The 55,741-nt window shown below is 40.9% G+C and carries 60 protein-coding genes (2 of these 60 only partly in view); 30 read left to right on the top strand and 30 right to left on the bottom strand.

Annotated elements, in window-relative coordinates; all coding sequences use genetic code 11:
- A protein-coding gene (locus AC6JA8_RS16385; protein ID WP_497974758.1) for a DEAD/DEAH box helicase crosses the window boundary here: on the top strand, positions 1 to 113 show its 3' end. The gene continues 1,669 nt to the left of window position 1, outside the view; only the last 113 of its 1,782 coding nucleotides appear in the window; its start codon lies off the left edge, out of view; its stop codon occupies positions 111 to 113.
- A gap of 78 nt (positions 114 to 191) precedes the next feature.
- Positions 192 to 1,265 (top strand): UDP-N-acetylglucosamine--N-acetylmuramyl-(pentapeptide) pyrophosphoryl-undecaprenol N-acetylglucosamine transferase, encoded by a 1,074-nt coding sequence (locus AC6JA8_RS16380; protein ID WP_497974757.1) that lies wholly within the window; start codon positions 192 to 194, stop codon positions 1,263 to 1,265.
- A 2-nt stretch (positions 1,266 to 1,267) separates the two neighbouring features.
- Here AC6JA8_RS16380 and AC6JA8_RS16375 read toward each other — a convergent pair whose 3' ends face one another.
- The 3 genes from AC6JA8_RS16375 to typA form a co-directional block, all read right to left on the bottom strand.
- Positions 1,268 to 1,933, bottom strand: coding sequence for a response regulator transcription factor (locus tag AC6JA8_RS16375; RefSeq protein ID WP_158649726.1), 666 nt, complete (start codon positions 1,931 to 1,933; stop codon positions 1,268 to 1,270).
- A 220-nt stretch (positions 1,934 to 2,153) separates the two neighbouring features.
- Positions 2,154 to 2,702, bottom strand: coding sequence for a chalcone isomerase family protein (locus AC6JA8_RS16370; protein WP_497974756.1), 549 nt, complete (start codon positions 2,700 to 2,702; stop codon positions 2,154 to 2,156).
- A gap of 131 nt (positions 2,703 to 2,833) precedes the next feature.
- Positions 2,834 to 4,666, bottom strand: coding sequence for a translational GTPase TypA (gene typA / locus AC6JA8_RS16365; protein ID WP_497974755.1), 1,833 nt, complete (start codon positions 4,664 to 4,666; stop codon positions 2,834 to 2,836).
- Positions 4,667 to 4,757: 91 nt separating this feature from the next.
- Between typA and AC6JA8_RS16360 the strand changes: the two genes are divergently transcribed.
- The 7 genes from AC6JA8_RS16360 to aepY all read left to right on the top strand — a co-directional run bounded on the left by AC6JA8_RS16360 (position 4,758) and on the right by aepY (position 12,698).
- On the top strand, positions 4,758 to 6,587 hold the full coding sequence (locus tag AC6JA8_RS16360) for an ABC-F family ATP-binding cassette domain-containing protein (protein ID WP_497974754.1): 1,830 nt from the start codon (positions 4,758 to 4,760) through the stop codon (positions 6,585 to 6,587).
- 145 nt (positions 6,588 to 6,732) lie between these two features.
- Entirely contained in the window at positions 6,733 to 7,680 is a 948-nt protein-coding gene (locus AC6JA8_RS16355) for a TauD/TfdA family dioxygenase (RefSeq protein WP_185903089.1), read from the top strand.
- Positions 7,668 to 8,417 (top strand): phosphocholine cytidylyltransferase family protein, encoded by a 750-nt coding sequence (locus tag AC6JA8_RS16350; RefSeq protein ID WP_102244883.1) that lies wholly within the window; start codon positions 7,668 to 7,670, stop codon positions 8,415 to 8,417. Before AC6JA8_RS16355 ends, AC6JA8_RS16350 begins: the two co-directional genes overlap by 13 nt.
- The gene (locus AC6JA8_RS16345; protein WP_497974753.1) at positions 8,417 to 9,280 is read left to right on the top strand and encodes a CDP-alcohol phosphatidyltransferase family protein; all 864 of its coding nucleotides are present in this window, start codon (positions 8,417 to 8,419) and stop codon (positions 9,278 to 9,280) included. The genes AC6JA8_RS16350 and AC6JA8_RS16345 overlap by 1 nt, the downstream gene beginning before the upstream one ends.
- The gene (locus AC6JA8_RS16340; protein ID WP_497974752.1) at positions 9,277 to 9,912 is read left to right on the top strand and encodes a LysE family translocator; all 636 of its coding nucleotides are present in this window, start codon (positions 9,277 to 9,279) and stop codon (positions 9,910 to 9,912) included. The genes AC6JA8_RS16345 and AC6JA8_RS16340 overlap by 4 nt, the downstream gene beginning before the upstream one ends.
- Positions 9,909 to 11,531, top strand: coding sequence for a phosphoenolpyruvate mutase (aepX, locus tag AC6JA8_RS16335; protein WP_497974751.1), 1,623 nt, complete (start codon positions 9,909 to 9,911; stop codon positions 11,529 to 11,531). Before AC6JA8_RS16340 ends, aepX begins: the two co-directional genes overlap by 4 nt.
- A 9-nt stretch (positions 11,532 to 11,540) precedes the next feature.
- Positions 11,541 to 12,698, top strand: a complete 1,158-nt coding sequence (gene aepY, locus AC6JA8_RS16330) for a phosphonopyruvate decarboxylase (protein WP_497974750.1) — start codon at positions 11,541 to 11,543, stop codon at positions 12,696 to 12,698.
- Between the two features lie 406 nt (positions 12,699 to 13,104).
- Here aepY and AC6JA8_RS16325 read toward each other — a convergent pair whose 3' ends face one another.
- The 5 genes from AC6JA8_RS16325 to AC6JA8_RS16305 form a co-directional block, all read right to left on the bottom strand.
- Positions 13,105 to 13,458 carry a COG3650 family protein gene (locus AC6JA8_RS16325; protein ID WP_497974749.1) on the bottom strand — a complete coding sequence of 118 codons (354 nt, stop codon included), beginning with the start codon at positions 13,456 to 13,458 and terminating at the stop codon, positions 13,105 to 13,107.
- An 80-nt stretch (positions 13,459 to 13,538) separates the two neighbouring features.
- Positions 13,539 to 14,408 (bottom strand): hypothetical protein, encoded by an 870-nt coding sequence (locus AC6JA8_RS16320; protein ID WP_497974748.1) that lies wholly within the window; start codon positions 14,406 to 14,408, stop codon positions 13,539 to 13,541.
- Positions 14,384 to 14,809: a hypothetical protein gene (locus AC6JA8_RS16315; RefSeq protein WP_497974747.1), complete on the bottom strand. Its 426-nt coding sequence runs from the start codon at positions 14,807 to 14,809 to the stop codon at positions 14,384 to 14,386. The genes AC6JA8_RS16320 and AC6JA8_RS16315 overlap by 25 nt, the downstream gene beginning before the upstream one ends.
- Positions 14,791 to 15,261: a redoxin domain-containing protein gene (locus AC6JA8_RS16310; RefSeq protein WP_497974746.1), complete on the bottom strand. Its 471-nt coding sequence runs from the start codon at positions 15,259 to 15,261 to the stop codon at positions 14,791 to 14,793. Before AC6JA8_RS16310 ends, AC6JA8_RS16315 begins: the two co-directional genes overlap by 19 nt.
- Before the next feature lie 63 nt (positions 15,262 to 15,324).
- Positions 15,325 to 15,714, bottom strand: a complete 390-nt coding sequence (locus tag AC6JA8_RS16305; protein ID WP_497974745.1) for a hypothetical protein — start codon at positions 15,712 to 15,714, stop codon at positions 15,325 to 15,327.
- Positions 15,715 to 15,803: 89 nt separating this feature from the next.
- Between AC6JA8_RS16305 and AC6JA8_RS16300 the strand changes: the two genes are divergently transcribed.
- Genes AC6JA8_RS16300 through AC6JA8_RS16290 form a run of 3 tightly spaced genes read left to right on the top strand, consistent with a single transcriptional unit; the run spans position 15,804 to position 18,720 of the window.
- Entirely contained in the window at positions 15,804 to 17,045 is a 1,242-nt protein-coding gene (locus tag AC6JA8_RS16300; RefSeq protein WP_497974744.1) for an ATP-binding protein, read from the top strand.
- Positions 17,042 to 17,566: a response regulator transcription factor gene (locus AC6JA8_RS16295; RefSeq protein WP_497974743.1), complete on the top strand. Its 525-nt coding sequence runs from the start codon at positions 17,042 to 17,044 to the stop codon at positions 17,564 to 17,566. The genes AC6JA8_RS16300 and AC6JA8_RS16295 overlap by 4 nt, the downstream gene beginning before the upstream one ends.
- Positions 17,567 to 17,610: 44 nt before the next feature.
- On the top strand, positions 17,611 to 18,720 hold the full coding sequence (locus AC6JA8_RS16290) for a 2-aminoethylphosphonate aminotransferase (protein ID WP_497974742.1): 1,110 nt from the start codon (positions 17,611 to 17,613) through the stop codon (positions 18,718 to 18,720).
- Between the two features lie 171 nt (positions 18,721 to 18,891).
- Here the strand turns inward: AC6JA8_RS16290 and AC6JA8_RS16285 are convergent, their stop codons facing one another.
- Both AC6JA8_RS16285 and AC6JA8_RS16280 read right to left on the bottom strand, forming a co-directional pair.
- Positions 18,892 to 20,232 (bottom strand): O-antigen ligase family protein, encoded by a 1,341-nt coding sequence (locus AC6JA8_RS16285; RefSeq protein ID WP_497974741.1) that lies wholly within the window; start codon positions 20,230 to 20,232, stop codon positions 18,892 to 18,894.
- On the bottom strand, positions 20,225 to 20,749 hold the full coding sequence (locus AC6JA8_RS16280; protein ID WP_102244869.1) for an SLBB domain-containing protein: 525 nt from the start codon (positions 20,747 to 20,749) through the stop codon (positions 20,225 to 20,227). Before AC6JA8_RS16280 ends, AC6JA8_RS16285 begins: the two co-directional genes overlap by 8 nt.
- Positions 20,750 to 20,878: 129 nt before the next feature.
- Between AC6JA8_RS16280 and AC6JA8_RS16275 the strand changes: the two genes are divergently transcribed.
- A complete protein-coding gene (locus AC6JA8_RS16275) occupies positions 20,879 to 22,093 on the top strand; it encodes a GumC domain-containing protein (RefSeq protein ID WP_497974740.1) in 1,215 nt (404 codons plus the stop codon).
- Positions 22,059 to 22,667, top strand: a complete 609-nt coding sequence (locus AC6JA8_RS16270; protein WP_497974739.1) for a YkgJ family cysteine cluster protein — start codon at positions 22,059 to 22,061, stop codon at positions 22,665 to 22,667. The genes AC6JA8_RS16275 and AC6JA8_RS16270 overlap by 35 nt, the downstream gene beginning before the upstream one ends.
- Here the strand turns inward: AC6JA8_RS16270 and AC6JA8_RS16265 are convergent, their stop codons facing one another.
- Complete coding sequence (locus tag AC6JA8_RS16265; protein ID WP_158649723.1) at positions 22,668 to 23,060, bottom strand: MaoC family dehydratase; 393 nt, start codon at positions 23,058 to 23,060, stop codon at positions 22,668 to 22,670.
- Positions 23,061 to 23,100: 40 nt separating this feature from the next.
- Between AC6JA8_RS16265 and AC6JA8_RS16260 the strand changes: the two genes are divergently transcribed.
- Entirely contained in the window at positions 23,101 to 24,087 is a 987-nt protein-coding gene (locus tag AC6JA8_RS16260; protein ID WP_497974738.1) for a hypothetical protein, read from the top strand.
- Here AC6JA8_RS16260 and mtnC read toward each other — a convergent pair.
- Genes mtnC through mtnB form a run of 3 tightly spaced genes read right to left on the bottom strand, consistent with a single transcriptional unit; the run spans position 24,084 to position 25,935 of the window.
- On the bottom strand, positions 24,084 to 24,764 hold the full coding sequence (mtnC, locus tag AC6JA8_RS16255) for an acireductone synthase (RefSeq protein ID WP_497974737.1): 681 nt from the start codon (positions 24,762 to 24,764) through the stop codon (positions 24,084 to 24,086). The two genes, AC6JA8_RS16260 and mtnC, sit on opposite strands and share 4 nt — an antisense overlap.
- On the bottom strand, positions 24,761 to 25,282 hold the full coding sequence (locus tag AC6JA8_RS16250) for a 1,2-dihydroxy-3-keto-5-methylthiopentene dioxygenase (protein WP_102244863.1): 522 nt from the start codon (positions 25,280 to 25,282) through the stop codon (positions 24,761 to 24,763). Before AC6JA8_RS16250 ends, mtnC begins: the two co-directional genes overlap by 4 nt.
- 2 nt (positions 25,283 to 25,284) lie before the next feature.
- Entirely contained in the window at positions 25,285 to 25,935 is a 651-nt protein-coding gene (gene mtnB / locus AC6JA8_RS16245; protein WP_497974736.1) for a methylthioribulose 1-phosphate dehydratase, read from the bottom strand.
- A 125-nt stretch (positions 25,936 to 26,060) separates the two neighbouring features.
- On the opposite strand from mtnB, the gene AC6JA8_RS16240 reads away from it, so the two are divergent.
- The gene (locus AC6JA8_RS16240; RefSeq protein ID WP_497974735.1) at positions 26,061 to 27,200 is read left to right on the top strand and encodes a methionine aminotransferase; all 1,140 of its coding nucleotides are present in this window, start codon (positions 26,061 to 26,063) and stop codon (positions 27,198 to 27,200) included.
- Between the two features lie 34 nt (positions 27,201 to 27,234).
- Here AC6JA8_RS16240 and AC6JA8_RS16235 read toward each other — a convergent pair whose 3' ends face one another.
- From AC6JA8_RS16235 to AC6JA8_RS16205, 7 genes are all read right to left on the bottom strand, one after another.
- Positions 27,235 to 27,618, bottom strand: a complete 384-nt coding sequence (locus tag AC6JA8_RS16235) for a hypothetical protein (protein ID WP_497974734.1) — start codon at positions 27,616 to 27,618, stop codon at positions 27,235 to 27,237.
- 14 nt (positions 27,619 to 27,632) lie between these two features.
- A complete protein-coding gene (locus AC6JA8_RS16230; RefSeq protein WP_497974733.1) occupies positions 27,633 to 27,926 on the bottom strand; it encodes a hypothetical protein in 294 nt (97 codons plus the stop codon).
- 126 nt (positions 27,927 to 28,052) lie between these two features.
- Positions 28,053 to 31,184 carry an efflux RND transporter permease subunit gene (locus AC6JA8_RS16225; RefSeq protein ID WP_497974732.1) on the bottom strand — a complete coding sequence of 1,044 codons (3,132 nt, stop codon included), beginning with the start codon at positions 31,182 to 31,184 and terminating at the stop codon, positions 28,053 to 28,055.
- Complete coding sequence (locus AC6JA8_RS16220) at positions 31,181 to 32,608, bottom strand: TolC family protein (protein ID WP_497974731.1); 1,428 nt, start codon at positions 32,606 to 32,608, stop codon at positions 31,181 to 31,183. The genes AC6JA8_RS16225 and AC6JA8_RS16220 overlap by 4 nt, the downstream gene beginning before the upstream one ends.
- A 3-nt stretch (positions 32,609 to 32,611) precedes the next feature.
- The gene (locus AC6JA8_RS16215) at positions 32,612 to 33,280 is read right to left on the bottom strand and encodes a TetR/AcrR family transcriptional regulator (protein ID WP_497974730.1); all 669 of its coding nucleotides are present in this window, start codon (positions 33,278 to 33,280) and stop codon (positions 32,612 to 32,614) included.
- Between the two features lie 106 nt (positions 33,281 to 33,386).
- Positions 33,387 to 33,782: a peptide-methionine (R)-S-oxide reductase MsrB gene (gene msrB, locus AC6JA8_RS16210; protein ID WP_102244855.1), complete on the bottom strand. Its 396-nt coding sequence runs from the start codon at positions 33,780 to 33,782 to the stop codon at positions 33,387 to 33,389.
- Positions 33,779 to 34,327, bottom strand: a complete 549-nt coding sequence (locus AC6JA8_RS16205) for a CopD family protein (RefSeq protein WP_497974729.1) — start codon at positions 34,325 to 34,327, stop codon at positions 33,779 to 33,781. Before AC6JA8_RS16205 ends, msrB begins: the two co-directional genes overlap by 4 nt.
- Before the next feature lie 30 nt (positions 34,328 to 34,357).
- Between AC6JA8_RS16205 and AC6JA8_RS16200 the strand changes: the two genes are divergently transcribed.
- Entirely contained in the window at positions 34,358 to 34,984 is a 627-nt protein-coding gene (locus AC6JA8_RS16200) for a histidine phosphatase family protein (protein WP_497974728.1), read from the top strand.
- Here the strand turns inward: AC6JA8_RS16200 and AC6JA8_RS16195 are convergent.
- Entirely contained in the window at positions 34,964 to 35,566 is a 603-nt protein-coding gene (locus AC6JA8_RS16195; protein ID WP_497974727.1) for a hypothetical protein, read from the bottom strand. The two genes, AC6JA8_RS16200 and AC6JA8_RS16195, sit on opposite strands and share 21 nt — an antisense overlap.
- A gap of 155 nt (positions 35,567 to 35,721) precedes the next feature.
- Between AC6JA8_RS16195 and AC6JA8_RS16190 the strand changes: the two genes are divergently transcribed.
- From AC6JA8_RS16190 to AC6JA8_RS16170, 5 genes are all read left to right on the top strand, one after another.
- A complete protein-coding gene (locus AC6JA8_RS16190) occupies positions 35,722 to 36,645 on the top strand; it encodes a hypothetical protein (protein ID WP_497974726.1) in 924 nt (307 codons plus the stop codon).
- 51 nt (positions 36,646 to 36,696) lie between these two features.
- On the top strand, positions 36,697 to 37,470 hold the full coding sequence (locus AC6JA8_RS16185; protein ID WP_497974725.1) for a hypothetical protein: 774 nt from the start codon (positions 36,697 to 36,699) through the stop codon (positions 37,468 to 37,470).
- Positions 37,471 to 37,682: 212 nt separating this feature from the next.
- Positions 37,683 to 38,297 carry an LpoB-related protein gene (locus tag AC6JA8_RS16180; protein WP_102244849.1) on the top strand — a complete coding sequence of 205 codons (615 nt, stop codon included), beginning with the start codon at positions 37,683 to 37,685 and terminating at the stop codon, positions 38,295 to 38,297.
- A gap of 3 nt (positions 38,298 to 38,300) precedes the next feature.
- Positions 38,301 to 39,863 (top strand): COG3014 family protein, encoded by a 1,563-nt coding sequence (locus tag AC6JA8_RS16175; protein ID WP_497974724.1) that lies wholly within the window; start codon positions 38,301 to 38,303, stop codon positions 39,861 to 39,863.
- A gap of 4 nt (positions 39,864 to 39,867) precedes the next feature.
- Positions 39,868 to 40,593 carry a hypothetical protein gene (locus tag AC6JA8_RS16170; protein ID WP_497974723.1) on the top strand — a complete coding sequence of 242 codons (726 nt, stop codon included), beginning with the start codon at positions 39,868 to 39,870 and terminating at the stop codon, positions 40,591 to 40,593.
- A gap of 34 nt (positions 40,594 to 40,627) precedes the next feature.
- On the opposite strand, the gene AC6JA8_RS16165 is transcribed toward AC6JA8_RS16170, so the two are convergent.
- On the bottom strand, positions 40,628 to 41,239 hold the full coding sequence (locus tag AC6JA8_RS16165; RefSeq protein WP_102244846.1) for a hypothetical protein: 612 nt from the start codon (positions 41,237 to 41,239) through the stop codon (positions 40,628 to 40,630).
- A gap of 232 nt (positions 41,240 to 41,471) precedes the next feature.
- Between AC6JA8_RS16165 and AC6JA8_RS16160 the strand changes: the two genes are divergently transcribed.
- A complete protein-coding gene (locus AC6JA8_RS16160) occupies positions 41,472 to 42,494 on the top strand; it encodes a hypothetical protein (RefSeq protein ID WP_497974722.1) in 1,023 nt (340 codons plus the stop codon).
- Positions 42,495 to 42,497: 3 nt separating this feature from the next.
- Complete coding sequence (locus AC6JA8_RS16155; RefSeq protein WP_497974721.1) at positions 42,498 to 43,379, top strand: hypothetical protein; 882 nt, start codon at positions 42,498 to 42,500, stop codon at positions 43,377 to 43,379.
- A 31-nt stretch (positions 43,380 to 43,410) separates the two neighbouring features.
- Here the strand turns inward: AC6JA8_RS16155 and AC6JA8_RS16150 are convergent, their stop codons facing one another.
- Entirely contained in the window at positions 43,411 to 44,637 is a 1,227-nt protein-coding gene (locus tag AC6JA8_RS16150; protein WP_497974720.1) for a hypothetical protein, read from the bottom strand.
- Positions 44,638 to 44,724: 87 nt separating this feature from the next.
- Positions 44,725 to 45,081: a thioredoxin family protein gene (locus AC6JA8_RS16145; RefSeq protein WP_497974719.1), complete on the bottom strand. Its 357-nt coding sequence runs from the start codon at positions 45,079 to 45,081 to the stop codon at positions 44,725 to 44,727.
- 122 nt (positions 45,082 to 45,203) lie between these two features.
- On the opposite strand from AC6JA8_RS16145, the gene AC6JA8_RS16140 reads away from it, so the two are divergent.
- Complete coding sequence (locus AC6JA8_RS16140) at positions 45,204 to 45,671, top strand: hypothetical protein (protein WP_497974718.1); 468 nt, start codon at positions 45,204 to 45,206, stop codon at positions 45,669 to 45,671.
- Between the two features lie 3 nt (positions 45,672 to 45,674).
- Here AC6JA8_RS16140 and AC6JA8_RS16135 read toward each other — a convergent pair whose 3' ends face one another.
- On the bottom strand, positions 45,675 to 47,693 hold the full coding sequence (locus AC6JA8_RS16135) for a sensor histidine kinase (protein WP_497974717.1): 2,019 nt from the start codon (positions 47,691 to 47,693) through the stop codon (positions 45,675 to 45,677).
- Between the two features lie 166 nt (positions 47,694 to 47,859).
- Between AC6JA8_RS16135 and AC6JA8_RS16130 the strand changes: the two genes are divergently transcribed.
- Both AC6JA8_RS16130 and AC6JA8_RS16125 read left to right on the top strand, forming a co-directional pair.
- The gene (locus AC6JA8_RS16130) at positions 47,860 to 49,548 is read left to right on the top strand and encodes a HAMP domain-containing sensor histidine kinase (RefSeq protein ID WP_497974716.1); all 1,689 of its coding nucleotides are present in this window, start codon (positions 47,860 to 47,862) and stop codon (positions 49,546 to 49,548) included.
- Between the two features lie 52 nt (positions 49,549 to 49,600).
- Positions 49,601 to 49,918: a helix-turn-helix domain-containing protein gene (locus AC6JA8_RS16125; RefSeq protein ID WP_497974715.1), complete on the top strand. Its 318-nt coding sequence runs from the start codon at positions 49,601 to 49,603 to the stop codon at positions 49,916 to 49,918.
- 42 nt (positions 49,919 to 49,960) lie between these two features.
- Here AC6JA8_RS16125 and AC6JA8_RS16120 read toward each other — a convergent pair whose 3' ends face one another.
- Both AC6JA8_RS16120 and AC6JA8_RS16115 read right to left on the bottom strand, forming a co-directional pair.
- Positions 49,961 to 50,335 (bottom strand): DUF1634 domain-containing protein, encoded by a 375-nt coding sequence (locus tag AC6JA8_RS16120; protein WP_497974714.1) that lies wholly within the window; start codon positions 50,333 to 50,335, stop codon positions 49,961 to 49,963.
- A complete protein-coding gene (locus AC6JA8_RS16115; protein WP_497974713.1) occupies positions 50,335 to 51,150 on the bottom strand; it encodes a sulfite exporter TauE/SafE family protein in 816 nt (271 codons plus the stop codon). Before AC6JA8_RS16115 ends, AC6JA8_RS16120 begins: the two co-directional genes overlap by 1 nt.
- Positions 51,151 to 51,325: 175 nt before the next feature.
- Here AC6JA8_RS16115 and AC6JA8_RS16110 point away from each other — a divergent pair, with 175 nt between their 5' ends.
- The 3 genes from AC6JA8_RS16110 to AC6JA8_RS16100 all read left to right on the top strand — a co-directional run bounded on the left by AC6JA8_RS16110 (position 51,326) and on the right by AC6JA8_RS16100 (position 53,698).
- Entirely contained in the window at positions 51,326 to 51,979 is a 654-nt protein-coding gene (locus tag AC6JA8_RS16110; protein ID WP_497974712.1) for an isochorismatase family protein, read from the top strand.
- An 87-nt stretch (positions 51,980 to 52,066) separates the two neighbouring features.
- Positions 52,067 to 53,386: a chloride channel protein gene (locus tag AC6JA8_RS16105; protein WP_497974711.1), complete on the top strand. Its 1,320-nt coding sequence runs from the start codon at positions 52,067 to 52,069 to the stop codon at positions 53,384 to 53,386.
- On the top strand, positions 53,387 to 53,698 hold the full coding sequence (locus AC6JA8_RS16100) for a hypothetical protein (RefSeq protein WP_497974710.1): 312 nt from the start codon (positions 53,387 to 53,389) through the stop codon (positions 53,696 to 53,698).
- Here the strand turns inward: AC6JA8_RS16100 and AC6JA8_RS16095 are convergent.
- Both AC6JA8_RS16095 and AC6JA8_RS16090 read right to left on the bottom strand, forming a co-directional pair.
- Positions 53,681 to 54,853 (bottom strand): aminotransferase class V-fold PLP-dependent enzyme, encoded by a 1,173-nt coding sequence (locus AC6JA8_RS16095; protein WP_497974709.1) that lies wholly within the window; start codon positions 54,851 to 54,853, stop codon positions 53,681 to 53,683. The genes AC6JA8_RS16100 and AC6JA8_RS16095 overlap by 18 nt on opposite strands.
- A gap of 8 nt (positions 54,854 to 54,861) precedes the next feature.
- A protein-coding gene (locus tag AC6JA8_RS16090; protein WP_497974708.1) for an ATP-dependent helicase C-terminal domain-containing protein crosses the window boundary here: on the bottom strand, positions 54,862 to 55,741 show its end. Its footprint extends 1,460 nt past the window's final position; 880 of the gene's 2,340 nt are visible here — the last part of the coding sequence; the start codon falls outside the window, past its right edge; it ends in the stop codon at positions 54,862 to 54,864.

Genomic DNA, 55,741 nt, shown 5'->3' with positions numbered 1-55,741 from the left:
GCCCACACTTCGGTGGTGGAGACCGCGATCGTCGTCCAAGCTTTAGAAGTGGAAGCAACCACAGAAATGGAGATAGAAACGGCAACAGATCTGAAAGATCTTTCCGTTCTTAATCTTTTCTACTTATAATAAAGGCATCTAATTCATAGCGCTCCCTTATGGGGGCGCTTTTTATTTTCCCTGAGGCCTTTATGTCTAATAAAAAAACGTTGATCTTTACTGGTGGAGGCTCTGGCGGCCATGTAATGCCGGCACTCACTATCATTAAGAAGATCAATGAAGACTCCCGCTATGATGTTCATTATATCGGCGGTATCGCCAGCATCGAACGCGAATTGGTTCAGGACTATAAACTCACTTATCATCCCATCCGCACTGGAAAATTAAGACGCTATCTTTCTTTAGAAAACATGAAAGATATCATCCGTGTATTTTTAGGGTTAGTGGATTCTTTTAAGCTGCTTTGGAAATTTGATAGAAAAAATACGTTGGTTTTTTCAACTGGTGGATTCGTTTCTGTTCCAGTTGTTCTGGCCGCAAGACTTCAAGGGAAAAAATCTTTTATTCACGAGCAAACGAGCCGAGTCGGTCTGGCCAATAAAATCTGTTCGATCTTTGCCAACCGTGTGTTCATTAGTTTTGAAGATTCATATAAATACTTCGATGAAAATAAAACTCACTTCTCAGGCTATCCGCTAAGAGAGGAGTGTTACACAGACGATATCAGGCCGGTAAAAATCCATGGCAGAGTGATTAACGAAACAACAAAGCCTATCTTGTTTGTCACTGGAGGAGGAAATGGGGCCCAGTTAATCAATAAACTGATTGAAAAAAACTTTTCTTTTTTAACTGAGAAGTACCTGATTGTTCACCAGACAGGAAAGGCCTTCTTTAATGACTATAGTACAAAGCTAAAACACCCGGACTACATCGCCGTTCCTTTTATCGGAACAGAGATGATTGACCTCTTTAAACTGGCCACGGTGACTATTTCCCGCTCTGGAGCAGGGACAGTGTGCGAGTTGATTGCGGTTGGAAAAAAATCGATTTATATCCCTTTAAAGATCGCTCAAAAGAACGAGCAATTCTTTAATGCCTTAGAGGCCCATAAAAAACTTGGGTCTATCATTATTGAAGAAAAAGAACTGACGGATGCAAGTTTTCTTCAGGCGTTGTCGGATATTGGGGATCACAATCCAATGACGAAAGTGCAGAAGCAAAATGGGCTTCAGTTTTTAGTCGAAGAAATCGAAAAAGCTTTTTAAATTTACCCGATTCTTAAAATGTACCCACGAGACTTAATCGTGCGAATGTATTTCGAAAACGGCATCAGCTTCTTTCTAAGATTAGAAAGGTGAGTATCGATGTTCTGGTTTTGAACGTGAATGTTCGGCCAAAGAAGGTTCGTGATGTACTCGCGAGAGAAAACCTTGTTTGGGTTTTTTGCCAGAAGATGGATAAGTTTGAATTCAATTGGCGTAAGCTGGATTTTTTCTTCTCCAATTTCTGCCATTTGCATTTCACAGTGAAGTTTAAAGCCATCAAAGGCAATGATTTCAGATTCATTTGCCTGAGCTTGTTTAGTGTTGATTTTGTTCTTAATACGCGCAACCAGCTCTCTTAGAGAGACAGGCTTAACGATAAAATCATCTGCCCCAAGGTTTAGACCTTTAATGATTGATTCCTCTGAAGGATCACCACTTAAGAAAATAACAGGTAGATCTGGATGAGATGTTTTAAATTTTTCATATAGTTCAAATCCATTCATCGTCGGCATGTGCAGATCGAGAAGGATAAGATCTGTTTCGGTTTTTCCAAGGAAACTTAGCAGGTCTACTGGATTTTGGATGAGTTCAAGATTGAATGTTGGTGATAATAATTCGTTATAACTTTTTAAGTTATCTTTCACATCGTCCACGATCGTTACGTGCATTTTTCTCTCCATAAATATCCCTGTTGCTCCTCTTAGTATAAGTTTACAACAATTCCTTTTAAATAAGCTTAGACGAAATTGCTCAGATCTTGAGATAAGATTTATATCTATATGTTTTTATTGTGTCAAGTAGGATTGTTTATAGGTATTTTCTATCAAAAATGGCGAAGTTTTGGGGCGCCCTTGGGGTAAGGGCGCGATAATATTATGTATTCCAAACCTACTGGCCAAGTAAACCCTTAGTTAGACCTTCGTCTAGAGGGTTAATAAACCACATATTCAGGATGGCATGAGAGAAAGCAGCATCGCCGGCCTTCGGGAAGCTTTTCCCTGCAAGTGTTAGCACAACGCCGTCAGGAAGGAAGGTGAAGACCATTCTTTCGCCTTTTTTAATGTCGGTAAAGTTGTTGTTAAAAGCTTCAAAGGTAGCAAGCATGTTTTTATATGTTTCTTTATTAGCGCCTTCGAAAGCTTCTTTATAAGTTTTTTTAAGATCTTTTGCGTCTACGTCGCGGACAAATTGCATAGTGATTTGTTTCGGCTCATTTGTTCCCAGAAATGCTCCTGAGTTTGTAGTTTTTGCCGTCAGGTAAAGCGCCCCGTAATACACTTTGATTTTTAAGAATGTCGCTTTTCTGATCCCCACTCCGTTAAGTACTAACTCTTTTCCTGCAACAGTGACTTTGTCGTCAAAGGCAATTGAGTCAACAGTCAGGGCGTGAGCGCTTACAGAAAACAGGGTTACTAGTCCTAGAACTAAACTTCTCATTTCAACTTTCCTTGTTAGAGTTTCTTAAACAATTCTGCTTCACTCTGAAGGGCATTGTAAAGTTTGGAAAAAGGCAAAAAAAAAGGCCTGCGATGTACGCAGGCCTTTGTGATCTTTTATTAAAAAAGAAACTATCCTCTAACAACTGAACGCTTGTTTTGAGCAAGTTCTTTCTTTCTGATACGGATTGAAGTTGGAGTTACTTCTACCCATTCATCGTTGTCGATCCAGTCTAGTGCCCATTCAAGAGTTCTTGGAGCGATAGGTGGAAGAGTGATGTTTTCGTCTTTACCTGCAGTACGAACTGAAGATAAGTGTTTTTCACGAACAGCGTTTACGTTTGTATCGTTTGGACGAGTGTGTTCACCGATAACTTGTCCTTCGTATGTTGGTTCCCCTGGAACTACGAATTGTCTACCAACGCTTAGAAGGTTAAATAGAGCGTATGGAGTCATCTTTCCAAGGCGGTCAGAGATGATTGCACCGTTTTGACGAGCAAGCATTTCTCCTACGAATGGACGGTATCCAAGGAATTCAGAAGACATTAAACCAGCACCTCTTGTGTCCGTTAAGAACACTCCACGGTAACCAATTAGTCCTCTTGAAGGGATGATGAACTCAACTCTTGTTCTGTCTTCTCCAAGTGGCATCATGTTTTCCATGATCCCTTTTCTGATAGATAGTTTTTCAGTGATTGGTCCAGTTGCATCTGAAGGAATATCTAGAACCACTTTTTCAAATGGTTCCATTTTTGTTCCATCTTCAGCAGTTTGGAAAAGTACCTGAGGACGACCAACCATGAACTCGAATCCCTTACGACGAAGTTCTTCGAATACGATTGCTAGCTGAAGTTCACCTCTTCCTTTTAGGATGTAAACTTTTGGATCGTCAGTTGGTTCATATTGAAGAGCAACGTTTGTTCTAACAGAGTCTTCTAGGAACTCTTCTAGTTTTCTAGAAGTTAGGTATTCACCTTCTTGTCCTGATAGAGGAGAAGTTGAAACTGAAACCTGAACCCCTACAGTTGGAGGTTCAACAGTGATACGTGGAAGAGGTTCGATCTTAGTTGTAGAAACAACTGTGTCACCAATTTTTGCATTAGTGATACCAGCAATTGTAACGATCTCTCCAGCGCGAGCTTCATCAACGTCGATGTTTCTTAGAGCTGAGAACTCTTGAATCGCTGTAATTTTGTATGATTTGTTTTTTCCTTCGATATCGCAAAGTGTGTAGTTACCATTTTTCTTGATAATACCTCTTTGAATTCTTCCGATAACTAATGGCCCCAGGTAGTTTGAGTATCCAAGGTTTGTTACTAGAAGCTGAAGGTCTTCACCTTGAGCTACTTGTGGTTCTGGATAGAAATCAGAAACCATGAAGTCTAGAATAGGGTGAACGTCAGTTCTAACGACTTTTGGATCGTGAGTTGCCCATCCAGATCTAGCAGAAGCGTAAAGGATAGGTACATCTAGATCGAAATCAGTGATATTTAATTGATCTGCCATTTCCAGGAAAAGGTTTTCAATATCGTTTTTAACTTCTTCAATTCTTTCATCTGGTCTGTCGATTTTGTTGATAACAACAGAAATCTTAATTCCTCTCTCCATCGCCTTTTGAAGAACGAAACGAGTTTGAGGAAGTGGTCCTTCAGAAGCATCTACTAGAAGTAGAACCCCATCAACCATCATAAGTGAGCGTTCAACTTCTCCACCGAAGTCGGCGTGGCCTGGAGTATCCAGAAGGTTAATTTTTGTATCTTTCCAAATGAACGCACAGTTTTTAGCTGTAATTGTAATCCCGCGTTCCTTTTCGATATCGCCTGAGTCCATTACACGTTCAGCAACTTGTTCGCGCTCGTCGAATGTATTTGATTGCTTTAAAAGACAATCAACCATTGTTGTTTTACCGTGGTCAACGTGAGCTACGACGGCAATGTTTTTTAGTTTTGAGTAATTCTTAGACATAGAAGGCTAATCCTTGGTTTATGGCATGGTCAAAATTTATAATGAATTTTGGGAGACTTTAGCATAAGATGGCCCCTATAGCGAGAACACAATGATACAGGCCAAAAATTTATCCAAACATTTCGGTGCACAAGAGTTATTCAGTAATGTCAGTTTCCAATTAGGACCAAGAGAAAGAGTCGGTCTGGTTGGAAGAAATGGCTCGGGTAAATCGACGCTTTTTAAACTAATTCTCGGAGAGTTATCTGCTGATGGGGGAGAAATATCTATCCCAAAGGGGTATAGACTCGGTGCCCTTGAACAACATATTCACTTTACCAAGCCTACTGTCCTGGAAGAATGCACTCAGGTTTTAAACCCTGAAGATTTCAAAGAACATGAGGCCGAAAAAATTCTTTTTGGTCTGGGGTTTTCGGAACCCGACCTCGCCCGTGACCCCAAGAGCTTTTCAGGCGGTTATCAAATCAGGATCAACCTGACGAAGGTGCTTTTGCAGTCGCCGGATCTTCTGCTTCTGGATGAGCCTACCAACTACCTCGACATCGTCAGTATGAGATGGCTTAAGAGCTTTTTAAAGAATTTCCCCGGGGAAATTATGCTCATCACCCACGACCGCGAGTTCATGGATGATGTTGTGACTCACACAATGGGGCTTCACCGTCAGCAGTTAAAGAAAATCAAAGGCGATACCGCTAAATTTTACGAACAGATTCTTCAAGACGAAGAAATGTACGAAAAGACGCGCGAAAATTTAGATAAAAAACGCAAGGAAATGGAAGCTTTTATCGAGAGATTTAAAGCGAAAGCTTCTAAAGCAGCTCAAGCGCAGTCGAGAGTAAAGGCGCTGGAGAAAATGAGTTCGATGGACAAGCTTGCGGACGTTGATTCGCTGGGCTTTAAATTCCGTTTTGTGGAGTGCCCGGGCAAACAAATCGCCGAAGTCAAACACCTAAGTTTTCACTATGAGGGAAAAGAAGAAAATCTTTTTCACAATCTGAGTTTTCCGATTAATCGCGAAGACAGAATCGGGATCATTGGGAAAAACGGAAAAGGAAAATCGACACTACTAAACATTATCGGCGGATATTTAACCCCGGTCACTGGAAAAGTGAGCTTTCACCCTTCAGCGCAGATTGGCCATTTTGGTCAAACCAATATCAATCGCCTGAACATGGAAAACACGATTGCTGAAGAAATTCAGCAGGAAAATAATGATCTTTCAATTTCAAGTGTACGCAATATTTGTGGAACGATGATGTTTGAAGGAGACTTGGCAAAAAAGAAAATTAAAGTTCTTTCCGGGGGAGAAAGGGCCCGTGTTCTGTTGGGGAAAATCCTGGCAAAACCGGCAAACCTGTTGCTTCTGGATGAGCCCACCAACCACTTGGATATGGAATCAATTGAGTCTTTAACCGAAGAGATTGGCAACTTTCCCGGTGCCGTTGTGATTGTTACCCATAGTGAGATCATGCTTAAAAACCTAGCGACTAAACTGGTTATTTTCCACAATGGGAATGCTGAGTTTTTTAATGGAACTTACGATGATTTCTTAGAAAAAATCGGATGGGAAAGCGAAGAGACAAAACCAAAAGTTGAGACCAAAAAACTTTCGGAAAAAGAGATTAAACAAAAAAGGGCCGAGCTTACTATTGAGCGCGCCAAGCAAACGAAGCCGATTAAAGAAGAGATTGAGCGCCTGGAAGGTGAGATCACTAAGAACGAAGACCTGCTTAAGCGCATCAATAACGAGTTAGAAAAGGCCACGCTTGCCAACGATACGGCCAAGTTGACTGACTATGCCCATGCAGTCGGAAAGCTTAATCACATGATTGATGAGCTCTTTGAAAAGCTGACCAACTCCAATGAAAATCTAGAATTTATCCAGGCCAAATACGATAAAGAGTTGGACTCTCTGTCGTAACGCGCGTGGCGTAAGGCTTCTTGCACTTACATTTACACAGAGCGCATCGAGAGTTTTTCTCATGAGCCTTATTAGGTTGTTTTCCCCTCCTGAGAGTGCTATTTTTACCGCACTTTTTAGGATTACTTTTTCGAGGGAAAACCCGATGTTAAATGACAATTTTACCTATGCTTTTTCAACAGAAGCACAAAACGAAATTTACGACTTCATTAAGAACCTTCATCAGTACGATCGCATCGAAGACGCTAAGACGTTAGAGAGTGACGACTGTCCAACTTTTTTAAAAGAAGTTGAAGAGATTAGAAACGAACTGGAAAACGGAAAGCGCATCGTTATCGTTAGACCATTTGTTGATCTTCACAATAAATATACAATTCAAGAACAAAGAACGATCAGCTGGCTTTTAGGAAACGTACTTGGTGAGCCACTAGTGCAAAACGAAGCAGGTGATAAAGTTATTTGTGTTTTCGATCGCGACCGTCACAACACAATGGTGAAGGGGGCTCGTTACCACCAGACTCGCGAAGGTGGAACAATCCATACTGATAACGTGAACGTTCCATACCACTGGGAATACCTGGTGCTTTCTTGTATTGCTCCGGCAATGGCAGGTGGAGAAAACATTCTGGTGAACGCCCTGACAGTTCACAAGATCTTAAAAGAAAAACACCCGGACGTTTTATCGATCCTGGAAAAGAATTTTATCTGGGAACAACGTGGAGTGGCCGATGCGACTTACGAAGCTCCAATCCTGACTTACAATAAAAAAGGTGAGCCAATGTTCCGTCACCTTCGTCCATACATGGAATCAGCTCACAGAAAAACGAACAACCCGTTAACTGAAGAGCAGATGTACGCGATTGATACTCTGGACTCGGTTATCGAGCACTCAGATAACCAATACCGCCACACTTTTAAAGCGGGAGAAATTCTTCTGACTTACGATTCACAAGTGCTTCACGGAAGAACTTGTTTCTCGGATTCACTGGATGCAGTGACAATCTTTGATTATAAAAAAGACCACAACAGACCATTAAAGCGCACGATGGATCGCCTATGGGCAAAAAAGAGAGGTAATCTGTGTCTAGTTTAACTGCTCTTATTTTGGCCGCAGGATACGGCTCGCGTATCGCTGACGTGACAACAAACCCAAAGTCGCTTTTAACAATTAAAGAAAAAGCACTAATGGACTGGCACTTCGACAGCCTTGCAGCTGTTGGAGTTAAAGACGTTGTCGTGGTGACTGGATACAAACGCGAAGTGCTTGAAGAGTACCTACAAAAATTTAAAAGCAACTTCAACTTAGCTTTCGCCGTTAACGACGACTACAAAGTTAAAGGAAACACTTATTCACTTTTCTTTGGTCTGGAAAAAGTAGAAACAGATTTTCTTCTGTTTGATGCTGACTTAATTTATGAAACTCAAATTCTAAGAGCTTTCGTTGAAGATACAAACCCTAACCAGATCCTGGTTGGAGAGAGTTCAATCGATGATATCGAATGTGCAAAGACGATGATCGATAAAGACGGTTTTGTCCGCATGACAATCGATAAGCGTGCAGTCTCTGCAGAAGAGCGTGAAAAGTACACTTTTGCTGGTGAGGCGATCGGTATCCTGAAATTCTCTAAAGAGTACAGAGACGATATGTTCAACGAGTGCAAGAAGTTCCTTGCCGATGAAAAGAACGTTTCTAAAAACTGGGAGCACGTGATGAACGAGTTCCTGCATACGCACGATATGTCAGTTCACCAGTCAGTAAGTGACAAGTGGGTTGAGATCGATAACCGTGAAGATTATGAGCGCGCGAAAAAACTTTTTGGAGAAGTGTAGTGACTTGGCTTGCAGAATATAGAAGTTCATTAAAAAACGTGCATGCAGAAGAATTTCTGGATGTTTATTTTTTCAGACCGATTGCTTTTGTAATCGTAAAGCTTTTATACCCGCTTCCGCTGACACCAAATAATTATTCATTCGCTTCTTTTGTTTCAGGTTTTACTGCTGCATGGTTTTTCTACAAAGCGGAGTTCCAATGGGGAGCTTTCTTTTTCTTCCTATTTGCTGTTCTGGACTGCTGTGATGGAATGCAGGCGAGAATGAAAAAGAACGGTTCTGAGTTTGGCCGTTTTATCGATGGCTTGGTCGACTATACCTCAAACATCGCTTGTTATATTGCCCTTGGTTTTGGTGTGACGAAAGCTATGCCTATGATGGGTTCTATCCCGACAGTTTATCTGGTGGTTGCTGCCGGATTAAGTAAGGCGCTACACTCGATTATCTACGATCACTATTTGATGGAGTATCTTTCATACGACCGCGGAGACGGCGGCTTTGTTCAAAGAGAAGTTGAAGAGCTTCGCGAGAAGCTTGCTGTGGCGAAGGCCAATCCAAAAGAATCAAAAATTCGCCTTTTTATGCTGACGACATACTTAGGTTTCAGCACACTTCAAGCAGGTAACGAAGGACGTTCTTTAAAGTTTGAATGCAAAAATTATATTGAGAAGAATTACCGTGCGATTCAGTTATGGGGTCTTATCGGGCCGGCATGGCATATCGCTTTTCTTATTTTTGCACTTTTATTCGACAGGCCTGAATGGCTTTTTGGTTACGCTATTATTTTTGGCAACACCTGGCTGGTGATTATGTTGATCTATCAACAAAAGATTTATCACCGCCTGGAGAGTGCTCAAGCATGATCGCACTTATCCTAGGTCTCGCTATTGGTTTTTTAATGTGTATTCCGGTTGGCCCAATCAACGTTTGGGTAGTGAATACTCTGCTTAAACATAACTTTCGTTCTGCTTTTTCGATTGCCCTGGGTGGCTCAGTGATGGACTTCACTTATTTTATGATCATCCTGACCGGGCTTTCATTGTTTTCTTTTTCTCCAAAGATGACGATGTTCTTTAAAGTGGCCGGTGTGATTTTTCTTTTTGCTTTTGGATTAAAAGAAATCCTTAGCCCGAGTCAGAGTTTTGAAGAAGATGAAGACACAAAGAAAAAGATCCCGAGAGCATCGAGTTTCTTTTTACTGGGAGTTTTAATTTATACATCAAACCCGACACTGATTGCGACTATGTCAGGGCTGGCGGCCATCATTAAATCGTGGAACGCTTTTGATTTTAACTATTTTAATTATTTTTTCCTGTCGCTAGGAATTGCTGTCGGTTCGGCGAGCTGGTTCTTTCTTTTATTAAAGATGGTTCAGCGCTACCAAAACCGCATCCCGCAGAAGTTTTTCCATCACTTCAGCCGCACCTCGGGTGTATTGATTGTGATGTTTAGTTTATTTATGGCATTTAAAGTTTATAAGGAAGTGTACCTATGAAAAAGTCAACGCAACTAAGACAGATGCTTCAGTCTAATGAGCTGGAGTTTTTAATGGAAGCCCACAACGGGATTTCTGCAATCATCGCTCAGGAAGCGGGATTTAAGGGGATCTGGGGATCGGGTTTATCAATCTCTGCTTCACTTGGGGTAAGAGATAACAACGAAGCTTCATGGACTCAGGTTTTGGACGTTGTTGAGTACATGAGTGACGCTACGAAGATTCCTATCCTGCTTGATGGTGATACTGGGTACGGAAACTTCAACAACATGAGAAGACTTGTTATGAAGCTTGAGCAACGTGGAGTTGCCGGGGTTTGTATCGAAGATAAAATCTTCCCAAAAACAAACTCGTTTTTAAGGACGGAGGCGCAGCCGCTGGCTGATATAGAGGAGTTCTGTGGAAAAATCAAAGCTGGTCAAGACACTAAACTTGACGATGACTTCAACATCATCGCTCGCGTAGAAGCTCTTATCGCTGGATGGGGACTACAAGAAGCAGTTAAAAGAGCAGACGCTTATAGAAAAGCGGGAGCTAACGCCATTTTAATGCACTCTAAAATTTCAAAGCCAGATGAAATTCTAGCTTTCATGAAAGAATGGGGTGAGAGATCAAAAGAATGTCCGGTTGTTATCGTTCCAACTAAATACTACGCAACTCCGACAAACGTCTTTAGAGAAGCTGGTGTTTCGACTGTTATCTGGGCCAACCACCAAATGAGAATGGCCGTAACAGCTATGCAACAAGTAACTAAGACAATCTTTGAAGAGCAATCTTTAATGAACGTTGAAGATAAAATCGTATCAGTTGCAGAACTTTTCCGTCTGCAAAATGATAAAGAACTTGAAGCTGCTGAGAAGAGATACTTAACAGTGGCAGACGCTGACGCTCCAAGAGTTGTTCTTCTAGCGGCATCACGTGGTGCTGAATTAAAAGAATTAACTGAAGACCGTCCAAAGGTTCTGATCGATATCAACGGAAAGCCATTAATTGAGCAATCAATCAATAACTTCTACGCTCACGATATTAAAGATATCGCGATCGTTACTGGCTATAAAAAAGAAGCTTTCAAATTCCCGAACATCAAGTACGTGAACAATGAAAACTTTGAATCGACTTCAGAGCTTGCTTCATTATTTTTAGCTAGCAAACAAATTGTAGACAATACAATCATCTCTTACGGTGACATCCTTTACAGAAAATACATCCTTTCTCGCCTATTAGAAGAAAAAGGAGATATTACAATTGTTGTTGATGCCACAATTAACAACCGCACAGCTGATTATAAAGGTGACTTTGTTCTTTGTTCTAGAAACCACAGCACTAACTACAATGAAGCTCCTGCTGAACTTCAAGGAATCAAGTTTGGAACTGCAAGCGAAAACAAAGAAGCAAGCGGTGAGTGGATTGGTCTTGTGAAGACAAATAAAGTTGGATCTGAAGTTCTATCTAAGGCCCTTACTGAGCTTTCGACAACTCCAGACTTCAATAAACTGAAGCTTCCAGATTTAATGAACCACCTTCTGTCTAAGAAAGTTAAAATCAATGTTATGTACATTGACGGGCACTGGATGGATGTTGATAGCTACGCAGACGTTTCAAAAGGACAAAAATTCTAAGGATAATTTATGATTACAGCTGATAAATTTCTAATTCCGGCACGCGAACTTGGGTTTAACTTCTTTACGGGGACTCCATGTTCATATTTAAAGCCGTTCATCAACTACGTTATCGATACAGACGGGTTTGATTTCGTCGACAGTGTTAACGAAGGGGATGCAATTGCTATCGCGGCCGGAGCAACAGTTGGTGGGAAACGTGCGGTTGTTATGTTCCAGAACTCAGGTTTAGGAAATGCAGTTAACCCGATTACGTCACTGACTTATACGTTTAACATTCCGGTTATGATCATCACGACTCTTCGTGGAGAGCCTGGTGGCCCTGCTGATGAACCTCAACACGAACTGATGGGGCAAATCACAACGGCAATGCTTGAGACGATGAGACTGAAGTGGGCCTACTTTCCGCAGACGGAAGAAGAAGTAGCTCCTGCTTTAAAAGCAGCTGATGAATACATGAAAAAACACAATCAACCATTCGTGTTTGTCATGAGAAAAGACGACATCGCTGAATACAAACTTCAAAAGAAGCCAGCGGCTTCTAAAAAAGATTTCAGCATCACTCACACTGATCATTTTGAACTTGATTACAAAGCACGTACGACAAGAACTCCGGTTCTTGAAGTGCTTCAAAAATCTGTTGGACTTGAGGCCGCAGTGATTGCGACAACTGGTAAAACAGGAAGAGAGTTCTATGAAGTCGGTGACCAGAAGAACCAGCTTTATATGGTGGGTTCTATGGGGTGTGCGCTGGCCTTTGGTCTGGGCCTTGCCATGGTAAAGCCTAAGCTTAAAGTTATCGTTATTGACGGTGATGGAGCGCTTTTAATGAGAACTGGATCAATGGCGACAGCGGGAGCTTACAAGCCAAAGAACTTAGTTCACATCCTGATTGATAACGAAGCTCACGATTCAACTGGTGGACAGGGAACTGTGACTGGTGGAGTTTCATTCGGAACAATCGCCGCTGGATTTGGTTACGATAAAATCTACTCAACTGACCGCTTAGAGAAATTCTCAGAGATCGTTGAAGAGGTAAAAAAGAACGATGCAGTGACATTCGTTCATATGAAAACGCAAAAAGGTTCTCCTGAGAAATTAGGAAGACCTAAAGTGACTCCTGCTGAAGTGTCAGTGAGATTTGCGGAGTTTGTGCAGTCTAAATAGCGCCTGACCAAAATATTGTTTTAACCTGATACAAATCATGTAGAAAAGGCCGAAAAAGGGCGATGATGATTATGTAGAAAGAAGAAACAAAGGAGGCAATATGAGAAAACGCCAAAAGTTTCGTTTCTCTAGGACTAGGACGGACTAGAAACTTTCTTGAATGTGTATCACGAATCCAAGGAGGTAAAATGAGAATGTCTAGACTACGGTATAGCTTCTCGAGATCTAGGACCTTGACCTCATCATGAGAAAAGCAGGTTTTTAGGTTTGCGCTCAATGCCCTGGTGCTTGTTGCAAGCAAAAGCGTTTAGCAGATTATCCAGAGGTAGAGTCCACTAAGAACTTAAAGATTAACTAAAACTAAGAAGAAGGCCCTCGTTTGAGGGCCTTTTTTATTGCAGGAAAATTACTTTGTGATTTCGTTGCAGCATCCGTAAAGAACTGTGTTACCAGTTGTATACATGATGTGTTTTTCATAAATATTATCGCTCATTCCATCATTACATTCACCAGTAACGATTGTTGCTTTTGCGTTTTTAGTTTCAACTACGAATGCGAAGTCAGGAGCTAGCCCTTGAGCATCTACACGTGACATGATTTCTTCTTTCGTTGTTGTTTCATCGGCCATGAATTCATTGAAAGTAACAGTGTTTCCTTCAATCTTTAGATCCCAGAACGGCTCAGTTCCGCTACATGAATAATCAGCGGCCATTGCAGATAATGATAAAAGCATAGTCATTAAAGCGATTGTTTTTTTCATAAAGACTCCTAAGGTATTGGTTGGGGCAGTCATACCAGAAATCGGGAGTCGGCTCTATAAGGCCTGTAAAATTGATCTATTTAAAGTAGCTCAGACCAGGTCATTCCCAGGGAAAGAGAGCGATAAAGGGCTGAATTCCTGCTTTTTCCCAAGAGAGTGCTGTCGCTGTAGTTCAGGTTAAGGCTGGCATTTTTCTGAAAATTCCAGGCAGGAGATAGGGAAACTTCCCAAAATTGAGAGGCGATGAGGGTCTGGTTTTGGTACTGCTTTTTGGCCAGGTAATTCCATTGTAGGGTTGATGAAAGGTCAATTTCACTGCTGAGTGAATAGGTATAAGTTCCTGCCGTTGAAAAAGCATAAGTTGAGTTGAGATGTTTTTGTTTGGGAAGATACTGAGGTGTGAGACTGGCCTTAAAATCTCCACGTACCATGACAACGGGAAGATCAATCTTATAAAAACCTGTTCCGCGTATATCAGTGCGAAGATTTTTTTGTGAATTGAAATTATTTTCTCCAAAAGGAGCAGTGAATTTAATCCCGGTAAAAAGGCGGGGAGTCCATGAGTTGTAATTGTAATTTGTCAGGGCCTCATAAAAAACGCCAATACCAAAATCACCAAGACCTGAGTCTGTTTCATTTTTCCCCAGGCGTTTAGCTTCTTTTTGAATGAAAGAAAGACTGGTATTGCCCTGGAAGCGGTCAGTGAAGAGTCTTTTGTATTCGATGGAGCTGGTGATGGTTTGATCTTTGTTGCCATCGTCGTCCATCAGGGCCTTACCATCGTTATTAGTCTGCCCGATATCTCTTCTTAAAAGAGTTGAAAAAGTCCATTCCTGTAAGTGATCAGCAATCATGAGAGAAGCCGCAGACTGTCCACCCCCACAGCATGAAGCGGAGTAAACATTACTTGAAAGAAGAATCAGAATTAAAGCACTAGTGATTTTTGCCATGAGGAGATCACCTGATTGTTTTCTAAAATTTCAATATGTAAAACCCAAAGACCGGGCATGATAAAGGCCAGTTCTGAAAATTCATAACTCACAGAAGAAAGCGCAGTAATAACAATGGGAGAAGACCCATGCCCCATGTCTGGCATCCAGATATAGGCGTTTAGACTTTGAGTTGCTTTTAGAGGAGAGCTGAGTGTGATTTCAAAAATCCCCAGTTCACTTAATGAAGGAGGGACATTCCATTTTAAAGAAAATGAATTCTCTGCTCCAGGAAGTTGTTCTTCCAGCAGGATGCTTCCGGCGATTTCTTTTGTTTTTTCCAGCTTGTTAAAAAGGGGAGATTTCCCGCATGAGGCCAGAGTCAAAAGAAGAGCAAAGAGGATTATCTTAAAATAATGCATCCGAGTGACCTTGTTTCTTTCTCAGTGATGGCCTGGTTATTGGCAAGTTCAGTGAGAGCATTTTTTAAATAGAGTTTTTTAGCACTGTAGGGATTTGTTCTTTCAGTCACGCCACCGCTATAGAGCACGTCATTATTTTCATTCAGGATGAAGGTTTGAGGTGTGCGGTTAGCTTTAAGAAAATCGGCCATCTTTAAATCACTGTCATCGATGATTGGAAATTCGGCCTTGTAGTTTTGTCTGATTTCTTCAATATCTTTAGCGCTCGCATTTCTTACCGAATGAACTCCAATGAATTCGATCTCTGGAAAAGTCCTGGCCATTTCATTGATATAGGGGATGTTTTGTTGAGTGCATGGGCAAGTTTTACTTAAGAACACCAGCACCTTTGTTTTTTTATCCGTGTTTAAATTCTTTTCTTTCCCGGAAGGGTAAGAAGTGAGAGTCGGCATGGGAGCTGCAGAAACTCCCAGTGAAAAGAATATGAATAAAAAAAGCAAGGTGCTTTTCATAAATTAAAGCTCAACCTTGACTCTGTTTTCTTCTACGATTTGTTTTTTATCATTTAAGAGTTGAAGGCGAAGAAACCAATCGCCCTTCATTCCACCCATGAAGTAAATTTTTTCAACTAAATAATCGTCAGGAGAGACTGGAGTGATAACGACCGGACGAGAGCCGTGTTCGTGTCCTGCGGCCATCACCATCCAAGGAATGACGTTAAGAGAGTAACTGCTGTTATTTTTTAACGTGATAGTGGCACTAGTGTACTGATTAAAAACCGGTGTGTTTTGCCATTCTAATTTGGCGCAAACATTATTTTGAGAAAAAGAAATTTCACCTTGTTCACAGGCATAGGCTTTGATATTAAAAAAGGCACAAGCTAAAAGAAGTGTAGCGATTTTCATAGTAGTCTCCGGTAAAAGATAGACTGGTTATAACTAAAAAATGGACCCTTGTAACTGCAACATATTGGTGCAGTCTGGACGATTAAAGGATGCAAACCTTACCTAACCAATTGAGAAAATGGCTTTTCCCGCTGGGAAGCCAACTTAATGAGAATTTATTGAGGGCCTCTCTCATTATTTCTCTGCGCTGGGTAATTCTCCTGGTGGAGTTTATTACTGCAGTGGCCTATGGTTTTATGGGTAAGCTCCTGTGGATAAACTATGCTTATATTGTCCTAAGTATTGTCTTGATGGTGGTCTTTAATACTGTTGTGACCATTACTCTTAAAGGCAAAGAAAAGGTGAGTTCGAGCTTTCTTGCCTTCCAGCTTTTCTTCGATTTACTTCAGCTTTTTATCTTCCTGAAGCTTGTGATGTCGAAGGCCAACCCGTTAATCGAAATTTTTTACCTGCCGCTTATTGTGTCTATTATTGCTTTGCCGTTTGTCTGGAATTTTATCTATTCACTGGCCGTTGTTGCTGTTGTGGGAAGCTTTTATCTTTCATCAGGGGCCGATCACCATAACTACCATCACTTTTATTCTCATCTTTTTACGATGGGACTGATTTGTTTCACTTTGAATCTTTTGATGAGCTTCATCAGGCATTTTCAAAAGCGTTTAGAAACGCTTCAGAATTATAAACAACGAATGGATCATTTAAAAGTTGTCGGTGCAATGACTTCCGGGTTTTGCCACCAGATGGCAACACCACTTAATACAATTAAACTTCGTCTCGATCGCATGAACCGTCACCAGGCTTATTCCCAAGATGATTTAAATTCTGCTTTAATGGCCTTGGGGCAATGTGAAGTGGCCCTGCGCGATTTATCAGAAATGCGCGCAGAAAAAACTATGGGGATGAGAGAGAAAATTGACCTTAAGATTTTTTGTCAGAGTTTGATTGCCAACTCGTACCCAGAAATGAAGTTGCTCATTGATGAAAAAGTTCAGTCGGTGTCATGCCATCCACAACTCCTGACTCAGACACTTCTGGATCTTTTTGACAATGCTTTTGATGCTTCAAAATACCAAGTGCAGTTGGCGATTTACCAAGACAATGACTTCATTCATTTTGAGGTGATCAATAGAGAAGCCATTATCTCTCCTGAGGTTCTATCAAAATTAGGCGAGCCGTTTAATAGTACAAAAGAACAAGGTGCTGGTCTTGGTCTCTTTAATGCTTTTAACTCAGCACTAGTGATGAATGGGACATTTAAAATTTTTAATAAGAATGAAAACGTCCATGCGCTTTTATCCCTGCCTGTTATCCTGGAAGAGGTGCAAGCATGAAAATTCTTCTAATTGATGACGATGAAAACTTCGTAAGCTCTTTAGTCTTAGAATTCCAGGACAGAAATATTGATGTCGTGGGATTCTCTCGCTTCAGCGACATTCCACAAAATCTTATTTTAGACTCTACTCACGCCATTGTTGACCTGAGATTAAAAGGTGAAAACGGACTCAACATCCTGGTAGAATTAAGAGAGTTAAACCCTGCGATGAAAATGGTGATGCTCACTGGATTTGGGACGATTTCCACAGCAGTTGAGGCCATGCGCTTAGGGGCCATTAACTACCTCTCTAAACCAGTTTCTTTTGATGTTCTTCTGCACACTCTGCAAAATGCACAAAGCGATGAAGTGACTCTTTCTGAATCGGAAATGACACTTGCCGAAAAAGAGCGCGAGTACATTGAATATGTACTAGTTAAGTGTGACGGAAACATTTCTAAAGCGGCCAAAATCCTGGGCCTTCACCGCCAAAGCCTCCAGCGTATGCTTAAGAAATACCCCTTCCACAGAGGCGAATAAAAGGTTAAGATGCCTCACATTTTACTTTTTCACCCAAGGCAAACATGAAAACTGTTAAGCGCAATGTTTTATTAAATCCAGGTCCGGCAACAACAACTGATACAGTTAAAAACGCGATGGTTGTTCCAGATATTTGTCCAAGAGAATTGGAGTTTGGCGAGCTGACTCTTTCTGTGAGAGACGATTTAATTAAAGTGGCCCGCGGTGAAAAAAACCATACATGTGTTCTTTTAACTTCTTCAGGAACTGGTGGTGTTGAAGCTTGTTTAACATCAGTTATCCCAATGGATAAAAAAGTCCTGATCGTTAATAACGGAGCTTACGGTGAGCGTATGCAGGCGATCTGTGATGCTTATGGAATTGCTCACGTTGATTACAATATCCCAGCTGGAAAGCCGGTTGATTTAGTTGAATTAGAAAAGATGATTCAAGCTCATCAGAAAGATTTATCTCACGTTGCTTTCATTCACCATGAAACAACTGTAGGGATTTTAAATCCACTAAAAGAGATTTGTGGTCTTGCTCACAAGTACAAACTAGAAAATATTGTCGATGCCATGAGCTCGTTTGCTGGAATGGACATTGATGTAGAAAGAGATGAAGTGGATTACCTGGTTTCATCTTCAAATAAATGTATCCAAGGAATGGCGGGAATCAGCTTTGTTATCGCTAGGCTTGAGAATTTAAAAAAGACAACGTCGATTAAGAGAAATTTCTATTTCAACCTGATGGCGAATTACGAATACTTAAATAAGAACAAACAATTCCTTTTCACTCCACCAGTGCAGACTCTATACGCTTTAAGACAGGCAGTGACTGAGTATTTCCAGGAGGGAGCTGAAAACCGTTTTGCCCGTTACGCTTCAATGTATGAAGTGATGAAAAAACGTGTGAAGGAATTAGGGTTTGAATTCTTAGTTGAGGAAAAACACCACGCTAAACTTCTGACGGCCATTTTAGACCCGAAGAGCCCGAACTATTCATTCAATGAAATGCACGACTACCTTTTTGAGCGCGGCTTTACTATCTACCCAGGTAAAGTAGGAAGTATCAACACTTTCAGACTCTCGAATATTGGCGCGATTTATCCTGCCGATATCGAAGCATTTCTAAAAGTGTTCGAAGAATACTTGAGACTAAAAAAGATCATCTAAATCGAGAGCGGCGAACAGAGGACATTTTTAGGATTAAAGTTGTGGGCTTACACCAACAGCAATAACCATAACGATAAGACATAGAATAATAATGTCGAGCTTACTAATTTTGTTCCAGATCATAAAAACTCCCGAGACTAATTAATAATGAATCGCGAGTTTTTATATTTTTTATTGAGGATTGCCAACACTATCTGAAATTTTTATTGGTTTCTTAACAATTGACCCCCATTCCTGGCCTAAGTAGCCGAAAACCATCCAGTAGAGTCTGTCGCCCATGCCGCCTAGCGAGAAGTTGGCGTGGTAAATGATAAAAACCGGAAGGTGGGAAAGGAGAAAAAGCGCCATGGTCTGGCGGTCGATATCGTCTTCTTTAAGGCCTTTTAACACCCCGACGATCATTAGAAGATAGGCGATAATCGAGAGAATGAGGAGTGGATAGCCACCGATAACTCCGGCCGACACGAAGAGGTTGTGCGGGTCTTTAAAAGAGTTGTAACTTTCGACTTCAATCCCTTCTTTAGCACCGCTAAAAAACTTATAAAGAAGCCCGTGACCGAAGTAAGGACTTTGTTCAAACATTGTCCAACCACGAAACACTTCATCCATTCTGGTTGAGACCCCATCTTGAGCAGGTCTTAGTCCAAAACCAGTTTTTCCGGTCGTCACTTCGTACATAAATTGCGAAGTCGGAGCACCAACTAAAAGAATAGAAATCAAAAGGCATGAAAGGAAAGTGAACTTAAATAAACGCACTGATCTCTTTTTCGAACCGTAGATAAGAATTCCTACAAAGCCAGTGATCACAATAGTTCCAAAGGCCGCTTTGGTTGAAGTGGCAAGAACGGCGAGAGTGATGATGAAGAGCCCTAGGATTTTTAAAAGTGTGTTGTTTTTAAGCGTCCAAGGTTTGTCCTGGAAGATTTTGGGGAAAAAGAAAATAAAAGAAGCTGTGCTGGCGGTGACCATGTGTGGGATGTGTTTAAAAAAGCCAACAAAGCGTCCACCGCGAAACATGAAAGGAAAAAGGATCGGCAGAAAAAGCACACTGGTAATAACTAAAAAGGTGCTGGCCTTATTCATCCAATCACAGAATTTTCTTAAAGGAAAAACAGCGGGGACAATCACGCCGTAAACCAGGATGAGCATGATGGCCATGCCAAGACCACCGAGCTGAACGAGTACTGATTGAGTGACGTTTACCAGAGTGATTTGAAAAAGTGTCTGGATGGTTAAAATGGCAATCAAGGTCCAGATAAAAACTTTGTAAAATTTAGACAAAGGAAAATTACTGCGATTTTTTAGCCAGTAATAAATCAGGATCAGGGCAATGACGACCTGAAGTCCGAAGTTAATAAAAGGGTGAAGACCGTATTGAAAAATAAAAGGAGGGATCGAGTAAGGAACGATCTGCATCCATTTAAACGAAAGTTTTGAAACAAAGATCAGGACAATAAGCGTGATACAGCAAAAGTCGATAATCTTTGAAACGGAAAACTTAGGCTCAATCATTTAATTTATCTTTAATAACAACGGCAGTTAAAAGAGCAGTTAATACAACCGAAACGATTGAAATAATTCGGAATGAATCATTGCTGATAAGTGGGCTCTTATTTTTAATTAAGACAATGTCATTTGAATTCAGAGTGTAATCGTTCTTTGCACCGGCCTTTAACACTTCTTCAAGATTCACGTTTAAGCTTTTCTTTTCTTCACCGTTAGGTGCAATGACATTTTGCTGATCATTTCCGATGACGATGTTTTCTAAGTCGGCTTCATTGTTTGTTCCACCGGCAAGAGAAAGTAGAGTTGTCAGTTTCATATTGGCCGGCACGTGATAGAGTCCAGCATTTTTTACGGCACCAAGAAGACGAATAGGAATCAATTCCTGATTGGGATAGGATTCGAAAACAAATTCAGAAGGGGAGCTGAGGTTGTATTTTGAAGCTTTGCCCGATTCAGATGTTGCGGCGAATGTTTGATTAACTAAAATACTGTACGTAAAAAGACAGATAATCAGGCGTCTCATTATATTTCCCTCTCTAAAACTCAAATAAGGATATTTTCTTTATGATAGCAGAATTATTTTTAAATAAAAAATTATATAGCCTTTAGAGATTAGAATATTCGTCGATAAGATATTTAATTCAGGATAATTATGAACTCAAACGAAGAGATTACTCTACATCAAGTCTTGCAGATTTTTACTAGAAGATGGAAGTATCTCCTGATGCTTGCTCTGCTGTTTACTCTCGCCGCACTGGTGAAACATAAGTATTTTCCAATGTATCCTGGAACAGGAAAACTCATTATTAAAGACGTTCGAAACAGTCAACTACAGTTGGTGCTTAGCTCTGTTGCCGGAGGAACGGAAGTCTCTCCTGATGCCAAAGGTGATGATGTTGTTGATCGTGCAGAAACAGTTCTTGATACTCACGAATTTTATGTGGCACTCGCTAACAGATTGATCCAGATTAAAAATGAACAAAACTCTCTTCCTCTAAAAAACTTTTTTAAGAAGTTTGAAGGAAAAGAAACTGATCCGGAATTTCCTCACGACGTAGGAAATGCTCTTTCAGGAATCCTTTCTTTTAATAGCGGTAAAGGGGGAGTGTTAACGATTAATGCAAAAACTTATAATCGTGAACTCTCAGTGATCATTCTCAATGCGGCACTTGAAGAAGCGCAGAAAAACCTTATTGACCGCGAGCTTGAAGATCTAAATCGCGCCGAAAATTATTTTAATGAAGAAATTAAAAATGCCCGCACAAAACTGGATTCAATTGAAAACTCTACTGTGCGCAAGCTGCAGAAGAATCAAATCCTCTCTGTTGATTTGGAAAAGGGTGATAGCTCGAAGTATATCAGTGAACTAAAAAAGAACATCAACGATACTAAAATCGCAATCTCTAATAACAACAGCAAAATTGAAGCGCTGACAGAAAAGATTAAAAAGAATGGGGCGCGCGATTTAGGTGTTATCAGCAAGTTTAATGAATCATCGCAAATCAAGATGCTGGAAGATGAAAACAAAGACCTGCAAATTCAACTGCAAACTTACCAGACATACCTGAAAACCTATGAAAATCAGAAGACGGGTCTGGTTCCAATGCAGTACGAAATCCAAAAAATGAACGCTAACCATGATTTTGAATACAAAATGTTCGCGTCTCTTAATGACAGTTTGGCGAGAATTGGTTTACAAAAGACATATGTGAAGAACAAAGTGGACATCCTGGAGAGAGAAAGACTTTCAAAGGTGCGCTCGAGTCCTTCGCTAATAATAATGGTTCTTATTTCTTTGATGCTTTCACAGGTCATTGGGATGTTTAGCATTTATGTCTACGAACTCTTTAAACCTCAAAAACTTTGAAGAACTCTCGCAGTCTATTTTGCGTGAGTACGGCGACATTTCCGAAAAATTCCACGCCTTCCAGCACAACAACCAACTTGATTGTGTCAGAGGTTGTGGAAAATGTTGTTTTAAGCCCGACATTTATTGCTCACCAATAGAACTTCTTCCCCTGGTCCTTGAACTTTTAAGAAGAGGAGAGGCACAGGCCGTTTATGATAAATGCTTAGAGAGCAAAGAAGAACGATGCCCTTTTCTTCAGGTGGATAACGCTGAAAGATTCCAGGGCAAATGCACGGAGTATGCTTTCCGTCCGCTCGTTTGCCGCACCTTTGGTGTCTCAGCAAGACATGGGAAGAAAAACAATATCGAATACTCTGTTTGTAAAATACTGAAGGAAGAAAAGGCCACCGCCTTCCAGTCGCTGGTGGATAGCAATTATCCACATACCCAAGAAGATCTCCCATATATTGATAGCGCCAAACACCGCCTGACAACACTCGACCCACGCTTCCTTGAGGAAGAACACACCATAAAAGAATCTTTAAAAATAATTCTGGAAAAAGTTCTGCTATACGCTTCGTACGCTGAGTAATTAGCGCGCGGCCCTGATGAGAGCTTCACCAGAAATGCGAAGAGTGTCGTCTGCACCAAAAGCTTCAGTCTTTACCGTGAAGATAGGCTTTCCTTCTTTTTGAGCAATCACTTCTAGTCTGTAGGTTAATACATCATCGACATAAACTGGGGCGTGGAATTTAAATGTTTGGCTTAAATAGATCGTGCCGGCACCGGGGAATTCATTGGCAAAAATTTTAGAGAAGTGTGAAGCGGCCACCATACCATGAGCAATTCTTCCTTTAAAACCTTGGGCCCTTGCTGCTTCATCGTCAAAATGAACAGGATTAAAGTCACCAGAAAAATCAGCAAATTTTTGAATATGAGCTGAGGTTATGGTAAGTTTTTCAGTATGAATATCTCCAGTTTTCACATTGGACTCCTTTAAGGTTTTGATAAGGGTATTTTAGTTAATGAAATTGATTTTGGCATTGTCTTTTTTCCTGATAAGTTTTAGTGCTTTTTCTTATGAGAAAGAATTTGTAATCACTGAGATCTTAAGTGATGACGTGGTGAAGGTTCACAGACTGGCCAGTGATGTGCTTGTTGAGCCAGGTGATTTGCTTCTTGTTTATTCACATGAAAGTAAAAATATCCTGGGGTATGCTCGTGCCGAAGTGATGAATATCGGACCAGATCAATTCACGGCGACGATTATCACTCATAATAAAAGTGGGATTATTCGTCCGGAAAACTACCTGAGAAAAATTGACCTCACTAAAACTAAAAATGAAGACATGCCAGCTCGATTTGACCTGGTCTTCCGTGAAAACAGGAAAGCCGCCGCTAAATACCGTCCACTTGTTTATGCAGGTATAGCCCAGGGATTTACTGCCTCAAACCTTGTGAAAAAAGAGTTTCTGTTAGGTCCTTCCATTTTAGGTTATGGGATCACTTCATGGTGGCAAGTCAATACAAACTTAGTTTCTACGATGTTTAAGATCTTAAACGTGTCATTTAAAAATACACTTTTTAGAAATGATGATTATGAACTTTCCATGGAAAATGGATTTCAGTATTACCATGAGAAAACAAGAGGCTCATATCAAGCGACGTTTTACCTGGACACGGTCTCTAACTCCAATTTCAATTCTTATTTTAAACTTAGAGCCTTTACGCAAAAGCCTCAAGATGAGTACCTGTATAACTCTGAAGAATATAAAAAGAGCTTAAACTTAGAATTTACGTTGTCGTATGGTTACTTATTCAATAACTGGAATCGTCTTTTGTTTGGTCCAAAAATCGACGTTAACAAAAAGAATGTAGGTGGGGTTATCGGCTACTACATCATCGACAAAGAGTTTCATACCATGATTGGTGTTTCTGCCAATGATTTCTCAAGCTTTAAAGTTGGAAAAGAAGGATATTTAGTTAACCTTGATTTCTGGTGGCGCTTTTAGAGTTTGATTTCGCTGAAATCGCGCGCTTTCGGGTGATCCCCTAAAACTACATCATCTTGTCTCACCAGTTGTGTCGTCTTCATTCCAGCGCTTCTGGCCGCATCCAGTTCTTCTTTGATATCTGAAAGAAAAAGAATGTCTTCTGCAGGAATGTTGAGTTCAGCAATGATGTTTTTATATGAGTTCACTTCGCGCTTGTGACCTACGGCCGTATCAAAGTGATGACTGAAAAAAGGACGAAGGTTTCCTTCTGTTGAGAAACCAAAAATAAGATGCTGGGCCTTCACTGAACCTGATGAGTACACACCAAGTCCAAGACCATTTTCCTTCCACTTTTTAAGGGCAGGAAGGACGTCTGAGTACACGTGGCCTTTAATGGCCCCACTAGCGTATCCCTCTTCCCAAATTTCTCCCTGAAGGGATTTAAGAGCAGGGTGCTTGCGGTCTTCTTTGATCCACTGAAGGAGAAGATCGCCCGCTTGTTCGTCGTTAATTGTCTGTTGGTTTTCTTCTAATGCCGTCTTCTTTGTTAAGTTTAAAGCTTCCTGCACTTCTTTTTTTGAAGCGTGCTTTTGGATGTATTCTTTCATTCTTTCTTTAGAGAAAGGAAAAAGCACATCGTGGACAAAACTAATGGCAGTGGTTGTGCCTTCAACGTCAGTGAGAATGAACTTCATGGATTGTAACTCGCATCGACACCAGAGTTTGTATAGTGCGGAACCCATCCTTCAATGTTTGAGAAGATACGGATGGCCTTTACAAAATATTTTGGGTGCAGGTCAAACCAGTGACGGAAGTTCTTAGGCACTGACATGAAGTCGCCAGCGTTACAAGTCACAGCGATCACTTCATCGTTGTCTAAGTGAAACCAGAAGATCCCTTCGCCATCGACAAAGAATCTGATCTCGTCGTCTGAGTGGCGGTGTTCCTTCATGAATTTTTCTCTGATGGCCTGAAGGTTTGGAGTCGCTGGAGTGACGTTGATAACGTCAGCTGTCGGGTATCCATATTTTTCCATGAAAGGCTTTAGCTCGTGGGCGTAAGCCGCCAGGATCGTCTCTTGATCAGCATCGTCGGCAAGCTTTGTATTGGCTTCCCATTTTTCGATCATAATCTTATGAGCGTTTAAGTATTCTTTGATTTTTGGAAAATCTGTAATTGTTTCGTTGGTTTTTGCCAGGAATAACTTTGCCATGATTATCCAATCCTTTTGTTAGAGTTCAGATAGTATTTAAAAATATATTCAAAAACTTCCAGGTGTCTTTTTGCCTCTTCAACACTTTCACCCCAAACATAAATCCCGTGACCGCGAAGAAGCAGCCCGTAGCTATTTGGTTGAGAAAGAATCGCTGGTTTTACTTCTTCTGCCAGTGACCTGATATCTTGAGTGTTATCGAAAACCGGGATGTTGATTTCCAGTTCGTGAGTTTTAATTCCCTTGAAGCCTTTTAGAAGTTCAAGGTTCTTGATTGTTGCAAATTGTTTTCCAGGGAAAAGATCGGCAAAAAGAAGTGAATCTAAAATATGGCTGTGAAGAACACAGTTAGCTTTTGTGATTTGGTAAATGGTCAGGTGAATATCAGTTTCATCAGAAGATTTTCTTCCTGAGGCTTTGTAGTCTTCATGCATTTCGCGAGTTTGATAATAAAGTGGAAGAAAGTTGTCCTCAGTAAATTTACTTTTATCAATTCCAGACTCTGAAACCAGGGCGATATCCGGGTTCGTTTTTGATCTCAGAGAGTAGTTCCCTGATGTGGCCGGGTTGTGTCCCAAACTGTTCATAACACGAACAAGGGCCGCTAGTTTTTTTGATTCTTCGTAATCTTGAGCACTGATGATAAATGACACGTGTGAACCCTTTTTTGAGAGGAGAACATTAATTTGTCGGTATATACAAAATTGGGCTTTTTTTGGCCAATACAATGTAGTAAAGATTGTTAAGATTAGTTAATTTTTATCTTGAGGAAGCGCTTATGAAGCCACTAAACAACACTGTAGAGCAGTTTACTGAATCCATCTTTTCCACCATGACAAAAATGGCCATGGAAAATAAGGCAATTAACCTCTCTCAGGGCTTTCCTGACTTCGATGGGCCTTCATGGGTAAGCGATTTAGCTGTTAAAGCGCTTAAAGAGGCCAAAAACCAATACGCTCCTTCAATGGGAGTTTTGTCTCTCAGAGAGGCCATCGCTCACAATTACGCACGTTTTTATAACTATCAAGTCAATCCCCTTAGTGAGGTTGTTGTTACTAACGGAGCCACTGAGGCGATCTTTTGTGCTTGTTTAGCGCTTTTAAATCCAGGAGACGAAGTTGTCGTATTAGAGCCTTTTTACGATTCTTATTTAGCATCGATAAAGCTTGCTGGGGCCAAAGCAATTCCTGTGACTTTAAAAGCACCGGAATTCCACTTTGATATTGAAGAATTAAAGGCCGCTATCTCAGATAAGACTAAACTTTTAATCGTCAACAACCCTCACAACCCGACAGGGAAAGTGTTTACTGCAGAAGAAATTAAAATCATCGGCGACCTGGCAAAAAAGCACGATTTCTACCTGCTTTCAGATGAAGTTTATGAGTTCTTAACGTTCGACGTTGCTCATAAACCAACGGCGACTTATGAAGACTTAAAAGAGCGCACGATCACGATTTCCTCAACTGGAAAGACGTTTGGTCTAACTGGATGGAAAATTGGTTGGGCTATTGGACCAGCTGCTTTAATTAAAGCTATCCACAACGTTCACCAGTTCTCAACATTCTGTGTGGCCCATCCATTACAAGTAGCGATGGCCGAAGCACTGATGAAAATGGATGAATACCTGGTGGAGTTTAGAGCGGACTATAAAAAGAAAAAAGAGCTTCTGGTAACTGGGCTAAAAGAGCTTGGATTCAATGTCCTAAGTCCAAAAGGAACATACTTTGCGATGGCGCTTTTACCAGAAGGTGAAAACGATATCGATTACTGCAAAAAACTTATTGTTGAAAAGAAAGTCGCGACGATTCCAACGTCGGCCTTTTATATCAAGTCAGATGAAGGATCGCGTATGATCAGATTCTGTTTTGCCAAAAAAGATGAGACGCTTTTAGGCGCATTGGAAAACTTAAAGCACTAAAACAAAAAGGCCCTCTTTCGAGGGCCTTTTTTTATTATTCAAATGAACAGCTTACATCATAAGTTCTAGCAACCACTTCACCGTAATCAAGAACCAGTTCACCCGTTCCAGAGTTTTGGTCGTAGTTTAAAATAATCACAGAGTATTGAGCTTGTGGGTCTACAACGTGTAGTTGAAGTAAAGGTCCTTCTCCCCAGTATCCTACAACTTGTGTTTTAGAGATCTTGGCTTCTGTTCCATCTACCGCAATGGTGATGTCACCAATGAGAGGGTTCCCAACCACATGCCCAGTTGAGCCACTGATTTGGATGTCTGTTTGATCCATAAGTGTTGTAACTTTAGCATCACAGAAAAATCCACCTGAAGCAAACGAGTTCAGAGAGAAGAGAAGAGCAGATAAAGCGATTGTTGATTTCATAGATAACTCCTGAGTTAAATTTCTCTTGAGCAATCAGCAGAAATCACACTATTCACTTTGCCATTTTTTAGTTCAAGTTGAACTGTACAGTTCCACTTTGAGGCGTCTGTTTGATTTTCGCTGCAGCTCTTTGTTTGGTATTTACTGTAAACAATATAGTTGGCCAGTCGGTACTCCTGGCATTTCACTCCAGGAAGTTTTTGGTAAAGGTCGTAGGCTTCTTGACCAGAGATCGTCTGGAATTCACCGGCCATTAACGAGCCTGAAATTGAAAGCAGAAGTAACCCTAAACCGATTAGTTTTTTCATAAATTCTCCCGTAATTGGGAGGACTATATCATAGCGGGAAATTTGGTGGTGGGAGGTTGTATTTTCTTCAGGCTAAACAAAAAAAAGGCCCTCTTTCGAGGGCCCTTTCCATCAAAATTGTGCAGATTACTCCGCGATGAAGATCTTCTTTAAGATGTTTCCAGACCATACTCTGAATCTTTCGATATAAGAGTAAGCGGCCGGAATAACAACAAGGGTAAGAAGTGTCGAAGAGATCAACCCTCCGATAACCGCGATCCCCATTGACGTTCTTTGTTTAGAGGCTTCGTTTAACCCGATTGCAAGAGGTAACATACCACCAATAAGGGCAAAAGACGTCATAAGGATAGGGCGTAGTCTTGCTTTACCAGAAGCGATGATTGCTTCAGCTAAAGTTTTTCCACCTTCAACTTGTTGGTGAGCGTAGTCCACCAGAAGAATTGAGTTTTTAGTAGCAACACCAAGAAGCATGATACATCCGATCATCGAGAATAAATCCAGCGATGCTCCGGTAATAGCAAGAGCGTAGAAAGCTCCACACATTGCCAGCGGAAGAACGAGCATGATCGTAAATGGCGTTACAAACGACTCGTATAGAGAAGCGAGTACGAAGTAAATAAACATGATTCCCAGACCTGCGGCCACAACCATGTTAACCATTAGCTCCTGGAAGTTCTCAGCTTGTCCTACGAATTGGTATCTCATGTTTGACGGCATTTTGATTTCCGTCTGCATGATTTTGTTAATATCAGCAATCGCACCACCCATACCTGGACCATTTGGAGCGACGTCAGCTGAAAGCTGAATGTAACGACCGCGGTCCTGGCGGTTGATGTTTGCTGGCCCTGTTGTATCAAGTGGCTTAGAAACAGCATTTAGGCGAACAAGAGAGTTGTTGATGTTTGGAACGTAAATACTGTTGAAAGCACCTTTGATATCGCGTTGGTCTTCTTTCATACGTACGCGGATATCATACTCTTCCCCAAGCTCTCTAAAGACAGCTGGAGTCGCACCTTCTACTTGAGTTCTTAGTTCAGCTCCTAATAGAGTTGTTGAAACCCCAAGTCTTTCAGCTTTATTTCTATCTGGGATAACCTGGAATTCAGGTTTTCCCGGACGGCTTGAACTTACAACGTCCAGAAGAGCAGGGTGGTGCTTAATTTTTTCCATTAACATTTCAGAGTACTTTTCAATCTCTTTCATGTCGTCACCAACGATGTTGACGTTGAATGGACGTTGTCCACCACCAACAGCATCGAAGTCTTTTACAACTGGATTTGCGTAAGCAAACGTTTTCAGCTGTTCACGTACATTGGCCTTAACGTCAGATGTTCTGACACCCGGTCTTTGCTTAGAAGGAATAAGTGTTACGAAGATATCAGCTTTTTCTGGCTGACCGTTTTTATCACCGACAGTTAGAAGTGTAGAAGCAACTTCTTTGTTCTTGCGAACAGCTTCATCAACTTGTTTTGCAACTGTGTTCATCCCGTCCAAACTTGTTCCTGGTTTAAGGTCAACTGAAACCATGAATTCACCCGCATCCTGAGGAGGAAGGAATGTTTTCGGAACGTATTTAAGGGCCGCGAAGCTGGCAATAAAAATAATGAAAGACAGGATAAGAACGATGAATGGTCTCTTTAAAGTAAACTTTAAAACACCAACATAAATATCTTCTAACCATGTCTGGAAATCGTTGAACTTGTCTAAGAGAACACCAACAGTATTATCCCAGATTCCTTTTCTTTCTCTTTTTACACCAGGTTCATGGTGTTGGATTTTTCCAGCGAAGTAAGCTGAAAGCATCGGTGCCATCGTCAGGGCGTCGAAAAGGGAAATGATCATGGCAAAACAAACTGTCAGACCGAACTCTTTAAAGAACTGACCAACAACTCCGTCAAGAAATGAGATCGGAGCAAATACGGCGATAACAGTTAATGTTGTTGCGATAACGGCCAGGGTTACCTCGGTCGTCCCTTCAATAGAGGCCTTGACCGGATCGGCCCCCATCTCTATATGTCGGAAGATATTTTCTCGAACTACGATGGCATCGTCGATCAAGAGACCTACGGCCAGAGAGAGAGCAAGAAGAGTCATGATGTTAACGGTAAAGCCTGCCGCCGCTAGTAGAATGAAGGCACCTAATAACGAGTTCGGTAGAGCAAGACCGGTAATGATTGTCGATCTTAGAGATCCAAGGAAGAAGAATACTACGATGATCGTCAGGATGATCCCGATGATGATCGTTTCATAAACGTCGTAAACGTTGGCATCAATTTGCTTAGAACCATCGCGAACAATTTGTAAGCTCAGTGGTTGATTCTGCTCTTTTAGGTTCTTGTTGATTTTTTCAAGCTGCTTTTTAATCGCTTTTGCTACACCGATTGTGTTTGATCCAGACTGCTTATACACGTTTAGGATAACTGAGTTTGTCCCGTTGTAATAAGCGTATGTTTTTCTCTCTTCAAGGGAATCTTTTACAATACCCACATCTTTAACTGTGATCGGCACGTCGTTGCCTAAGAAGTTAACGATAGTAGATTCGATTTCATTGATGGTTTTGTACTCACCCAGCGTTCTAAACACCGAGTCTTTGCTTGATCCAGAAATTTTACCCGCTGGAATGTTTTGCCCTGAAATCTTCAGGCGCTCAGAAACTTGAGAAGCTGAAATCTCGCGCGCTTTAAGTTTGTTGCGGTCAAGTTCAACTTTGATTTCTCTTTTGCGTCCACCGAAAATTTCAACCAGACCAACCTGGTTGACTTGTTCGAACATCGGCTTGATTTTTTTATCTACGTATTGGAACAGTTGACCATCTGGAAGGTTTGAAGCAACCGAGATTGTCACGATTGGCTGATCGGCCGGGTCGATTTTTCTAATAACCGGCTCATCAATATCGGTAGGTAGTTTTTTTCTTGCCGCAGAAACTTTATCGCGAACCTGCTGTTCAGCGTACTTGATGTCTACGTCGAGGTTGAACTCGGCGATGATGATTGAAACAGCTTCAAGGTTTTGTGAAGAAAGCTTTTTTAGTCCTGGAACGTTTGAAAGTTCTTCTTCATAAATTTTTGAAACAAGTGTCTCAACTTCTTCGGGTCCCGCACCAGGATAAGTCGTAGTAACAGTAACGATCGGGAACGTTACGTTGGGAAAGAGGTCAACAGGAAGCTTGTTTAAAGACAGCCATCCTACGACCAGAATCACCGTTACGATACACGTAATGAAGACGGGTCTTTTGATTGATAACGAAGCCAAATTCACTTGGCACCTCCAGCACTAAAAATTTTTAATTGGGCATAAATGTTAAGTAGGTCTGTTTCAGTCTGGATTCTAAGAATTTCTGCTGAAGCGTTGTCGACTTCGAAGCTTAATACCTGGAATGTAGTTGTTCTACCGTTATTCAAACGGTTTCTTTCATTCGTGGCCTTTGTTCTTTGAGCATCAGAAATTTTTTCTGCCAGGTCTAGTTTTACTTTTGCATCAGCAAACTTAGTTAATAGATCATTCCATTCTCTGTCTTGATCAAAAACTTTTCTTTGGTAGTTGTATTCAGCTGCAATTTGTTCTTTTTTGTAACCATCAATCGCAGAACTTGTTGTTCCAAAGTCTAGTGGAGTGCTAAATCTCACACCAATCGCGCTTGTTGTATGGTCTGTCTTAAAAGAGTTGCTGATAGCATCAGCGCGCTCAGGGTCTCTGCCGTTAAAAGCGTATGAACCGTAAACTTCAAAAGTCGGTCTGTTTCTTTCAATTGCCAGAGCAGCGTTTGCTTTAGCAAGATTTTGTTGCTCAAGAGCTGCGAGCGTATCTGCACGGAACTCTGCTTTTACCGGAGGAGTTAGTCCTTTTAGGTTTTTACTGTCAACAGGCTCTAGTTCTTCACTTACTTCACTGCTGTCAATTCCTCTTAGCGAGTTGAATGATCTCTCAAGAAGGTTTTGCTGTTGAAGAGCGCTGTTTAGTTCGTATTCGCGAAGCTTGAAGTTTGAATCGGCCTGAAGGAAGTCAGATCTTTCAGCGAGACCATTACTTAAACGTCTTTGGTTCCAAGCTCTGATTTGTTGAGCGCGGCCGAGAATATCTTTTTGTACTTGAATAACTTTTCTTGTTTGAGAAAGTGACCAGTAGATAGACTCTGCATTTGTCAGCGTTGTTTGAACCGTGAAATCTGCAAGGTGCTTTGAAGCTTTGGCCTGAGAATCAATCAGGTCAGCTTGAGCCTTATTTTCTTTTCCGTTCCAGTTTCTCCATAGAGACTGTGATAGTTCAAGCTTGGCAATACCATCGTTGAAATCAGCAAGAGGAACAAATGTCTGTCCCGCATTGTAGATTTTTGTGTGGTAAAGGGTGTAGCTTAACTGGCCTTTAAGACCAAAGTTGAAATTCTGTGCAAGACCTGCTGTCACATATTGAGTGTCTGTGCGGTCTCCCTGTGTTGATGTGTTGGCCACAGGTTTTTTGTCCACCATCATTTGGCCCTGAGCAAAGATGCTCGGACGGAAAATCAGGCGCCCTTCTTCTTCGCGGGCCTTGGTTCCTTCTGCCACTAACTTGTTAGCAACTACACCTTGGTTTTTTTCCTCTACTTGCTTTAAGTAATCAGCAAGGGATAGAGGAGCAGTGTAACCTAAGCTCGGCACAAGCAAACTTGCCGCGAGTAGGGACTGCAGACGATTGCGATTCATAAATCATAGCTCCTGAGTTTTAATACCATCAAATACAATGGTGATAAGATTATTGATAAATTGGGTTCTATATTCTTCGTTTTTTAATGTTCGTTGATAGTATTTCTCACCGACGTGATCCACTCTCAGACTAGTTGTCAGCGAGTGAAAAACAAAAGAGGTGATCTGGTGAGCGTCGACATCTTTTCTTATAATGTTTTTTTCCTGGGCATCCAGAAAAAAGGCATGAAAGAGCGTGTAGACTTTTAAGAAAGTTGATTCAAAAATATCTTGAATAAGTGGATTTTCGATTTCAATTTCACGGCAAATCATTTTTGTCACGTGAGAGTTATCCAGACCGTCTTTGATAAAATCTTCTGCAAAAAGTTTAATTCGAAGTTTAATCTCTTCAACTGATTCAGTTTTGGTGAGAATTTTTTCTGCTTTTTTTAAGCGCTCTTCACCGTAGTGAAAGAAACACTCGCGGTATAGGCCTTCTTTTCCACCAAAATGATATTTGATAGCACTGACATTAGCACCAGCGGCTTCACAAATGTCTCTGACAGAAGTTCCTTCGTATCCTTTCTCACAAAATTGTTTTTTTGCCTCATCGAGGATGAGGTCTTTGGTCTTTTCAGAAGGAAGTGGCTTCTTTCCGAAAATAAAACAGCCTGAGGCCTTATCTCTGCTCATGGAATTCCTTTATTGCGCATGCGTCAAACGATCGTTTGAAATGTTAACACGATCGTTTAAAAAAATAAAACGATTGTTTTAATGCGTAATGGGAACCTAGCAATAATCAGGCTTTATGATGCTTAAGGGCAATGGAGTTGATACAGTATCTAAGCCCAGTTGGGGGAGGTCCGTCGTTAAAGACGTGGCCTAAATGAGAGTCGCACTTAGCGCATCTCACTTCAATTCTCGTCATGCCGTGAGTGTGATCTTCTAAGAGTTTTACGTTTGAAGTTTTTAAAACGTCATAGAAAGAAGGCCATCCACTTCCCGAATCGAACTTTGTTTTAGAGTCAAAGAGCTCAGCGCCGCAAGCACCACAATGATAAACACCAGGCTCGTAGAATGAGTTGTATTTTCCAGAGAAGGGGCGCTCGGTACCGCACATTCTCAGGATCTGGAATTCATCACTTGAGAGTTTGTCTTTCCATTCTTCGTTGTTTTCTGGTTTTTTGTTACTCATGCGCTCTCTCCAGATTTTTGTCTAATGTTTTTATAAATTTTGATTCCGGCAAGCAGGATTAAAATAAAACCGACTAAAGCAACTATTCCATAAACCATATTCATTACACTTTTTAAAATAACTAAAAAGACGATAGCGAATAAAAAAATGGTAGAAATTTCGTTAATAACTCTCAATGCCATTGGAGAGAATGCGATAAGATCATGTTGCTGTTGTTTGAAAATCTTGTGCAGGAAAAAGTGGTAACCATAAAGTCCCAGCACAAAAAGAAGTTTTAACATAAGCCATGGGTGCTGTGTGATAGGCATCCACTGCGAAAGAAGAGAGCCTCCGAAAATAAAAACGGCGAAGGCCGAAGGCCAGGTGATGCCATACCAAAGTCTTCTTTGCATGATTTTAAATTGTTTCTGTAGAATACTTTTCTCAGGCTCTGGTTTTGCGCCCGCTTCGGCGAAATAAACAAAAAGTCTCGGCATGTAGAAGAGTCCTGCAAACCAAGTGACGACAGAAATAATATGTAGTGATTTAAAAATTAGGTAGTTCATTCAAGTGAATTTTAGGATAGATTGCTGACTATGAATAGAGTGTTTTACATTTTTCGCCACGGAGAAACAGACTGGAACAAAGAGCGTCGCTGCCAAGGGCACACCAATACGCCGCTTAACCAGAATGGTATCCAGCAAGCTATGGAATTAGCTGAGCGTATGCTCCATGTTCCTTTGGACATCGTGGTAACAAGCGACCTGGAGCGTGCGTTGACTACTGGGAAAACGGTGGCCGAAAAGAAGTCGGTGCCACTCGTGATTGATGCCCGCCTGCGTGAAATGAGTTATGGAGAGGCCGAAGGGATGCTTTTTGAAGATGCAATCAGCTCTTTTGGTCCGGAGCTTTGGCAGAAACTCATGTCGTTTAAGAAAGAAAATGACCATGTGGGATTTCCAGGTGGAGAGACCAGACAGATTGCCCGCGAGAGATTTTTAGCGGTTCTTCATCATTTGATTGAAACCACTTCACACCAGGCCATTGGTATCAGCACTCATGGGGGGGCACTTAGAAATGCGCTTCACAGTTTCTTGCCGGAAGATCAGCCAATGCTGGCCATTCCCAATTGTGTTTTATACCGTCTGGTTTATGATAGCGCAGAAAAAAAGTTTATCGCTGAGGCTGAACCTTTTAATTGTCTATTGACCGAAAAAGTCTGAGAAACTTTTGTTCATGTAAAATCTGACACCGAGTTGAGCTGTTAATGTGCTCTTGCTGTCGCCCATAGGAAACTGGATAACCGAAGCATAGAGGTCCCATGTTTTTCCGCCGAAGATATCGATGTTGGCCCCGTAAAAAATATTAGAGCTACTCTTGTCATCTTCAATTCCATAACTTGTTTTGGCCGCAGATAAAGAGGAAGCACTCATCGAATTGGCAAAACTTTGTTTGTAGCTGTTAATTGCGTATCCGATTTTTAAGCTGAGATGATTGTTTAAAAAAACATTCAGGTCCAGACCAAAAGTTTTTCCTTTGTGGACAATCTGGTTGGCCGCTCCATCGTGATTAATATCAGCATCGAAAGAGTAATTTCTGTAAAAGATTCCGACTTCGACATAGTTCATCTTTGATCCAAAAGCGATTCCGTAAGTCGGGCCTTTTGGGTTGGCATTAAGAGAGTCAAGTTTGTCACTCTTAAATCTACCTATTCCATAATCAGTGCGAAAGTATGTTTTCGAATCTGATGCCTGAAGAGTTTGAGTAAAAGAGATGAGTAGAAAAAACAAAATTATTTTTTTCATAGTACTCAACTGTTCGAGCCTAAGCAAAAAAACCATTAGTATTCTCAAGAGAATCTCAAGTTTTCGGCAAATAGTGCCATTAAATTTTATTGAATTGTGAGTCTGCTACTATTGAAGTTGAGTAAGCATATTCATACTTACAAGGTAGTTTGGTAGTGAAACATTTTTTAAAATATTTTTTCGTAACCATTATTGTTTGTCTGATGTTTGGATGCAAACAAGATAAAGCTGTACCAACATCATCAAGTCAATCTTACTTGATCAAACCAGGTGATATCCTCGCAGTAAATATGACTTCTGATTCACTTCTGCACTTTGATTCCAACGGCGTCTATAAAGGAGTGTTGTACGATGTGGACAATATTGGTGAATCTCTTTATGGGATTGCCTGGAAGTCAGATACCAAAGAAATTATTTTCACTGTCAATGGAGCGCCAAGAGTAGGGGCCATCTCTGTTGTTGATGGCACTTATAGAAATCTCATTACAGATGCCAATCTGACTGGAACGCTGAGGGGATTAACTCAAATTTCAGGTGGAGATATTTTGGTTATTGAGACAGCAAACGTTGAGCGCTTTACAACAAATGGAGTGAGAAGAACATCTGTCTCAGGTGTGACGTGGCCGAATACTTTTAGTGGGACGGCGGCCCCCGAGCAGATTGAAACGACGGCCAATGGAGAGTTGATTCTTTGTGGATCGGCCAATGTTAACCGCTTTACGACAAATGCAGTTCGAGTTGGAGCAGCCGTTGTTTCTGCGATTGCTGGAACGACTGCTGCAAATGGATGTATTGAAATGAATAACGGCTCAATTGCCGTTGCTTTTAGCGGAACAACGGATACGATCCGATCGGTGGGATCGGGGATGACTCAGGCATCGATAGCAACCATGTACTCAGACCTTGCCGTTTTAGCGTCACCTCGTTCGTTGACGAAAACCCTGAGTGGCAATTTGCTTACCGTTGATTCAGCTTTTAACCAAATAGTTGAGATTACGCCGGCCGGAGCTTTTGTGCGGACACTGGGCGGAGGAGTCCTGGGGACGCCGAATGCAGTTTTTTCCGTACCAAATTACTAGGTTTTTTAAAAAACCATTTTCGTTCTAAGATATATCCAGCGAGGTATTTTTATGACTTTTAAACCATTACTTTTATCTTTAACTCTCATGAGCGCTCTTCCGGCATATTCAGCAACAAAAAATCTTTGCGACGATATGATTGCCAGCGGGAAATCATCAGAAGAATCGATTAAGAAGTGTTTGGCCAAATTAGGTGAGTCAGATACTTATAAAGAAAACCAACAAAAGAAAAAATGGCAGGAAGAAGCTGATGCTGCAAAGTCATCAGAAGAAGCTGCAAGAAAAGCCAATATCGAATCAAAAAAATTCACAGCGCTTGAGCTTGATGAAGCAGGATTTGGTAAAGCATTTTATGCCATCAGAGTGGATTACAGCAATCCAAGAAAACCAAAAGAAAAGAGAATCACGGAAGGGGATGCTCTTTGTAAGTATCTTGGATATGAAAAGTCACTTAAGAGTATTGTTTCAGCTGAGATCATGCCTCAGAACGCTAACAAAAACGGTCTGATCGTAGATACAAACTTTCTAGGCGTTGTTTCTAAAGAACCAGAGCTTTATGTAGATAAAGATGAAAAATACACAGTGAGAAGATACATGGAAATCACTTGTGCAAAAGTTAAGTCTAAAGATGTGACAGGAACAGCTGAAGAGCTTTCTAAAGTGACAGAAGACCTGATTGTATTAAACCAGGAATTGAATACACCAAAGAAAGATGAAACAGCTGGTGTCAACGATGGTCCAAGAAAGCCTGCCGGGAAAACGGAAAACGGATATAAGAGACCTGATTGGGCGACTCAATCGCCTTCACAAAGTGTTGCGAAATAATTCTTAATAAAAGGCCCGCCTAGAGCGGGCTTTTTTTTTGCCTTTTTTAAAAAACGTACGCACAGCGCGAACACGCATTTTCCCAATGAAAAATCTTTTTTGCGTACAGGTTTTACTCATCTCGTTATAAGAATTCCAATAATTCACCTTGAACCAAAGCGATCCTCCTCCTAAAATCTTCTCATAAACTTTAACCCGAAAAGGAGTTCTTAATGAAAGCAAGTCTTACACTTGTCGCTATCGCTATGACTGTTCTATTAACCAGCTGTTCAAGCTTTAAAGCCGAAAGAGTGGACGGAGCTAAGGGAGATGAGAAGGCCCTGACAATCACTGATAAGTGGGTTCTAAAAGATACAGAAAATGCAGTTAAAGATATTCTTGAGCAAATCCAAAAGCACAAAGGTTTCCAAAGATACCTTGGTGAAACAAAGAGAAAGCCAAAGATCTTCATCATGGAAGTTCAAAACGAAACTTCTGAGCCATACTTTCCAATCGCTGACATGAACGATGAACTTCTTAACGAGTTCTCAGCTTCAGGTGAATACACAATTATCGACAACCAAGGTCGCGATAAAATCTTAAAAGAAGTGAAGTACCAGGCAGAAGGTATGGTTGATCCAGCCCAAATGGTTCAGATCGGAAAACAAACAGGTGCTGACCTTATCATCCTTGGTGCAGTTCGTATGAACCCAGAATCAAGAGATGGAAGAACAATTAAGCAATACACAGTTAACATGAGAATGACGAACCTTAAAACTTCTGAAGAAGTTCTTCGCGTACGTTCAAAAGCACAAAAATACTCTGAGCAAGCTAAGTCTGGTTGGTAATCAATGAAAAAATTGAATGCACTTTTAGTATTTTCACTTGTTCTTTTAGCTGGCTGTTCGAGTAACCAAAAAGCGATTTTAAAATACCGCGAAATGGTTCAGAAGAAAGATTACAAGTCCGCTCTTGAAATGATGAAGGGTGATTCGATTTATAAAGATGAACAATCAAGGCTGTTAAAGTTTTTGGAACTGGGTACTCTTCACTTATACAGTGGAGAGTATTACCAGGCCCTGCAATACTTTGACCGTGCCCGTGATTTATCAGACAAGCTTTTCACCGTATCTATTTCTAAAAAAATTGCTGGAACCATTGGTAATGAAGCCTCAGACAATTACTATGGGGAAGGGTATGAGCGTTCACTGATTCGCTACTACACTATCCTTGCTCACTACAATCTGTATGAGAAAGGGGTCTATGAAGCGTACACAGATGAAGAGCGCGATGAAAAAGGTAAAGTTTTAAAGACGACTCCTATGCCGGAAGTTGTGCTTGATGACTCTAAAAAAAGATTCCACCTGACGGCTGCAAAGTCTGTTCTTCTTGAGTGGAACTCAATTCTTGAAGACATGAAGAAAACGACTGCTGGTGAAGTGACTTATAAAGACGATTTGTTAGCGAAATTTGTAGGGGCTGTTTTACATGAAAAAGCAGATTCGACAGCGGATCGCCAGATTGCTTTAAACCTTTACAAAGAATCAAAAAATACAGTTTTCAGGTATTACAATAGCTACCAAAGTTTTAATACGAAGTACGCTGACTTCAACAAAGACTATAAGAAACTTCCAAGTCTAGATGCAAAAGCTGTGCAATCAACTTATGTAAACTCAACACCTCTAAGTCTTGCTGTCACCAGCTTTGCTGATGAACAAGTAAAAGAGTGGGGAACAAAAGACAAAGACAATGTTTACCTGGTTTGGCATGAAGGCATTATTTCAGCTAAGGAAATCAAAAAATATGATTTCCCTATCGGATTGACTGCAGTGACTGTTAAAAGCAATGAGAAAATGGACTTCGTTGGGTTTGCTAAGCAGGCTTTAGCTATCTCTGATATTGCCGATCCAAAAGTTGAATTTGAGATGCCGGTTATTCCATACCGTCCTAATAACGAAGACTTTAGAATGATCGTGAAAAAAGATGGAAAAGTTGTTTTAGAAAAACCGGCCCTGTTGATGGACCCTCTTTCTGAAATGGCCTTTTACACGCTTGATTCAAAAGCCATTTCTGATTTAGCGAAAACAGGAACGAGAGTCGTGGCCAAGCACTTAACTGCGTTGGGAGCTTCTTTTGCAACTTACAAAGGCCTTAAAGAGAAAATGGGAGATGGGATTGCAATGCTCTCAGGGATTGGAGCTTACAACCTGGCAGCTCGCGGGATTGCAGAGTCGGAAAAAGCAGACCTGCGCTCATGGATGACATTACCAAATCAAGTACGTATGAACTCATTTAAGCTACCACCAGGTGAGTATGAACTTTACTCTGTCAACGGTGCAACGAAGACCGAGAGTTTAGTGGGAAGATTTAGCGTAGGTAATGGCGAGAAAGTGGCCTTAAAAACTTTCTTTTAAATAAATGAAAGAATTGCACCTTACTACCATTCATATTATTTCCAGTATTATCGCAACATGTGCCCTCATTTCCATTTTTGTGACAAGCAAAGGGAAAAGAGGGCACATTATTTTAGGTAAGATCTATTCGATTTTTTCTTTTATCACAGTGCTGACGGTGTTGGTGACGTATTTCGTTTTTTTCTACAAAGAGATGAGATTTTCCACCGGAAGATTTTCTGGTTTAATTGAAGTGATTCTCTTTAGCACTCAGCTTTTTATTGGTGTGCTTTTTATTCAAAAGAACAATTGGGCGTCCCGCTTTAAAACTCAAAAGACATATGTCCTTACTAATGTGATGGCGGTTATTATCAGCTGTCTTCTACTGTATGTACTGTATATAAAAGGCAGTACATTGAGTGTCGCTTTCTGCGGGGTGATTCTTCTAAACCATATGTGTCTTTTTATTTTTGGCCTGTGCATGTTTGAGATTCAAACAAGAAGACCAGAGGAAGGGTATTTAGCGATGCTGGCCATTCATTCAAGTCAGGTTATTAGCAGTGCAGTTCTTTTTCTTTTTACAGGATTGAGCGGGACTCTAGGACAATTTATTTTTGGAGTGGATGCCAATGTTAAGTTCAATATGAAATCAACTGTGACTTTTCCCGTGGCCAGTGCCGTGCTTTTAGTACTTTTCTTTTACAAGCGCTACGATATTTCTACTCATTCACTTGTGGCACCTAAACGCTAAAAAAAAAGGCCCGGTTTCCCGGGCCTTGAAGATATTAGAAGCTTTCTTGCATTCTTTTTTCAACAGATTCTTTTACTTGCTTAATCATTCCGGCATCACCTGACATTTCTTTTTCAAGCATAGTCATCATGTTTGCCTGAAGTTTATCCAGGTTTTTTCTTGGAACAGAAAGAACGATAAAACACTTATATGGGTTTTGCTCGTTTTCACCTTCCACTTTAAACCAAGTCTTGTCGATCATCTCAGCTCCAACAATCATGTTCTTGCTTTGAGTTTCGATCATTTTGTTGAACTCAGTATTTGTGTTGGTTACGGCCATTGCTCCGGCCTGTTTTACCACTTCACTTACTTGCTCAGAGATTTCCGCAGAAGCTCTTGTTCTTGCCATGTTGTAGCAGTTTGGAACAAGGTCAGCTTTACCGACAGAGGCTTGAGTGACGAAGTAAGCATTGTTTGGCTTGTCTTCATCATCGTTATAGTGGTCTCTTAGTTTTTCGATTTTGTATCCACCATCCATTGTCCAGAATGGTCTTGTGCTTTCACCTGAAGATGTCAGGGCAAGCTCTTTACCATCATACTTTTTTTGAGCAGAAGAGCACGAAGCAAGTAGTGCCATCGCTGCTACGATTAGTACCTTTGAGTTCATAGGATTCTCCTTTAAAATTTCAAATCACTAGGATATTCAACACTGAAATCAGAAAAAAATAAACCAAAACTTATACTTTTCACATGCAGACTGCGTACAGTTTAAAGCGTAAAACTCAACTATAATGGCATTGCCATCTAGCATCAGTATTGAAGTATTTGCTAAACGAACTTATGCTTTAGAGGACCTAACAATCAGAAGAATGCATGAGAAACACATAAAGAGAGGAAATATGAAACTAGTTACTGGACTATCTGCTCTTATTTTAACAGCTACGGCACTAGGAAGCGCCTATGCAGGTGACTGCGACCGCGACCAGTTAATGAAAGGCTACACACCGTCATCTAATATGATCTTCGGTATCGGGATCAGCACTGATAAAGATAAAATGAAAGGCAAAGAAGAGGCTAAGCAGCGCGCTTACCAGGACATTGTTTCTCAGCTGCGCTCGAACGTAGAATCGTCGATGTCTCTTGATGAAACAGACAAGTCGACTGCCTATAAAGGTATTATTAACGTATCAACTAACGTTGATAAGGTGATGGGGATCAAGTTTTTCAAAGAGGCAAAAGATTCCAACAACACAACTTGTATGGCCTACACTTTTGACGTCTCTGCTGCCCTGGTAGATGCAGAAGGTTTTATGAAAGTTTTAGATAAAAAACTAGAAGACGTTATGGCTGCTCAGAGAAAGAAAGACTACGTAGAAGTTGTAAGACGCTACGATGTGGCCAAAAAAGATCTTGAGGCCAATGAGTGGGCGATTCTTCGCGCTGATATGTATAAAACTTACTTAAATAAGCCGGGAGCTTCTTGGTGGGAAAAATTTAAGACAGCTGAAGTTGAACTGGATAAAACTTATGATGAAGCAAAACGCAGTATCGTTTTCTTTATCGATGAATTCCCTAAGTATGATGAAGTGGCCTTGGATGCAGAATCAATGTTAGGTGGAAAAGGTTTTACCGCTCAAGTCGGTGGAACAAAACCTAAATCAGGGATTGAGATTGTTTTTAAAGAAGCGGGAATTCCAAGAAAAACAAAAACAGCTCTAGGATTCACGATCGTTTATAAATTTGGGGTGATTGTTAAAGATATCGCCACAGGCAGAACTCTTGGAACAAACAAGGGAGCGACAGTTCAAGGTTTCTCAACAACGGATAGTGAAGATGATGCCATGGCCTCGGCTTCAAAACAAATGTCTCTAAACGTTCTAGACGCTATTAAAACAGCGATCCCAGGACTTATTCAGGAATAATGTATGAAAAAATATTTATTACTCGCTCTACTGACTAGTTTTTCACTGTATGCTCAAACATTGGAAACACATATCAATGACAGCGTAAAACCTCTGGGGAAAATGCTGGAAGGAAAACGTGGCAAGGTTGTGCTTGGAACTTTTAAGAGTGTCAAAGCGACTGATACATGTGCTCCTAGCAAGGCAGTGAACTCAAAAATCAATGCGGCCCTGGCACGCGCTGGAGTTAAGACAACGCTTTCAACAAGAGCAGTGGGAATGGATGCTGATCAGGCGGAAATTTCTCGCGTGACTAAGCTTTCAGGTGGATCTTATATCGTACTTGGAACTTATGAGCTTTCAGGGACAAAGTTTAAACTGGATTGTGCTGTGTATGACCACAATGGAGCAAGTGTTGGAGCTTGTGAAGAGGTGAGTGCAGCGACACTTAGCCAGGAAGTGGCAGATTCAATTAATTGCCCAAAAGAAGAAAAACCAGCTGTAGAAGCTCCAAAAACTGAAGCTTCAAAAGTTGAAGTCGAAGCTGGAGATATCCAGGTTAAAAAGATTGATGATTATATTTGTTCGATCATTCACAAAGAGTACGATTTAAAGAGACTCGTGACGAATCTGTACGAGAAAAAATACTACTCGCTTGAAGATCTTAAAGGTGTGAGAAAGAGCACTGTAGAAGACGCTCTCGATGTGAAAAAAGAGTATTGTGTGACTCTTGGAAACTTTGTGGTTTGTACAGACTACTGGGATGGCTCTGGAGCACAGGTTTTCTTGGGGGATACGACAGCACTTGGGGCGATTAAAATCCTAAGTTGGAAGCACCCTAATAAGTCGCAGGTTAAAGATGCGGCGAGATGTTTGAAGAAAGATGACAATTGGTGGAACCCATAAAACAAAAAGGGCCCGTTTCCGGGCCCTTTTTTTATTTTGATGCTTTTAGAAGTTTGAAACCTTTTAAGAACGAAACCATTTCCTGAGCAGCGTTTGTTGGGTTTGGCTGAATATCAACATTCAACTTACATGTCCCACCTTTTGGACCACTTCCGAAAATTTTCTTATCTTTACACACTACAGTGGCATTACAAGTTTTGAAGTTACAGTTTAACTCTGGCCCTGGCATTGTTTGGTAAACCAGGTCGCCTCTTTCAATGGCAGCAGTAATACCTGCAACACACTCATTGAACTTGTTTTTGTTCTTGTATGTTGGGCAAAGGTAATCAAATGCTACAGTCTTAAAATCTTCAATTGATGAATCAGCAGTAATTGATTTTACAGAAGGGAAGGCAAGAAGTGACTTCGCCATAGCTGTTTCACAACGTCCATCAGTATTGTTGTCATAGTTACAGAAGAACTTATAGAAGTTCACCCCACCTTCTTTAAACTGTCCCCAGTATGAAGAGTAGTAGTATTGAGAAGGCTTCATTCTGTAACATAGACCAAGTTTACATGATTGGTCTTCGTTGAAGCTGAATGTGTTTGTTAAAACATAGTTTTCTGGAGTGTAGTTTTCTTCTTTGTACCATCTTCCGTCTGATTCAATTCTCTCAAAAAGTGAGCTTGTCAGCGATCCTGAAACCGGGATTTCAAGATACTTGCTCAGGTCTGGAGCGATTGAGAAACCACTGCTGCAGCTGTTAACTGTAACGTAAGCAGTTTTTAAGAAATTTCCTTTAAGAGCTCTAAGTTTCTTTTCATAAGCGCTTGGAGTAAGAGCAGCGTCTGTTTTCCCAAGTTTGATGGCCCATGGAGAAGAGTGTCCATAGAAATCAAGGCTGGCAATTTTTGAGAATTGCTTAAGCTCGCTAAAAAGAACTTCTGGGGTGAAAGTGTCATTGATGAATTTAATAACAGGAATGTTGAAGTCGTTAAAAACTTCAGCGTCTTCGCGTCCTCTTACTTCTGGACTTGAAATGATAACAACCTGCTGATTCGGATAAAGCTCTTTATACTTATGAGCGCGAGCAACACCTGTCTGGAAGAATTGGTTTGAATCTTCTTTTACACCAGAACCGACAACGATAATGTGAGTGACTTTTTCTGTGTCTAAAACACTGTCTTGATAAAGACCAACTCTAGTTTCACCACGGTATAGACCTGCTTCGGCGTTGAAGGCGATAAGCCCCATGGCCACAATTGATAAAAAACGCATAGTTTGCCCCTTTAATAGTTTGCTGTATTTGGGGGAGAAATCTCAAAAGGGGTAAACTACGTCAATTGAGCGTGTAAATTGTTCACGCTATTCTTCGTTAGTTTCAGCTTCGAGCTTAGACACATCTAATGCGCGGGCTTCACCAACAATTTTAGTGAGTAAGTACTCCGGAATCATGCCGGATTGATCGAGGATGATCGTGCGGTCTTTGAGGATGACTAGTGTAGGAATTGAACGAATATTGAAATCCTGGGCCAGTTCAATTTCTGTCTCAGTATTCACTTTTCCAAAAAAAACGTCGGGGTTCTTTTTAGCAACAGCTTCGAAGATTGGGCCAAAGATCTTACAGGGCTCACACCAGCTTGCCCAGAAATCTAAAATGACAATTTCATTCTTATCTAAGACTTCATCAATATTTTGAACAGTGACGATTTTTGATCCCATAGCCTATAGTGTAAAAAGGAAAACACTCATAGTCAAAAGGGCTGCAAGATTATTTTGGTAGGCAAGTTGTTTTTTCTGTTTCAGAATTTACGGAATGTAAAACATAAATCAAAGGATGATCTATGAAAGCAATGCTAACGCTAGTGATGGCACTTATCTCATCGAATCTTTTTGCTGGCACAACGTGCCCAAATCTCGAAGGCCGCTACCCTAAATGTAAATCAGAAATTAGAGACATTCGTGGTGAGTATATTGTTGAACAATATATGAAAGATGATGTGAACTTTTATCAGATTCACTACATTGATGATGATACGGATGAAAATAGAACTGATGCTATCCGCACAGACGGAAAGCTGGAATCGAGAAAAGAAAAACTTCCACGTGTAGGAATCAAAGTAAGAATCGACTCTAAATCAAGATGTGAAACTGATGCTGTCGTTTCAGATGCTGATGTTTATTTTATGGGAGCAAAAGTCGGGCAATTTGTGGCCAAAATTTACAGAGAAGGTGGCACACTTTATTCAAACCTAGATGGTAAGTACCTTGGCAAGCCGCTTAGTAAGCGTATTGTCTGCACTCAGGAATAATGATTACAATCCGGTTGGAAGTGAGACTTTAAAGATCGATCCTTTATTGAGTTCACTTTCAACCTCGATTGTTCCCTGGTGAGCATCGATGATTTGCTTGGAAATATAAAGCCCCAGACCCAACCCACTAATATTCGTGCTTGAGATCGCTCTCTCAAATCTTTCAAAAATCTTTGTCTGCATATCTTTAGGGATACCCATTCCTTTATCTTGAATCATAAGAATTGCTTTACCTGCTTCGTGTTTAACGACAGCATGAATAGGCTGATTGGCTCCATATTTTATGGCATTGGAAAGAAGATTCACTGTCACCTGTTCGATGCGGTAGCGGTCGCAGTAAACCATCACTGAGTCTTCTAAATCGAAAGTCAGCTCGCACTTGGAGAATTGAATTTCTTCGCTAAAGCGCTCAAGCACTTCACGCACTAGTTTTGACAGGTTCACTTCTTCAAAGTGGTATGTCAGTTTACCCCTGGCAATTCTGGTGACATCCAACAAGTCTTCTATGAGCAGAGTGAGTCGGTCAACCTGATTGCTTGAATTCACCAATGCCTTCATGAGTTTTTCCGGTGGTGGTGTTAAACCTCTTTCTGGATTAACTCCTCTAAGCATCATCTGCAACTGCATTTTGAGTGATGTGATTGGTGTTTTTAGTTCATGAGAAGCAATTGATACAAATTCATCGCGGGCGCGAATGGCATCTTGTGAAGAGCTATAAAGAAGTGCATTTTCGATGGCAATTCCCGCGCGTCTTCCCAGGTCTTCGGCCAGGGCGAGATCCTGGGCCGAGAAATTTGGTTTATTTTTTCCAGCGATAAAGGCCAGTGACCCTCTGACTTTTCCACGGGCCTTAATAGGAACAACCATGCTTGAGTTTGAACCTAACTCTTTTAGCAGTTCATACTGTCTTTCATCCTTAATCATACCTCTTAATTGAGAATCGAGGATTTGAGGATTGTAGTAAGAGGTTTCAGTGGTCACAGAGACCACGCGCTTATCAGGCGGGTATTTTTCTAAATACTCTTCAAGAAGTTCTTTTTTATTTTTATCAATGTGGGCACCAGTTGCCCTTTCAAATTCACCTTTTTCATTAATAATCGAGATTGTGCACCAATCACCCAAGGCCGTTACTGAAAGATCAGCGAGGAGTCTAAGCGTCTCGTGATAGTCGAGTGAAGCAGAAAGAAGTGTACTGACTTTTGCCAGAAAAATCTCTCTGGCCGTTGAGAGTTCACGCTCTTTTAAAACGGCCTCTTCTTTGATCATTCTCAAGATTTCTTCTTCTTGCTTTTTCTTTTCTGTGATGTCTTCAGATACTCCCAGAAGATACTGAGCTTCACCATTTGGGCCATAGAGAGGAATTTTCTTTGTATGCAGAATTCTGGTGCCTTGATTTTTGGTTTGAATCATTTCTTCTTTGATATCGACAACCCTTTTAGCGGCCAGGACATCGCGGTCTTTGGAAATAAAAAATTCGGCCTGCTCTTTAGGAAAAAAATCAAAATCACTTTTACCAATGAGTTCTGAGCGCGAAAAACCAAGAAGTTCTTCACCTGCTTTATTGAAACGGATAAAGCGCAGGTCTTTAGCGTCTTTTACAAAAACCATTAGTGGAATGTTTTCTAAGAGTGAGCTTAAGTATTCAGTTGAGCGCTCAAGCTCTTCTGAGTGAGCGGACATGCTGGAGTAACGGGCGTGAATTTTTCCCATAAGAAAGCTGGTGCTGATACCCATGAAAGAAAAAATTAAAATTTCTAATATCGACGCGAAAGAAACAAGTTTAAAACTAAAGGCCGGAGGGATAAGAAAGTAGACGGCCAGGAGTCCACAAAAAATTGTGGCGATATAACCAGGAAGTGAGCCTCGGTGCCAGGCCGTCACAAAGATGGCCGGGTAAAAAAAGAGCCATTCGCGGCTGTTGTTAATGGATTCAAGTGAGTATTGCAAAAAGAGGGCGATCAAAGGCAAGGTGATGGCCAGTAGAGCATCTTTAAAAACTTTATTTATAAGCAGCTTTTTCATTACGTCTCACACTGATTATCCAGTAGCGAGGGTAACTTTCTAAAGATTTAATGACAAGGAAATGACTCGAGGCAAATCAAAAAAAATGCTTTAATTGCTAACTCCGTTTCGACAGTTTGTGCTAAGCTTTTTCCTTATAATAATCAGAATATTTTGGGAAAGTTTTTTGGGCAAGAGTCATCCACTAGAGAATCTTTTTAACATCTGGAAGAACATTTCCATTTCAGTGAAATTATATTTTGTCGTGGGTATTATGGCCACGCTGGTTATTATCGAACTTTTTACTTTGCATTTTGCAATGGGGAACCTTTCGGCCGTTCGTGCTTTTGTTGGTGGTGAGGCCAGCTGGTCTAAGGCGCAAAAAAATGCTGTTTATCGCTTTCAGCGCTTTGCTTTGACAAAAGATGAAGCAGACTACCGAGCTTTTCATGAAGCTTTAAAAATTCCAGATGGTGATCGTGCTGCGAGACTGGAGCTGGAGAAACCAAACCCGAATATGGAAAAGGTTCTGGCGGGATTTGTTCAAGGGCGAATCCATCCTGATGATGTACCCTCTGTCGTCAATATGCTTAAGCGTTTCAATCGAGTCAGCTACATTGCTAAAGCTGTCTCGGCCTGGAAAGAAGGCGATGCTCTTTTAGTAAAATTGAGAAACACTGTTGATGAGTATTATGGGTTGGTGCTGGAAGGTGGCACTAATCAACTGAGGATGCAGAAGTGTCTTGATGAAGTTGTTCACATCAATAATGAACTTACAAAAATTGAAGAAATATTTTCATCAACATTGGGTGAAGGCTCACGCTGGATGGAGAGACTTATTTTTATGATCCTGGTGATTTTGGTAATCACTGTGGAAAGTATTGGTCTAACTCTGACTTTCTTTACCAGCAAAGCGATCTCTAAAGGTTTATCAAATCTCAATGACATCACGACAGAGTTTGGACGAGGGAATTTTGAACGCCGCCTGGTTGTTGATTCAAGTGATGAGTTGGGACAGTTGAATCAATCTGTAAACCGCATGGGCGATCTCTTGCAGAAATCATATTCAGACTTGAGGCTTTCGCACAAGGACCTTGAGTTAAAAGTGCAAGAGAGAACTGCTGCCTTGGAAGCAATTGCGACTCAAAACAGTGAGCTCTATAAAGAAGCAAGGACTGCAGTTAAAATGCGCGATGATTTTCTTTCTATTGCCTCTCATGAGCTGCGCACTCCACTGACTGCACTTAACCTGCAGATTTATTTACTGGAAAAATCGGTCAGCGAAGAAGAAGGACCGATGGATAAGGAGCAGGTGAAAAAACTCACAGCTCGTTCAATGACTCTGGTGAAAAAGCTTGCCACACTTCAAGGTGTACTAATGGATCTTGCACAGATCAGAGTTGGTAAATTGGAAATAAAAAAAGAACAGGCCGATTTGGCAGTGTTAGTTAACGATTGCATCGCTCAGCTTGCGACTCAGGCCATTCGCAGCGGTAGTGAGTTAGTTTTAGAGCGTTCGGAAATGACCGTTGGAGAAATGGATCCAATCAGAATGTCTCAAGTTGTGACTAATCTCCTGACCAATGCCATGAAGTACGGAGAGAGAAAACCCGTTAGAGTAAAAGTATTTAAAGAAAATAGTAACGCTGTTGTCGTTGTACAAGACGAAGGCTTGGGTGTCCCATTAGAGAAGCAGGAACAGATCTTCGAGCGTTTCGAAAGAGCGAGTGATGATCCTGGAGTATCTGGTTTAGGTTTAGGACTTTATATTTCTAAACAAATAGTAGAAGCACACAATGGAAAAATATTTATAGAAAGTGTTATTGGAAAAGGGTCTTCATTTATAATGAAATTTCCTTTACATCAAAATGTGTAGCATGTGTACATGTAGTTTGACATACTTCATATTTGCGGTACGATGAATCATTATGACAACTAAAAAGAAAACCACAAAAAAGAACAAAAAGGTCGTAAGAGAAACACTAGGCTCTTACATTAAGAAAACTCGTCTGGCCAGAGGATACTCTCAGTCTGAGCTGGCAGCAGAACTTGGATATACAAGCCCACAGTTTATTTCTGATTGGGAAAGAGGTGTTTCAAGTCCGCCAGTTAAAAGACTCCATGAACTCTCTGAAGTCCTCAATGTGAAGGTAGATATGCTATTTAATCTATTAGTCACTCTGGCAACCGAGCAGTTAGTGAATAATCTTTCTAATGAATTTAAAAAAGTAAAAAAAGCGTCTTAACTATTCCATCGATCACTCTCTGGTAGAAATGCCGGAGAGTGATTACAGCTCAATTCCCAAAGAAAAACTGACTATCAATGCTACTAGAACGAAAGCGGCAATTCCAGCTAGCAGATACTCTTTTTGTTTTAAGAAAAGAACTGCTGTGAGAAAAACACGCGTGATAGGAAGCGATATTAAGATGGCCAGTCCAAAGTAAGAGATAAGTACTCCCCATGAATTTGTTGTCCATGCATTTGAGAGTGTCTCTGAAAGTGTAGACGAGTGATAGGTTTTAAGGGCCAAAAGAGAGTCGGGCTGGTTGATTGATTGTGAGATCCAGCCAATAAGCATGAATAACCCAGCAACGATCACCCCTAGCCTCAGGAATTTTGAAATTCTAAGTTCCAGTGATTCCAATTGATCCATCTGTTCCATTATTTCATTCCTTTCATTAACATTTGAACTGCAACAATAGTCAGAACAACAACAAAGATTTTTCTGATAATGGCCGCAGGCATTTTAGGCATCAAGCGTGCTCCAAAATAAGAACCGACAATAATTCCTACTGATACCGGACAAGCGATCTCTGGACGGATGTCTCCGCGAAGAAAGTAAGCCCCAGCACTGGCCGTTGCAGTTACACCGATCATAAAGTTTGAAGTTGCTGAAGAAACTTTCATTGGTAGTTTCATCGCTCCATCCATCGCCATCACTTTAAAAATACCGCTTCCGATACCTAAAAGGGCAGAGAGGATACCTGCAATAAACATGGCCCCGAGACCCACTGGAACTTGAGCAACCTTATAGAGAATAAGCTCGCCATTTTTTTCAGTGTATTGCCCGGCCAGTTTTAATCTTTGTGACCAAGGGTGATCAATCTCGGCACGGTGATCTTCTTTTTTTCTCAACATCATGACGGCCGAGAAAAAAAGAAATCCTCCGAAGAGAATAAAAAGAAAAGATGAGTTTACCGATTTTGCCAGAAGGAATCCAACAATCGCACCGCACACTGTTCCAACTTCAAGCAACACAGCTAAGCGCAGATTGGTTAAATGATCTTTTAGAAAACTCGCTGCAGCTCCCGAAGATGTGGCTACAATTGAAATCAAACTCGCGGCGATGGCGTAGCGGATATCAATACCGAGAAAAAGTGTTAAAACTGGAACGACAATAATACCACCACCAAGTCCTAAGAGTGATCCTAGAAGGCCTGCGAAGATGGAAATAAAAAATAGTAGTATGGAGTACATAATAAGGTCATTCTAGACCTCTCAAGTGTCCATGACAAGAATGTGAGGTTATCAATAACTGATTAATTTTCTTATTATCTTTAATTATTTCTTAAATTGTATATGAGGATTCATGCTCCTAATGTTTGAGTGAGTCGACAATTCCTGTTTTAGTCGATTAACAAGGAGGTGAAGTATGATGAAGAATCCAAAAGGTGTTTGGGACGCAGATGATTGTGCTCTTATCTTAATTGATTATCAACCAGAAATGTTCAGTGGGCTGGGTTCTGCTTATCCTAAAGAAATTGAACTTAACGTGTGTACGATTGCTAAAGCAGCAGTGGCCTTCAATATCCCTGTTATTCTCAGCACTGTTGCAGTGAGGATGGGAGTGAATAAACCCACAACTCAATCACTCAAAGATATTCTTAATGGTGTAGTTGAAATTGACCGCACATCAATGGACGCTTGGGAAGACCAGGCCTTTGTAGAGGCAGTGAAGGCCACTGGTAAAAAGCGTTTAGTATTTTGTGCTCTCTATACTGAGATCTGTTTAACTTATCCAGTGGTGGACGCTCTCGCTGATGGTTTTGAAGTATGTTTTGTTGCTGATGCAGTTGCAGGGCAATCTGTCGTTGAACATGAAACAGCGATCTCGCGTTTGATTGCAGCAGGGGCAATTCCCAATACAACTTCGGCAATGATCGCAGAATGGTTTAGAGACTGGAGTTCACCTTTAGCAAGTGATGGAAGAGAGATCCTTCTTTCTTATTATGAAAAGAAAGCAAACTTCCATATGAATGAATATCATTCAACTTCTAAAGGAGAGGTGTTTAAAGAAGCTCATTGATGCAGCGTTTCGATACGATGCCCATTGCAGAAAGTCTGGTGGCACATTAGCTTCCTTTTAAAGAACATTTTTTAAAAGGACTAATGAATGGAATTGAAACGCAGAAGAATGCTTATTCTTTGTTTATTTGCATCTCTTATAGGAGCACTCTCTAACCTTATTGCTAAAGTTTTACTTTGGTCAATTGCTTTTTTTACTCACTTGTTTTGGTTTCATGAAATTTCTTTCAAACCAGTTGAGCTGGTAAATCATGAATTTAGTCCAATCTATATTCTTGTGCCGATCATTGGTGGATTGATTGTTGGTCTCATGGCCCGTTATGGAAGTCAGGCGATACGTGGTCACGGCATTCCTGAGGTTATGGAAAATATTTTAACTAAAGAAAGTAAAATCCCAAGGAGAATGACCATTTTAAAACCATTGTCTGCGGCGATTTCTATTGGTTCAGGTGGACCTTTTGGTGCAGAAGGGCCCATCATTGCGACGGGAAGTTCGATTGGTTCATGGATAGGAAGACATCTTTATTTCCAGGAGTATGAAAGAAAAATTCTTTTAGCTACTGGTGCTGCTGCTGGGATGACTGCGATTTTTGGAACACCTTTAGCCGCTATTTTTATTTGCATAGAGCTTTTGTTATTCGAGTTTAGTGCCAAGTCTTTTATTCCCGTTATTATCGGAGTGTCGACTTCATACTCTTTACGACTTGCTCTTGGGCATACAGCACCTGAGTTTCCCATAGGGGAAATTCATGAAGTCGTTAACGGATGGAACTCTCTTTTCTACTTTGTCGCCGGAGCAATCACGGGAGCTGTTTCATGTGTTGTTTCTAAAATTGTTTTTTACGTCGAAGACAAGTTTGAACATCTTCCCATTCACTGGATGTGGTGGCCGATGATTGGGGGAGTGGCCGTCGGAGTCATTGGATACTATGACCCGAGAACCTTAGGGGTTGGATACAGCAATATTATTAACTCACTCCAGGGAAATATCCTTCTGGTTCCAGCGCTGACATTATTTGTCCTTAAATTTCTTTCATGGGCCATTTCTTTAGGAAGCGGAACTTCGGGAGGAACGCTGGCGCCGCTGTTAACTTTTGGAAGTACTCTCGGGGTTGTATTGAGTTTTATAGGGATGCATTTTTTCCCCGACATCGGGATTGCGACTCAAGTAACGGCGTTAGTTTGTATGTCTTCAATGTTTTCCGGTGCTACAAGAGCGGTTTTAACTTCGACTGTTTTTGCTTTAGAGGTGACGGGGGCCCATTTTGGAATCGCGCCACTTTTATTAGGTAACAGCGCAGCTTTTTTGTTTTCAATCTTCTTTTTAAAAGAAACAATTATGACAGAAAAGATCGCTCGTCGTGGAATCAAGGTTCCCCAAGATTATTATTCGATCAGAGAAGGATAAGTGCTGAAACCCAGACTGTTTAGAAATTCATTGATTGCTAAGTTGCTTAGAGTGGATGGTATTGTTCTTTACCCTTTTGTCTTTTTTGCTTCAAAGAATCCTGATGATGTTCTCATTCATCATGAAATGATTCATGTCGATCAAATGAGACGAGTGGGTGTTTGGCGCTTTTACTTCCTTTACTTAAAAGAGTATTGTGCCTGCCGCTTAAAAGGTATGAATCACCATAAGGCCTACATGGCCATCAGCTTTGAAGTTGAGGCCTATGAAAAAGAAGGGGCAAAGCCTCATCACCTAAACGATTACTTTTAGTGCTTCTTTAAGCGCCTGAATCTCATCACTCGTATTATAATAATGAATCGAGGCCCTCACTACCGCTGAGAGTCCTTTGGCCTCAAGATCAAGGGCGTATGACGGACTTGAAACAGAGACATTAATCTTTTTCTCTCTCAGTTTCTGAGCAATGAAATATGAGTCTTGATTCAGCAGAGAAAAAGTGACAATCCCTGATTGGTGTTTTCCAGTGTCGTGAACTCTGATGTTCGGGAGAGTTGAAAGCTCTTTTCTTAAAGTGCTGGCAAGAGATTGCACGCGCTCTTCGATAACTTTTGTCCCTATACTTAAAGCGTAGTCAACGGCCACACCAAAACCTAAACGGGCAGCAAAGCTTGTTTCATAATTCTCAAAGCGCTTGGCCCCATCTTTGACATGGTACTGTTTACTTTTTAAATCGGCAGAAGTGAAGTCGAGGAACATGGGTTCTAATTCTTTTAATGTTTCCGTGCGGGCATAAAGAAATCCCGTCCCGCGAGGAGCACGCATAAATTTTCTTCCAGTTGCAGCTAAAAAATCACAACCAATCTTTTCTACATCAATGTGAATTTGCCCGACAGACTGACAAGCGTCTAACAGGAAAAAACTCTTTTGGTTCCTGGCAATTTCACTCACACCTTCAAGTTGATTGATAAGTCCATTTGTCGAAGGAACATGAGTGAGAGCAATGAGTTTAACTTTGCTGTTCATCTTCTTTTTTAAGTCTTCTAGCGAAAACTCTTTATGAGGGTCTTCCGAGATCATTTCCACTTGAACACTGAGATGCTTTTGCAACTGAAGAAGCGCAATGTAGTTACTGACGTATTCGCTGTAAGAAGTCAGGATAACATCGCCTTTTTGAAAAGGGATAGAAGAGAGTGCACGGTCCCAGGCGCGGGTGGCGCTTTCAACCAAGGCCACTTCATTTTCTTTAGCGTTAATCAGGCGAGCGACAGAAGAATAGATATTTTTAAATTGAGGGCCGTACTTTGCTTCCGTTTCATAACCACCAAGAGTGGCCTCATCGTTTAAGTAGCCGATGACTGCTTCGAGAACGGGAGTGGGCGAAAGAGAAGCACCAGCATTGTTAAAATGAATGAGCTCTGCAGTTGCGGGTGTTTCTTGTCTTAAGCGATTAACGTCCAGGTTTGCCATAAGTTATCCTATTTTACATTTTTCATTAAAAGAATTGGGAGTGCCTCTTTTGGTGAAAGCGGCCAGTAGTGCCTTGGGTAATCTCTTTTTAGTTCAGCATAAAGTTCTTTGTAGGCCTTATCCCAGAAACTTCCCAAGTCTGTTGTGACTTGTAGGGCCCTTTTGTGTGGACCTAAGAGATGAACCTTAATTTTTTCTTTTCCTTTGAGAATGGAAGGTGCACTTTTTAACCCATAGAAGTCCTGAATGTAAGACTCGCAATGGATACCATTAGTCGCATCGTAATGAATGGGGACTTTCCTCTTGTCGTGAAGCTTTAGGAAAAGAGGCAAGTCTTCTTCCAGGTCATAGATGCCTTCTTCATTAAGAAATTGAAACAGGTCATTTACGTAGAAGCCTAAAACAGTGTCTAGAGTATAACTTGAATCACTTAAAAGATAAGGCACTTGATTCTTAAACCATGATTCAAAATCAAAGTCGTTTATTTTTTTAACGGTGTACTTTTCTAAAATCTCGAGACGTGTGAAAGTATCATCTTTTAGCTTTTCCTTAAAAAGAGGAGAGAGTTTTTTCATCACAAAAAGGATAGATTCATCAGAGAGTTCAGAGTTCGTCACTTTTTCTTTTGAAAGGACAATAGCTCCGATATGGGTCACTCTTTCTACGCTCAGTTTTAATGTTTCAGGATTAAAGTCAATACGCTCGGATTCTTCGATAGGAAAAAGTGGCAAGTCATATAGCCATTCTTCTTCTATTGGCAGAAGCCTTGTGACTTCATTTCTATTATCAAGGTCGAGAATGATCCAAAGGTCATGGGATGGATCAACGTTGTTAGAGATGCTGGAAGAAATAGCATAAACCTCACCACTAGAGTGGATCAGTTTATAG

Source organism: Bacteriovorax sp. HI3, assembly GCF_059738875.1.
Note: the sequence above shows the minus strand (reverse complement) of the source record. Positions and strands in the feature narration are given on the sequence as shown.

Bases quoted from the DNA above. Each gene is read 5' to 3' on its own strand.
- aepY (WP_497974750.1), top strand. From the start codon at position 11,541: ATGATTACAGCTGATAAATTTCTAATTCCGGCACGCGAACTTGGGTTT.
- AC6JA8_RS16230 (WP_497974733.1), bottom strand. From the start codon at position 27,926: ATGAAAAAACTAATCGGTTTAGGGTTACTTCTGCTTTCAATTTCAGGC.
- AC6JA8_RS16180 (WP_102244849.1), top strand. From the start codon at position 37,683: ATGAAAGCAAGTCTTACACTTGTCGCTATCGCTATGACTGTTCTATTA.
- AC6JA8_RS16220 (WP_497974731.1), bottom strand. From the start codon at position 32,608: ATGAATCGCAATCGTCTGCAGTCCCTACTCGCGGCAAGTTTGCTTGTG.
- AC6JA8_RS16315 (WP_497974747.1), bottom strand. From the start codon at position 14,809: ATGCATTATTTTAAGATAATCCTCTTTGCTCTTCTTTTGACTCTGGCC.
- AC6JA8_RS16235 (WP_497974734.1), bottom strand. From the start codon at position 27,618: ATGAAATCAACAATCGCTTTATCTGCTCTTCTCTTCTCTCTGAACTCG.
- AC6JA8_RS16340 (WP_497974752.1), top strand. From the start codon at position 9,277: ATGATCGCACTTATCCTAGGTCTCGCTATTGGTTTTTTAATGTGTATT.
- AC6JA8_RS16110 (WP_497974712.1), top strand. From the start codon at position 51,326: ATGATGAAGAATCCAAAAGGTGTTTGGGACGCAGATGATTGTGCTCTT.
- AC6JA8_RS16105 (WP_497974711.1), top strand. From the start codon at position 52,067: ATGGAATTGAAACGCAGAAGAATGCTTATTCTTTGTTTATTTGCATCT.
- AC6JA8_RS16320 (WP_497974748.1), bottom strand. From the start codon at position 14,408: ATGGCAAAAATCACTAGTGCTTTAATTCTGATTCTTCTTTCAAGTAAT.
- AC6JA8_RS16215 (WP_497974730.1), bottom strand. From the start codon at position 33,280: ATGAGCAGAGATAAGGCCTCAGGCTGTTTTATTTTCGGAAAGAAGCCA.
- AC6JA8_RS16240 (WP_497974735.1), top strand. From the start codon at position 26,061: ATGAAGCCACTAAACAACACTGTAGAGCAGTTTACTGAATCCATCTTT.
- AC6JA8_RS16250 (WP_102244863.1), bottom strand. From the start codon at position 25,282: ATGGCAAAGTTATTCCTGGCAAAAACCAACGAAACAATTACAGATTTT.
- AC6JA8_RS16305 (WP_497974745.1), bottom strand. From the start codon at position 15,714: ATGAAAATCGCTACACTTCTTTTAGCTTGTGCCTTTTTTAATATCAAA.
- AC6JA8_RS16270 (WP_497974739.1), top strand. From the start codon at position 22,059: ATGTCTACGAACTCTTTAAACCTCAAAAACTTTGAAGAACTCTCGCAG.
- msrB (WP_102244855.1), bottom strand. From the start codon at position 33,782: ATGAGTAACAAAAAACCAGAAAACAACGAAGAATGGAAAGACAAACTC.
- AC6JA8_RS16095 (WP_497974709.1), bottom strand. From the start codon at position 54,853: ATGGCAAACCTGGACGTTAATCGCTTAAGACAAGAAACACCCGCAACT.
- AC6JA8_RS16135 (WP_497974717.1), bottom strand. From the start codon at position 47,693: ATGAAAAAGCTGCTTATAAATAAAGTTTTTAAAGATGCTCTACTGGCC.
- AC6JA8_RS16285 (WP_497974741.1), bottom strand. From the start codon at position 20,232: ATGATTGAGCCTAAGTTTTCCGTTTCAAAGATTATCGACTTTTGCTGT.
- AC6JA8_RS16280 (WP_102244869.1), bottom strand. From the start codon at position 20,749: ATGAGACGCCTGATTATCTGTCTTTTTACGTACAGTATTTTAGTTAAT.
- AC6JA8_RS16150 (WP_497974720.1), bottom strand. From the start codon at position 44,637: ATGCGTTTTTTATCAATTGTGGCCATGGGGCTTATCGCCTTCAACGCC.
- typA (WP_497974755.1), bottom strand. From the start codon at position 4,666: ATGTCTAAGAATTACTCAAAACTAAAAAACATTGCCGTCGTAGCTCAC.
- AC6JA8_RS16155 (WP_497974721.1), top strand. From the start codon at position 42,498: ATGAAAAAATATTTATTACTCGCTCTACTGACTAGTTTTTCACTGTAT.
- AC6JA8_RS16140 (WP_497974718.1), top strand. From the start codon at position 45,204: ATGAAAGCAATGCTAACGCTAGTGATGGCACTTATCTCATCGAATCTT.
- AC6JA8_RS16370 (WP_497974756.1), bottom strand. From the start codon at position 2,702: ATGAGAAGTTTAGTTCTAGGACTAGTAACCCTGTTTTCTGTAAGCGCT.
- aepX (WP_497974751.1), top strand. From the start codon at position 9,909: ATGAAAAAGTCAACGCAACTAAGACAGATGCTTCAGTCTAATGAGCTG.
- AC6JA8_RS16175 (WP_497974724.1), top strand. From the start codon at position 38,301: ATGAAAAAATTGAATGCACTTTTAGTATTTTCACTTGTTCTTTTAGCT.
- AC6JA8_RS16360 (WP_497974754.1), top strand. From the start codon at position 4,758: ATGATACAGGCCAAAAATTTATCCAAACATTTCGGTGCACAAGAGTTA.
- AC6JA8_RS16260 (WP_497974738.1), top strand. From the start codon at position 23,101: ATGAAATTGATTTTGGCATTGTCTTTTTTCCTGATAAGTTTTAGTGCT.
- AC6JA8_RS16275 (WP_497974740.1), top strand. From the start codon at position 20,879: ATGAACTCAAACGAAGAGATTACTCTACATCAAGTCTTGCAGATTTTT.
- AC6JA8_RS16125 (WP_497974715.1), top strand. From the start codon at position 49,601: ATGACAACTAAAAAGAAAACCACAAAAAAGAACAAAAAGGTCGTAAGA.
- AC6JA8_RS16375 (WP_158649726.1), bottom strand. From the start codon at position 1,933: ATGCACGTAACGATCGTGGACGATGTGAAAGATAACTTAAAAAGTTAT.
- AC6JA8_RS16300 (WP_497974744.1), top strand. From the start codon at position 15,804: ATGCAAACCTTACCTAACCAATTGAGAAAATGGCTTTTCCCGCTGGGA.
- AC6JA8_RS16185 (WP_497974725.1), top strand. From the start codon at position 36,697: ATGACTTTTAAACCATTACTTTTATCTTTAACTCTCATGAGCGCTCTT.
- AC6JA8_RS16310 (WP_497974746.1), bottom strand. From the start codon at position 15,261: ATGCCGACTCTCACTTCTTACCCTTCCGGGAAAGAAAAGAATTTAAAC.
- AC6JA8_RS16355 (WP_185903089.1), top strand. From the start codon at position 6,733: ATGTTAAATGACAATTTTACCTATGCTTTTTCAACAGAAGCACAAAAC.
- AC6JA8_RS16290 (WP_497974742.1), top strand. From the start codon at position 17,611: ATGAAAACTGTTAAGCGCAATGTTTTATTAAATCCAGGTCCGGCAACA.
- AC6JA8_RS16115 (WP_497974713.1), bottom strand. From the start codon at position 51,150: ATGTACTCCATACTACTATTTTTTATTTCCATCTTCGCAGGCCTTCTA.
- AC6JA8_RS16380 (WP_497974757.1), top strand. From the start codon at position 192: ATGTCTAATAAAAAAACGTTGATCTTTACTGGTGGAGGCTCTGGCGGC.
- AC6JA8_RS16120 (WP_497974714.1), bottom strand. From the start codon at position 50,335: ATGGAACAGATGGATCAATTGGAATCACTGGAACTTAGAATTTCAAAA.
- AC6JA8_RS16145 (WP_497974719.1), bottom strand. From the start codon at position 45,081: ATGGGATCAAAAATCGTCACTGTTCAAAATATTGATGAAGTCTTAGAT.
- AC6JA8_RS16160 (WP_497974722.1), top strand. From the start codon at position 41,472: ATGAAACTAGTTACTGGACTATCTGCTCTTATTTTAACAGCTACGGCA.
- mtnC (WP_497974737.1), bottom strand. From the start codon at position 24,764: ATGAAGTTCATTCTCACTGACGTTGAAGGCACAACCACTGCCATTAGT.
- AC6JA8_RS16200 (WP_497974728.1), top strand. From the start codon at position 34,358: ATGAATAGAGTGTTTTACATTTTTCGCCACGGAGAAACAGACTGGAAC.
- AC6JA8_RS16295 (WP_497974743.1), top strand. From the start codon at position 17,042: ATGAAAATTCTTCTAATTGATGACGATGAAAACTTCGTAAGCTCTTTA.
- AC6JA8_RS16165 (WP_102244846.1), bottom strand. From the start codon at position 41,239: ATGAACTCAAAGGTACTAATCGTAGCAGCGATGGCACTACTTGCTTCG.
- AC6JA8_RS16170 (WP_497974723.1), top strand. From the start codon at position 39,868: ATGAAAGAATTGCACCTTACTACCATTCATATTATTTCCAGTATTATC.
- AC6JA8_RS16325 (WP_497974749.1), bottom strand. From the start codon at position 13,458: ATGAAAAAAACAATCGCTTTAATGACTATGCTTTTATCATTATCTGCA.
- AC6JA8_RS16195 (WP_497974727.1), bottom strand. From the start codon at position 35,566: ATGAAAAAAATAATTTTGTTTTTTCTACTCATCTCTTTTACTCAAACT.
- AC6JA8_RS16205 (WP_497974729.1), bottom strand. From the start codon at position 34,327: ATGAACTACCTAATTTTTAAATCACTACATATTATTTCTGTCGTCACT.